This window comes from Allocatelliglobosispora scoriae (genome assembly GCF_014204945.1).
Lineage (GTDB): Bacteria > Actinomycetota > Actinomycetes > Mycobacteriales > Micromonosporaceae > Allocatelliglobosispora > Allocatelliglobosispora scoriae.
On the sequence record NZ_JACHMN010000003.1, the window covers coordinates 2,982,731 to 3,039,406 of the forward strand.

At 70.9% G+C, this 56,676-nt stretch carries 54 protein-coding genes (2 of these 54 only partly in view); 27 read left to right on the forward strand and 27 right to left on the reverse strand.

Annotated elements, in window-relative coordinates:
• Positions 1-1,369 carry the 5' portion of an FAD-binding dehydrogenase gene (locus tag F4553_RS39455; RefSeq protein WP_184846779.1) on the reverse strand. 281 nt of this gene lie to the left of the window's left edge, so the window shows 1,369 of its 1,650 coding nt (coding positions 1-1,369); its start codon is at positions 1,367-1,369; its stop codon lies off the left edge, out of view.
• 90 nt (positions 1,370-1,459) lie between these two features.
• Between F4553_RS39455 and F4553_RS39460 the strand changes: the two genes are divergently transcribed.
• The gene (locus F4553_RS39460) at positions 1,460-2,638 is read left to right on the forward strand and encodes a PucR family transcriptional regulator (RefSeq protein ID WP_184846781.1); all 1,179 of its coding nucleotides are present in this window, start codon (positions 1,460-1,462) and stop codon (positions 2,636-2,638) included.
• Between the two features lie 2 nt (positions 2,639-2,640).
• Here F4553_RS39460 and F4553_RS39465 read toward each other — a convergent pair whose 3' ends face one another.
• Entirely contained in the window at positions 2,641-3,123 is a 483-nt protein-coding gene (locus F4553_RS39465; RefSeq protein ID WP_184846783.1) for an RrF2 family transcriptional regulator, read from the reverse strand.
• A gap of 84 nt (positions 3,124-3,207) precedes the next feature.
• Between F4553_RS39465 and F4553_RS39470 the strand changes: the two genes are divergently transcribed.
• Positions 3,208-3,966, forward strand: a complete 759-nt coding sequence (locus F4553_RS39470; protein ID WP_184846785.1) for an SDR family oxidoreductase — start codon at positions 3,208-3,210, stop codon at positions 3,964-3,966.
• Positions 3,967-4,026: 60 nt separating this feature from the next.
• On the opposite strand, the gene F4553_RS39475 is transcribed toward F4553_RS39470, so the two are convergent.
• Positions 4,027-5,259, reverse strand: coding sequence for an MFS transporter (locus F4553_RS39475; RefSeq protein ID WP_184846787.1), 1,233 nt, complete (start codon positions 5,257-5,259; stop codon positions 4,027-4,029).
• Positions 5,260-5,665: 406 nt separating this feature from the next.
• On the opposite strand from F4553_RS39475, the gene F4553_RS39480 reads away from it, so the two are divergent.
• A complete protein-coding gene (locus F4553_RS39480; protein WP_184846789.1) occupies positions 5,666-7,900 on the forward strand; it encodes a tetratricopeptide repeat protein in 2,235 nt (744 codons plus the stop codon).
• Positions 7,901-7,906: 6 nt separating this feature from the next.
• On the opposite strand, the gene F4553_RS39485 is transcribed toward F4553_RS39480, so the two are convergent.
• From F4553_RS39485 to F4553_RS39525, 10 genes are all read right to left on the reverse strand, one after another.
• Positions 7,907-8,254, reverse strand: coding sequence for a UBP-type zinc finger domain-containing protein (locus tag F4553_RS39485; protein ID WP_184846791.1), 348 nt, complete (start codon positions 8,252-8,254; stop codon positions 7,907-7,909).
• Positions 8,255-8,363: 109 nt separating this feature from the next.
• Positions 8,364-9,098, reverse strand: a complete 735-nt coding sequence (locus F4553_RS40400) for a phosphotransferase (protein WP_221470661.1) — start codon at positions 9,096-9,098, stop codon at positions 8,364-8,366.
• The gene (locus F4553_RS40405; protein ID WP_221470662.1) at positions 9,095-10,681 is read right to left on the reverse strand and encodes a CATRA conflict system CASPASE/TPR repeat-associated protein; all 1,587 of its coding nucleotides are present in this window, start codon (positions 10,679-10,681) and stop codon (positions 9,095-9,097) included. The genes F4553_RS40400 and F4553_RS40405 overlap by 4 nt, the downstream gene beginning before the upstream one ends.
• Entirely contained in the window at positions 10,668-10,994 is a 327-nt protein-coding gene (locus F4553_RS39495; protein ID WP_312875577.1) for a CATRA system-associated protein, read from the reverse strand. Before F4553_RS39495 ends, F4553_RS40405 begins: the two co-directional genes overlap by 14 nt.
• 180 nt (positions 10,995-11,174) lie before the next feature.
• The gene (locus tag F4553_RS39500; RefSeq protein ID WP_184846795.1) at positions 11,175-13,325 is read right to left on the reverse strand and encodes an FtsX-like permease family protein; all 2,151 of its coding nucleotides are present in this window, start codon (positions 13,323-13,325) and stop codon (positions 11,175-11,177) included.
• Positions 13,322-14,002 (reverse strand): ABC transporter ATP-binding protein, encoded by a 681-nt coding sequence (locus F4553_RS39505; RefSeq protein ID WP_184846797.1) that lies wholly within the window; start codon positions 14,000-14,002, stop codon positions 13,322-13,324. Before F4553_RS39505 ends, F4553_RS39500 begins: the two co-directional genes overlap by 4 nt.
• Positions 13,999-14,523: a PadR family transcriptional regulator gene (locus tag F4553_RS39510; RefSeq protein WP_184846799.1), complete on the reverse strand. Its 525-nt coding sequence runs from the start codon at positions 14,521-14,523 to the stop codon at positions 13,999-14,001. The genes F4553_RS39505 and F4553_RS39510 overlap by 4 nt, the downstream gene beginning before the upstream one ends.
• A 61-nt stretch (positions 14,524-14,584) precedes the next feature.
• On the reverse strand, positions 14,585-15,289 hold the full coding sequence (locus F4553_RS39515; protein ID WP_184846801.1) for a ThuA domain-containing protein: 705 nt from the start codon (positions 15,287-15,289) through the stop codon (positions 14,585-14,587).
• Between the two features lie 7 nt (positions 15,290-15,296).
• On the reverse strand, positions 15,297-16,589 hold the full coding sequence (locus F4553_RS39520; protein ID WP_184846803.1) for a hypothetical protein: 1,293 nt from the start codon (positions 16,587-16,589) through the stop codon (positions 15,297-15,299).
• The gene (locus F4553_RS39525) at positions 16,586-17,119 is read right to left on the reverse strand and encodes a SigE family RNA polymerase sigma factor (protein ID WP_312875558.1); all 534 of its coding nucleotides are present in this window, start codon (positions 17,117-17,119) and stop codon (positions 16,586-16,588) included. Before F4553_RS39525 ends, F4553_RS39520 begins: the two co-directional genes overlap by 4 nt.
• Positions 17,120-17,183: 64 nt before the next feature.
• Between F4553_RS39525 and cutA the strand changes: the two genes are divergently transcribed.
• Positions 17,184-17,528, forward strand: coding sequence for a divalent-cation tolerance protein CutA (gene cutA, locus F4553_RS39530; protein ID WP_312875559.1), 345 nt, complete (start codon positions 17,184-17,186; stop codon positions 17,526-17,528).
• On the opposite strand, the gene F4553_RS39535 is transcribed toward cutA, so the two are convergent.
• Positions 17,529-18,419 (reverse strand): SDR family oxidoreductase, encoded by an 891-nt coding sequence (locus F4553_RS39535; protein ID WP_184846805.1) that lies wholly within the window; start codon positions 18,417-18,419, stop codon positions 17,529-17,531.
• Between the two features lie 106 nt (positions 18,420-18,525).
• Between F4553_RS39535 and F4553_RS39540 the strand changes: the two genes are divergently transcribed.
• Entirely contained in the window at positions 18,526-19,092 is a 567-nt protein-coding gene (locus tag F4553_RS39540) for a TetR/AcrR family transcriptional regulator (RefSeq protein ID WP_184846807.1), read from the forward strand.
• Between the two features lie 6 nt (positions 19,093-19,098).
• Here F4553_RS39540 and F4553_RS39545 read toward each other — a convergent pair whose 3' ends face one another.
• Positions 19,099-19,455 (reverse strand): hypothetical protein, encoded by a 357-nt coding sequence (locus F4553_RS39545; RefSeq protein WP_184846810.1) that lies wholly within the window; start codon positions 19,453-19,455, stop codon positions 19,099-19,101.
• Positions 19,456-19,661: 206 nt separating this feature from the next.
• Positions 19,662-23,189 carry a CHAT domain-containing protein gene (locus tag F4553_RS42730; RefSeq protein ID WP_184846812.1) on the reverse strand — a complete coding sequence of 1,176 codons (3,528 nt, stop codon included), beginning with the start codon at positions 23,187-23,189 and terminating at the stop codon, positions 19,662-19,664.
• 135 nt (positions 23,190-23,324) lie between these two features.
• Between F4553_RS42730 and F4553_RS39555 the strand changes: the two genes are divergently transcribed.
• Positions 23,325-24,083 carry a cellulose binding domain-containing protein gene (locus tag F4553_RS39555; protein ID WP_184846814.1) on the forward strand — a complete coding sequence of 253 codons (759 nt, stop codon included), beginning with the start codon at positions 23,325-23,327 and terminating at the stop codon, positions 24,081-24,083.
• A gap of 86 nt (positions 24,084-24,169) precedes the next feature.
• A complete protein-coding gene (locus F4553_RS39560; protein ID WP_184846816.1) occupies positions 24,170-25,000 on the forward strand; it encodes a DUF1684 domain-containing protein in 831 nt (276 codons plus the stop codon).
• 61 nt (positions 25,001-25,061) lie between these two features.
• On the opposite strand, the gene F4553_RS39565 is transcribed toward F4553_RS39560, so the two are convergent.
• Positions 25,062-26,867 carry a hypothetical protein gene (locus F4553_RS39565; RefSeq protein ID WP_184846817.1) on the reverse strand — a complete coding sequence of 602 codons (1,806 nt, stop codon included), beginning with the start codon at positions 26,865-26,867 and terminating at the stop codon, positions 25,062-25,064.
• Positions 26,868-27,042: 175 nt separating this feature from the next.
• Between F4553_RS39565 and F4553_RS39570 the strand changes: the two genes are divergently transcribed.
• From F4553_RS39570 to F4553_RS39590, 5 genes are all read left to right on the forward strand, one after another.
• Positions 27,043-27,441, forward strand: a complete 399-nt coding sequence (locus F4553_RS39570; protein ID WP_246467618.1) for a hypothetical protein — start codon at positions 27,043-27,045, stop codon at positions 27,439-27,441.
• 47 nt (positions 27,442-27,488) lie between these two features.
• The gene (locus F4553_RS39575) at positions 27,489-28,094 is read left to right on the forward strand and encodes a hypothetical protein (RefSeq protein WP_184846819.1); all 606 of its coding nucleotides are present in this window, start codon (positions 27,489-27,491) and stop codon (positions 28,092-28,094) included.
• Positions 28,095-28,170: 76 nt separating this feature from the next.
• Positions 28,171-29,001 carry a helix-turn-helix domain-containing protein gene (locus F4553_RS39580; protein WP_184846821.1) on the forward strand — a complete coding sequence of 277 codons (831 nt, stop codon included), beginning with the start codon at positions 28,171-28,173 and terminating at the stop codon, positions 28,999-29,001.
• A gap of 56 nt (positions 29,002-29,057) precedes the next feature.
• Positions 29,058-29,612: a DUF5655 domain-containing protein gene (locus tag F4553_RS39585; RefSeq protein WP_184846823.1), complete on the forward strand. Its 555-nt coding sequence runs from the start codon at positions 29,058-29,060 to the stop codon at positions 29,610-29,612.
• A 579-nt stretch (positions 29,613-30,191) separates the two neighbouring features.
• On the forward strand, positions 30,192-30,596 hold the full coding sequence (locus F4553_RS39590; RefSeq protein ID WP_246467620.1) for a hypothetical protein: 405 nt from the start codon (positions 30,192-30,194) through the stop codon (positions 30,594-30,596).
• A gap of 1,278 nt (positions 30,597-31,874) precedes the next feature.
• Here F4553_RS39590 and F4553_RS39595 read toward each other — a convergent pair.
• From F4553_RS39595 to F4553_RS39615, 5 genes are all read right to left on the reverse strand, one after another.
• Positions 31,875-32,279 (reverse strand): hypothetical protein, encoded by a 405-nt coding sequence (locus tag F4553_RS39595; RefSeq protein ID WP_184846825.1) that lies wholly within the window; start codon positions 32,277-32,279, stop codon positions 31,875-31,877.
• A gap of 407 nt (positions 32,280-32,686) precedes the next feature.
• On the reverse strand, positions 32,687-33,907 hold the full coding sequence (locus tag F4553_RS39600) for a TIGR03299 family phage/plasmid-derived protein (protein WP_184846827.1): 1,221 nt from the start codon (positions 33,905-33,907) through the stop codon (positions 32,687-32,689).
• A 200-nt stretch (positions 33,908-34,107) separates the two neighbouring features.
• Positions 34,108-34,464, reverse strand: a complete 357-nt coding sequence (locus tag F4553_RS39605; protein WP_184846829.1) for a hypothetical protein — start codon at positions 34,462-34,464, stop codon at positions 34,108-34,110.
• A 261-nt stretch (positions 34,465-34,725) separates the two neighbouring features.
• Positions 34,726-35,394 carry a GGDEF domain-containing protein gene (locus tag F4553_RS39610; protein ID WP_184846831.1) on the reverse strand — a complete coding sequence of 223 codons (669 nt, stop codon included), beginning with the start codon at positions 35,392-35,394 and terminating at the stop codon, positions 34,726-34,728.
• Positions 35,395-35,534: 140 nt separating this feature from the next.
• The gene (locus F4553_RS39615; RefSeq protein ID WP_184846833.1) at positions 35,535-36,506 is read right to left on the reverse strand and encodes a DUF4192 domain-containing protein; all 972 of its coding nucleotides are present in this window, start codon (positions 36,504-36,506) and stop codon (positions 35,535-35,537) included.
• Between the two features lie 689 nt (positions 36,507-37,195).
• Between F4553_RS39615 and F4553_RS39620 the strand changes: the two genes are divergently transcribed.
• Positions 37,196-37,927 carry a hypothetical protein gene (locus tag F4553_RS39620; protein WP_184846835.1) on the forward strand — a complete coding sequence of 244 codons (732 nt, stop codon included), beginning with the start codon at positions 37,196-37,198 and terminating at the stop codon, positions 37,925-37,927.
• A 46-nt stretch (positions 37,928-37,973) separates the two neighbouring features.
• Positions 37,974-38,894, forward strand: a complete 921-nt coding sequence (locus tag F4553_RS39625) for a helix-turn-helix domain-containing protein (protein ID WP_184846837.1) — start codon at positions 37,974-37,976, stop codon at positions 38,892-38,894.
• Between the two features lie 24 nt (positions 38,895-38,918).
• Here F4553_RS39625 and F4553_RS39630 read toward each other — a convergent pair whose 3' ends face one another.
• On the reverse strand, positions 38,919-39,335 hold the full coding sequence (locus F4553_RS39630) for a tetratricopeptide repeat protein (RefSeq protein ID WP_184846839.1): 417 nt from the start codon (positions 39,333-39,335) through the stop codon (positions 38,919-38,921).
• Positions 39,336-39,383: 48 nt separating this feature from the next.
• Entirely contained in the window at positions 39,384-40,016 is a 633-nt protein-coding gene (locus F4553_RS42735; RefSeq protein ID WP_184846841.1) for a TIR domain-containing protein, read from the reverse strand.
• Between the two features lie 299 nt (positions 40,017-40,315).
• Here F4553_RS42735 and F4553_RS39640 point away from each other — a divergent pair, with 299 nt between their 5' ends.
• Complete coding sequence (locus tag F4553_RS39640; RefSeq protein WP_184846843.1) at positions 40,316-40,864, forward strand: hypothetical protein; 549 nt, start codon at positions 40,316-40,318, stop codon at positions 40,862-40,864.
• A gap of 345 nt (positions 40,865-41,209) precedes the next feature.
• Here F4553_RS39640 and F4553_RS39645 read toward each other — a convergent pair whose 3' ends face one another.
• Positions 41,210-41,941, reverse strand: a complete 732-nt coding sequence (locus F4553_RS39645; protein WP_184846845.1) for a hypothetical protein — start codon at positions 41,939-41,941, stop codon at positions 41,210-41,212.
• 72 nt (positions 41,942-42,013) lie between these two features.
• Here F4553_RS39645 and F4553_RS39650 point away from each other — a divergent pair, with 72 nt between their 5' ends.
• The 6 genes from F4553_RS39650 (at position 42,014) to F4553_RS39675 (ending at position 46,343) form a co-directional block, all read left to right on the forward strand.
• Positions 42,014-42,490 carry a histidine phosphatase family protein gene (locus F4553_RS39650; protein WP_184846847.1) on the forward strand — a complete coding sequence of 159 codons (477 nt, stop codon included), beginning with the start codon at positions 42,014-42,016 and terminating at the stop codon, positions 42,488-42,490.
• Positions 42,491-42,682: 192 nt separating this feature from the next.
• Positions 42,683-43,255, forward strand: coding sequence for a tetratricopeptide repeat protein (locus F4553_RS39655; RefSeq protein ID WP_184846849.1), 573 nt, complete (start codon positions 42,683-42,685; stop codon positions 43,253-43,255).
• A gap of 291 nt (positions 43,256-43,546) precedes the next feature.
• A complete protein-coding gene (locus F4553_RS39660) occupies positions 43,547-44,146 on the forward strand; it encodes a PadR family transcriptional regulator (RefSeq protein WP_184846851.1) in 600 nt (199 codons plus the stop codon).
• Positions 44,143-45,372 (forward strand): FAD-dependent monooxygenase, encoded by a 1,230-nt coding sequence (locus F4553_RS39665; RefSeq protein ID WP_184846854.1) that lies wholly within the window; start codon positions 44,143-44,145, stop codon positions 45,370-45,372. Before F4553_RS39660 ends, F4553_RS39665 begins: the two co-directional genes overlap by 4 nt.
• A gap of 104 nt (positions 45,373-45,476) precedes the next feature.
• Entirely contained in the window at positions 45,477-45,869 is a 393-nt protein-coding gene (locus F4553_RS39670) for a hypothetical protein (protein ID WP_221470664.1), read from the forward strand.
• 177 nt (positions 45,870-46,046) lie between these two features.
• Complete coding sequence (locus F4553_RS39675) at positions 46,047-46,343, forward strand: hypothetical protein (RefSeq protein ID WP_184846857.1); 297 nt, start codon at positions 46,047-46,049, stop codon at positions 46,341-46,343.
• Between the two features lie 549 nt (positions 46,344-46,892).
• Here the strand turns inward: F4553_RS39675 and ltrA are convergent.
• Positions 46,893-48,494, reverse strand: a complete 1,602-nt coding sequence (gene ltrA / locus F4553_RS39680; RefSeq protein WP_312875560.1) for a group II intron reverse transcriptase/maturase — start codon at positions 48,492-48,494, stop codon at positions 46,893-46,895.
• A gap of 652 nt (positions 48,495-49,146) precedes the next feature.
• On the opposite strand from ltrA, the gene F4553_RS39685 reads away from it, so the two are divergent.
• From F4553_RS39685 to F4553_RS39700, 4 genes are all read left to right on the forward strand, one after another.
• A complete protein-coding gene (locus tag F4553_RS39685) occupies positions 49,147-49,455 on the forward strand; it encodes a pilin (RefSeq protein WP_221470665.1) in 309 nt (102 codons plus the stop codon).
• Between the two features lies 1 nt (position 49,456).
• Entirely contained in the window at positions 49,457-50,344 is an 888-nt protein-coding gene (locus F4553_RS39690) for a TrbL/VirB6 family protein (RefSeq protein ID WP_184846859.1), read from the forward strand.
• A gap of 135 nt (positions 50,345-50,479) precedes the next feature.
• Positions 50,480-51,373 carry a PrgI family protein gene (locus F4553_RS39695; RefSeq protein WP_184846861.1) on the forward strand — a complete coding sequence of 298 codons (894 nt, stop codon included), beginning with the start codon at positions 50,480-50,482 and terminating at the stop codon, positions 51,371-51,373.
• A complete protein-coding gene (locus F4553_RS39700; RefSeq protein ID WP_184846870.1) occupies positions 51,370-53,088 on the forward strand; it encodes a VirB4 family type IV secretion system protein in 1,719 nt (572 codons plus the stop codon). Before F4553_RS39695 ends, F4553_RS39700 begins: the two co-directional genes overlap by 4 nt.
• A gap of 55 nt (positions 53,089-53,143) precedes the next feature.
• On the opposite strand, the gene F4553_RS39705 is transcribed toward F4553_RS39700, so the two are convergent.
• A complete protein-coding gene (locus tag F4553_RS39705) occupies positions 53,144-53,653 on the reverse strand; it encodes a hypothetical protein (protein WP_184846872.1) in 510 nt (169 codons plus the stop codon).
• 432 nt (positions 53,654-54,085) lie between these two features.
• On the opposite strand from F4553_RS39705, the gene F4553_RS39710 reads away from it, so the two are divergent.
• The gene (locus F4553_RS39710) at positions 54,086-56,446 is read left to right on the forward strand and encodes a type IV secretory system conjugative DNA transfer family protein (protein ID WP_184846874.1); all 2,361 of its coding nucleotides are present in this window, start codon (positions 54,086-54,088) and stop codon (positions 56,444-56,446) included.
• A gap of 185 nt (positions 56,447-56,631) precedes the next feature.
• Positions 56,632-56,676, forward strand: the 5' portion of a protein-coding gene (locus tag F4553_RS39715) for a replication-relaxation family protein (RefSeq protein WP_184846876.1). 837 nt of this gene lie beyond the right edge of the window; only the first 45 of its 882 coding nucleotides appear in the window; the start codon lies at positions 56,632-56,634; its stop codon lies off the right edge, out of view.

The window sequence follows — 56,676 nt, forward strand, 5'->3', positions numbered from 1 at the left end:
CGGTCCGGGAGAGCTTGTCGCCGCGGTAGCGGCGGGCGTTGTGGATCGCCATGACCTGGCCGTCCTTGGTGAACGCGTTGTCCATCTCCCGGTCGCGCGCCACGACCTCGCGGCGGATCTGCTCGACGTCGAGCAGCGGGGTGTCGGTGAGGGCGTTCATCCCGGCGACGAGCTCGTCGAGGGTGGCCGCGACGACGAAGTCCTCGCCGCGGTTCTTGAACGCCTCGACGGGCGCGGGGGCGCCGGGTCCGATGCGGCTCAGCGTCTGGCGGACCGACTTGCCGGTGAGGTCGGGGTTCTGCTCGGAGCCCGAGAGCGCGAACTCCTTCTCGATGATCTTCTGGGTGAGGATGAACCAGCTGTGGTCGTGCCCGGTGCTCCGCAGGTGGGCGAGGGTGCCGAGGGTGTCGAAGCCGGGGTAGAGCGGGCCGGGCAGGCGCTTGCCGGTCGCGTCGAACCACAGGGAGGACGGTCCGGGCAGGATCCGGATGCCGTGCTTCTCCCAGATCGGGCTCCAGTTCTTGATCCCCTCGACGTAGTGCCACATCCGGTCGGCGTTGACGACCGCGCCGCCGGCGTCCTGGGCGATCTGCAGCATCCGGCCGTCGACGTGGGCGGGAACGCCGCTGATCATGTGCTCGGGTGGGGTGCCGAGGCGGGCGGGCCAGTTCTTGCGGACCAGGTCGTGGTTGGCGCCGATGCCGCCGGAGGTCACCACGACCGCCTGCGCGGTCAGCTCGAAGTCCCCGACCGCGGTGCGGGAGCTGGCGACACCGCGAGCCGCCGTGCTCGGCTCGAGAACGGTGCCGCGGACCCCCGTCACGGTGCCGTCGGCGACGACCAGCTCGTCCACGCGGTGCCGGAACGCGAAGGTGACGAGGCCCCTGGCTGCGGCGGCCCGCACCCGGCGCGCGAAGGGCGCGACGACGCCGGGGCCGGTGCCCCAGGTGACGTGGAAGCGGGGGACGGAGTTGCCGTGCCCGATCGCGCCGTAGCCGCCGCGCTCGGCCCAGCCGACGATCGGGAAGAACCGGACGCCCTGAGCGCGCAGCCAGGACCGCTTCTCCCCGGCGGCGAAGTCCACGTAGGACTCCGCCCATCGCCGGGGCCAGGCGTCCTCGGGCCGGTCGAACCCGGCGGTGCCCAGCCAGTCCTGCAGCGCCAGGTCGCGGGAGTCCTTGATCCCCATCCGGCGCTGCTCGGGCGAGTCGACGAGGAACAGGCCGCCGAAGGACCAGAACGCCTGCCCGCCGAAGTTGGACTCCGGCTCCTGGTCGAGCAGGATCACCCGGCGCCCGGCCTCCGCGAGCTCGGCGGTGGCGACCAGCCCGGCCAGCCCGGCCCCGACAACGATCACGTCTGCGTTCATGCCCCGATCCTCACCCGCAGCGTCCTGCCTGACAACCGGAATCGCCGCTCGTGCTGGCCCTGATTGTCACCGGCTGACAATAATGAGGGGATGGGGGTCACCGAGCGGAGGGCGGTTCAGCGGCGGCTGGCCGAGCTCGGCGACCGGCTCGACGAGCGGATCGTCGCCGCACTCCAGCGGGAGGTCCCCGCCTATGCCGCCATCAGCGCCGCTCAGCTCGCCGAGACCCGCGCGATCACGGCCTGGGCGGTCCGGCGCCTGATCGAGATGTGGGTCGAGGAGACCGCGCTCACCGCCGCTGACCGGCAGCGGTTCCGGGGCATCGGTGTCGCCCGCGCCACCGACGGCCGCCCGCTGTTCGCGGTTCTCCGCGCCTATCGCGTCGCCGCGGTCCAGATCAGCGACCTCGTCATCGACCTCGCCGGGGGCGAGCTGGCGATCGACGATGTGGCGGTCCTCCACCGGACGCTGCTGACCAGCGTCGACGAGCTGTCGGAGTCCCTGTTCGCCGGTTACACCAGCGCCATCGAGCAGCTCGGCAACGATCGCGCCCGGATGCTCGCGGGCCTCGCCGACGACCTGCTGACCGGTCGCCAGACCTCCGCCGCCGTCCTCGCGGACCGGGCCGCTCAGCTCGGCATCACCATCCCGGCGGCGCTCACCCTCGCCGTCTTCGCGCCCCAGGCTCCAGGGGTGGCCCTCTCGGAGGGCGACGTCGCCGATCTCGCCTCGTCGATCGGCGGGCAGCCGACGGACGTGCTGCACACCCGTCGCGGCGGCCAGGGCGTCCTGCTCGCCGCAGCGGTTCCGGATCTCGCGCCGCAGCTGACGTTCCGCAGGTGGCGGGCGTGTGTCATCCGGGATCTCAGTCCGGCCGCGGTGCCGGCGGGGTTCGGCCTCGCCGCGGCCGCGGTCGGCCACGCGCCCGATGAGGCGTACGCGGCGTCACCTGTCCTCGACCGTGGTGACGCGATGCTGGTCGCGCTGCTGCGCGGCCGGCCGACCGTCGATCCGGCCGAACTCGCGGGCGTTGCCCTGGGCCCGGTCGCCGAGGCCGAGAACGCGCACCTGCTCGAAGGGCTTCAGGCCTACCTGCGCTTCGGGTCGTCCACCGAGGCGGCCGCCGCGCTGGGCCTGCACCCGCAGACCATGCGGCACCGGCTGCGGCGGATCACCGCGCTGTCCGGCCGCGACGTGCACCGGTCGTGGGACCGGCTGATGCTCGACGCCGCCCGGACGGCGCTCGCGCTGAGGACCAGCCGCCCGTAGGTCTAGGCTGCGTTTCCGGCGAGCCAGGCTCCGACGCGGGGGAGCGCCTCGGGTCCGCTGTCGCGCCGTACGTCTGCGACCAGGTCGGCGATCGTCGTGGCTCGCAGCGACTCGCGCCAGGCGTGGTCCGCCCGGATCATCGTGCGGGCGATAGGGCACGCCTTCGCGCACTGCTCAGGCGGGGTGGCCAGGGGTCCACGCTGGCGGATCTCGGTGCAGACGAAGGTGGGGTCCGGCCCGTCGACCGCCTCGACCACGTCCAGGACGGTGATGTCGGCGGCGGGCCGGGTCAGGCGGTAGCCGCCCGAGTGGCCCTGCACGGCACGGATGATCCCGGCCCGGGACAGGGCCTGGAGCTGCTTGGCGAGGTAGCTGCCGGAGACGTCGTGCAGTTCGGCGAGCTGCGTCACCGGGACGGGCGCCTGCGCCGTGGTCAGGACCACGCAGCAGTGCAGGGCCCACTCGACACCGCCGCTCAGCTTCATGCGCCCATGCTACTTGACTCGGATGCTTCCTGTCCGAGTAGTATCGCGGACATAAGTTGTCCGAGTTGTTTGCGGGAGGCAGTCATGAGAATCATCGTCATCGGGGGCACGGGGCTCGTCGGGTCGCAGGTCGTCGAGATCCTCCGGCGGCAGGGCCATGCGGCGGTCGCCGCGTCCCCGTCGTCCGGCGTCGACGCCACGACCGGTGCCGGTCTGGCCGAGGCGCTGACAGGAGCCGAGGTCGTCGTCGACCTCACCAATCCCCCGGTCTTCACCCCGGACGGCGTGCTCGACTTCTTCACCGCCTCCGGCGAGCACCTCGCCGCCGCGGAGAAAGCCGCGGGCGTGGGCCACCACGTGGCCCTGTCCATCGTCGGGGTGGACCGCCCCGCATCCCACGGCTTCTACATCGTCGGCAAGGTGGCACAGGAGCGGTTGATCCGGGAGTCGGGCGTGCCGTTCACCATCGTCCGGGCCACCCAGTTCTTCGAGTTCCTCCAGGGCATCGCCGACGCGTCGACCTCGGGCGGTGAGGTCCGGGTGACCTCCAAGACGCTCCAGCCGGTCGCGGCGGCCGAGGTCGCCGCCTACGTCGCGGAGGTCGCGCTGAGCGCGCCCGCCAACGGCGTCGTCGAGATCGCCGGACCCGACCGCATCCCGCTCGCCGACGCCGTCGAGCGGCGGCTCGCGGCGCTCGGCGACCCCCGGAAGGTCATCGCCGACGACGACGCGCCCTACTTCGGCGCCGTCATCGACGACGACACGCTCGTGCCGCGCGACGAGACCTACCGCCATGCCGCGACGACCTTCCCGGCCTGGCTCGCGAGCCAGGAGCAGGCTTAGCCACCGGTCGACGCCGGTCCGGCTTCCTCTCCGGGTACGCCGGGCCGGCCCATCCGCCGACTACGGCGCCGGACGCAGGCGCAGCACCGGTGACCCGATGATCAGGAGCAGCCCGATGGTGACCGGTGCGGTGAGCACCAGATAGGCGGTCTGCGCCGTGGCGGTCTCGGCGATGACGCCGCCGAGCAGGGCGCCGAAGGGCGTACCGCCCCAGACGATCATGCGACCCGTGGTGTTGACGCGACCCTGCAGCTCGTCCGGGGTGCGCTGCTGGCGTACGACGATGGTGTTGGTGACCGCCAGGGAGTAGGCGAGCTGCCAGACCGCCCAGATCAGCAACGCACCCGGGTAGTGGGTGATCGTGGCGAGCGCGATCAGCATGACGGTGAACAGGGCGTAGCCGATCACCGCGATGCGGCCCTGCCCGATCCGGCGCGTCATGGGTGTGAGCAGCCACGCCGCGCCGAGGGCACCGACGGCACCCGCGGTGTAGAGCAGCCCGATGCGCTTGTCGGTGGTCGCGATGCCGAGCATCTCGTCCGCGTGCACGATCAGCAGCCCGGTGATCCCGCCACCCGCCATCGACAGGCCGAAACCGGTCAGTGACAGGGTGCGGATCACCGGGTCGCGCCACAGGAAGCGCAGCCCCTCGGTGATGTCGGTGACGGTCCGGTGCACACCGGCCGACGTCCGAACCGTGCCGGCCGGCGTGGGGCTGCGCAGGCGGCTGATGAGCGCCGCCGACGCCAGGTAGGTCCCGGCGTCGATGAGCAGCACCGTCGCCGGGCTGGTCAGGGCGGCGAGGAGCCCGGCTGCGGCCGGGGCGGCGATGCCGATGACGACGGCGGTGGACCAGATGAGACTGTTGGCCTGCGCAAGCTGCTGCCTGCCGACGATGCCGGTAAGCGATCCCCAGGCTGCGGCGTCGAACCAGCAGAATCCGGTGCCAATGCCGAACGCGACCAGCAGGACCAGCCACGACGGCAGCGGCAGGTCGGCGGCGTAGGCGATGGGGATGACGGCCATCAGCACCGCGCAGGCGAGATCGGCGCAGATCATCATCGTGCGGCGCGGGAGCCTGTCGGCGGCAGCGCCCGCGAACAGTCCGAACAGCAGGTAGGGGGCCGCCTCCAGGCCGACGATGGCGGCGGTCAGGGCAGCCGAGCCGCTGCTGCCGTAGACGAGCAGCGGCAGCATGACGGCGCTCGCGGCCGTCCCCGCCACCGACACGGACCTGGACAGGTACCACCACCGGAACTCCGCGTTGCGCAGCAGCCTGGTCCGGGCGGTCATCGGCAACCGTTCCTGTGCTGTCGGCTCAGCGCCGGCAGACCCGGGAGAGCGCTCCGTCGCCGTGGTCCAGCGCCGCCCCGAGGTGAAACGATAGTAGACGTTGATTCAGGTACACCCGTGAAAGTCCTGGGAACCGAGCCTGACCGGCGCCCCCCGTGGTGGCGCCGGTCAGGTGGTCCACCGCCGAGTCCGGCGGCGCCTCCCGGTGCCAGGCCGATCCCGAGGCGGTCCTCGCCGCCGCCCCCGTGGCGGCAAGGGTTTCATCCGTGATGGGCGGTCGGCGGGTCAGGCGTCGATGAGGCGTCAACCCGTGGTTCTAACGGTGGGCCATGGCATCGACGCAGAACAGGCGGTTGACCGGCGGTTGACCGGCAGCTGACCGGCGGCTTCCGATAGCCTTGAATCCATGGGGAGGTTCGGGGATTCGGTGCGGGCCCATCGCCGACGGCTGGGCCTGACGCAGGAGGACCTGGCCGGCCGGGCGTCCGTGGGACTGCGGACGATCCGCGACATCGAGACCGACCGGATCACCCGCCCGCGCCTGGGTACGGTCCGCCTTCTCGCCGACGCGTTCGGACTCCAGGGCGCCGACCGCGACCGGTTCCACGAGTCCGCGCAGCCGGAGTCCACTGAGGAGGATGCCGCGTCGGACCCGGATCCGGATCCGATGCCGCCGCGCCCGACGCCGGCGCAGCTGCCCGCCGACGTGGCCGGCTTCACCGGCCGCGAGGACGTGCTGTTCCAGCTGAGCTCGCCCGGTGCGGCAGGGCTCACCGTCATCACCGGGATGGCGGGCGTGGGCAAGACCGCGGTGGCGGTGCACTGGGCCCATCGTGTGTCCGATGAGTTCCCCGACGGGCGGCTCTATGTCAACCTGCGCGGCTTCGACCGTGACGACGAGGTCGTCGATCCCGCGGACGCGGTCCGGGGCTTCCTCGACGCACTCGGGGTGGAACCGCGCCACATTCCACCCGGCCAGGACGCGCAGGCCGCGCTCTACCGCAGCCTCTCGGCGCACCGCCGGCTGCTCGTGGTGCTGGACAACGCCCGCGACGCGGACCAGGTGCGGCCGCTGCTCGCCGCGGGACCGGGCGTGCGAACCGTGATCACCAGCCGGAACCGGCTGACCGCACTCGTCGCCGAGCTCGGCGCGCAGCCGATCGCCCTGGGCCTGCCCGATCAGGCGGAGGCGGTCGAGCTGCTGAGCCGCCGGATCAGCGGGCAATCGCACGATGCGAGAGCGGCAGCCGTGATCGTGGCGGCGTGCGGGCGGCTCCCGCTCGCCCTCGCGCTCGTCGCCGCCAGGGTCCGGCAGACCGGGTTCGCGCCGGCCGCGGTCGCGGCCGAGCTGCACCGTCCGGGCCTCGCCGCGCTGGACGAGATGCGGGTGGTGTTCTCCTGGTCCTACCGCGCGCTGAGCCCGCCCGCCGCACGGCTGTTCCGCCTGCTGGGACTAGTGACCGGCGCCGACATCGCGACCGCCGCGGTGGCGGCGCTCGCGGGTGCCGCTCCGGTCGACGTGCGCCGGACGCTGCGTGAGCTGACCGATGCCAGCCTGCTCGCCGAGCACGCGCCCGCCCGCTACCAACTGCACGATCTGCTGCGCGTCTACGCCGGTGAGCTCGCCCGCGAGGCGGAGACCGAAGGTGATCGCCGAGCCGCGCTGACCCGGCTGCTGGACCACTACACGCACAGGGCGTACCAGGCGGAACTGGTGTTGAATCCGACCCGCGCGCCGATTCCGGCGGGGTTCGCCGGGGGCACCCGCAGCGACGAGGTGAAGGAATCGCTCGACATGAAGGCGGCGCTGCAGTGGCTCGGGACCGAGCGGGCGGTCCTGCTCTCGGCGCTTCGCCAGGCCCGCGACGAGGGCCTGGACCGGCACGCCTGGCAACTGGGCTGGGCCCTGGACACGTTCCTCTACGAACACCGCCGCTGGCAGGACGAGGGTGCGGCGTGGGCGGTGGCGCTGACCGCGGCGACGACGCTGGCGGACCGCCCGGCCGCGGCACACGCGCACCGCTTCCTGGGTGCGGTCGCGGGCCGGTTGGAACGCTTCGGCGAGGCCCACGACCACATGGAGAAGTCCGCCGAGCTCTGCCGGGCGGCGGGGGACCGGGCGGGTGAGGCCGAGACCCACTTCGTGCTGTCCTATGTGTGCTGGCTGCAGGCCGACACCGACAGCGCGCTCGACCACGCCGAGCGGTCGCTGGCGCTCTGGGCCGAGCTCGACCACCCCGCGTGGGAGGGCAAGGCCAGCAACGTGGTCGGCTGGTATTACGCCGCGCTCGGCGCGGACCAGACGGCCCTGGGGTTCTACGAACGGGCGCTGCGGTTGCTGCAGCTCGCCGAGGACGGCCCGAACGAGGTCGTCGCCCGGGTGAACCTCGGCCTGGCCCACCACACCCTCGGCCGGTACGAGACGGCGTTCGACCACTACCGGCACGGTCAACGGCTGGCCCGGGCACTGGGCGATCGGGTGATGGACGCGCAGCTCAGCACCCATCTCGGCGACACCTATCAGACGATCGGGGCCGACGAGGCGGCCAGGGAGTCGTGGCAGCACGCCTACGGCATCCTCATCGACCTCGGTCACCCGCAGGCGGCCGACGTGGGCCGCAGGCTCGGCGTCGTCGGCTGAGGGCTGTCAGTGCAGCTGGGAAACCCAGTTGTCGGGTACGGCACCGGCGGGCCCCGGCACCGGCTGGTCGTCCGGGTGGCTCAGCGGTGCCACCAGCTCCGGACCGTCGATGATCTCGTTGGTGTCGTAGCTCCAGAACCAGTCCTCGCCCGGCTCGAACGACCTGATGACCGGGTGCCCGTGCTCGGTGGCGTGGGCGGTCGCGTGCTGTCGGGGCGAGGTGTCGCAGCAGCCGATGTGCCCGCACTGCGCGCAGCGCCGCAGGTGGAACCACCAGCCGCCGGCCGCGGTGCACTCGACGCACCCGGTGCCCGACGGCGCGACGGACGGCTGGATCGCCTTCTCGGTGTTCATGGCCGCGCCGATCCTCGCCAGGGCGAATAGGGAAACAGGGCTCGCTCTGCGCCGATGCTACTCGGACCGTGATCGCCGCCGGATGGTTTACCGCCGTTTCCGTCGCGGCTCAGCGCGGTGGAGCCGACAGCGCGGCGGCGATCGCCGGGATGCGGGGCCGCAGCCGTGCCAACGTCTCCCGGTCCCGCTCCTGCTCGCCGTTGGCGACCAGATTGCGCATTCCAGGATCACCGGCGGCCGCCCGCTCGGCTATTCCGGCGATCATCAGCTCGATGCGCGGGACGACCGCGTGGACGATCTCCAGCGCGCTCGGACCGCCGTATGCCCCGGCGATCAGGCGTAGGCGCCGCGCGGCCTCCGCCGGGTCCAGGCCGGCCCACATCGGCACCCCGTTCCACGCGATGAAAGCCAGCTCCTGCAGGGGATTGGTCGGGCCGGCGAGATCCCAGTCGAACACGCCCGCGAGCCGGTCGCCGTCGAAGCAGACGTTGTAGGCCGCGATGTCGTTGTGCCCGATGAGCGTGGCGTCCGGGATCGGGAAATACCGCCAGGGCCCGGGGTGGGTGAACCCGGCGACCGCCTCGTGGAACCGGCGCGTCCAGCCGACGAGGTCGACGAGCTGGGCGTCGCTGAGGATCTCCTCGACCGTGCCCTCGGCGTAGGACAGGACTTCGCGGCCCTCGTCGTCGAAGCCGTGCACGACCGGGACCAGGGGCAGGCGGTCGGCGAGATGGTGCAGCAGCGCGTGGACGGCGGGGGTCCACGGACCGGTCGGCCGGTGCACGGAGGCCCCGATGCGGATCACGCCGCCGACGTTGCCCGGAAGCCATTCGCCGTCGGTCACGGCGCCTCGTCCGGTGCCCAGAACCAGGCGGTGGCGGTGAAGCTCTTCGCCGAGGCGGTCACCTGCCGCAGATGGTCTGCTTCGATGCCGGTGTGCCCTTCCCCGACGACCCACTGGTAGAGCTGGTTCGAGATGAGCGCGATGAGGTCGCGGTCGGGGTCGGCGGTGACGGCTTCGCGGATGACGTCGCTGTCCAGCAGGCGGCTGACCTCGATGATGGTGTTGCCGCCGAAGCCCAGCGGCGCCGTCTCGATCGGGCCGATGCCCACTACGAGCCGCAGGCGGATGCGGTCGGTGTGCCGGGCGTTGTCCGCGGCGAGCCGGTCGCGCCAGGAGTGGAGCAGCTGCGGCACCGCCCGGTGCATCTCCGTCGCCACCGGCAGGAAGATGTTGGCGCCGTCCCCGTTGGTCTGGTGGTCGGTATGGTTCAGGGTGAGCTCGAGGTCGTCGAGCACGTCGTCGATGAGCTGGGCGACGCGGCTCTGCGCTTCGCGTTTCAGCGGGGCCGTGCGGGAGCTGTAGTTCACGATGTCCACGGCGAAGCCCACCCGGACGGCGACGGGGGAGCGGCTCGCCCGCCGGGGAGGGTCGTCGCCGACGGGGCCCTGCCGGACGAGCTCGGCGATCTCCGCAGCGCGCTGGCGGGACAGGTCGAGGTAGCCCGCGGCGTCGGCGAGCTGCTGCGTCAGCCAATCGGCGAGCCGAGTGTCGGCGGGCAGGGGGTCGGGCAGGTAGCGGCGCATGTTGTCGCGGATGATCTCGACGGAGGCCTGCATCTCGCGCAGCCTCGAGAGGGCCACCGACAGGTCGACGCGTGCGGCCTGCAGTGTGCGCAGCGCGGCCGAGTGGTCGCCTCGGCCGGGCTGCGCGACGACGGCGAGGAGTTCGGCGACGGCCTGGTCGGTCCGCCGTCGCGCGTCCTCCGCCGATCGGTCGGCGGACCAGACCCGGGCGTGGTAGCTGATCTTGGCTGCGTGGAGCAGGTACCTGGCCAGCGGCGGCATGGCGACGTCGCCGCGGCTCCACGCCCATGCGCTCAGCGCGTCCAGCTCAGCGGCCGGTGCCAGGATCGCCAATCGGCGCGACGGTGTCGCCCGGGTGCCGCTGTCGCTGTCCCAGACCGTGAACGGCTCGATCCGCGTCGGGTGTCGCCACTCGGCGCCGGGGGAGTCGGTCTGGTTGGAGGAGCAGGCCAGGAACAGCTGGACAATGCCGAGCAGCGAGTCGGTTCCGGCCCGGGTCGCCTCGGTCCACCGCCGGTCGAAGTCCGCCCAGCCCGTGTCGCGCGTCTCGGCGAAGGCTAGGGAGAGGGCGAGCGTGTCGTGACTGCGCCGAAGGATGAGCTGGCAGTCCGAGACCAGGGTCTCCTGACCGGCGAGCGCTCCGTCGGGTGTGGAGCCCGGATCGTCGGGCAGGGAGGCCGGCAGCCCGGTGCCGGCGATGGTTCGGTCGGCGCCGAACAGCTGCCGGGCCGCGGTCCAGACGGCCCGCAGCTGGGCGTACGCCGGTGCGGCGGCCGGACCGTCCAGCGGCGCGTATGCGTGGACGACGAGCTCCTGGGCGGACGGTTCAGCGGCCGGCATCGCCGTTGTCCTCCTGACGAGCTGGTTGCTCGGGCGGCAGTGGCAGGGACAGGGAGTGCACCAGGTGGTTGGTGCGCTCCAGGATGTGCTCCGGCGCCGCGATGGTCGGTTCGGTGCCGATCCGTGTGATCCGGACGGGGCCGCACAGTTCCAGCAGGATCCGGGTCGACCGCAGCGCCTGTGTGTCCGATCGGGACAGTGCGGCGTCGAGGTCTGTCAGCAGGCTGTCCACCCGCGTCCACTGCTCTGGTGTGAGCTGCCAATCCTGCAGGTCCAGCAGAGTGGACCGGGTGCTGGCGACGAGATCGAACATGCTCACAAGGAGTGACTATATCGACGACACCGGTGTCTCATCACCACCCGATGTACTGAAAAGCCGCCCAGTGGTGGGGACTGCCGGTGCCGCGCAGCCCTGACTCCGGCACCGGCCCTGGCATGCAAGGCGGCCGGAGAAGGCCACCCGCATACCAGGGCCGGTTCGCGGAACGTGTCGCTATTCGCTGCGTGCGGTTTCCGGGCCGGTGATCCGTTCCAGCAGCGGCATGGTGGAGGCGATGATGCCGAGGCAGGCGGCGAGGCCGACGACCACGATCGCGTAGAACTCCGCCCCTGGTGGGACGAGCGTGTAGTCCATCTGCGCCCGGAGGAACAGCTGGGCGGCGAGCAGCCCCATGCCGATCGCGACCGCGGCGACGGCGAGCATCGGCACGGCGCTCTCCAGGGCCACCACGCGGCGCAGGGTCTGCACCGGGGTGCCGCTGAGGCGCAGCAGGCTGAACGGGCGCTTGCGCTCGCTGAGGCCGCCGATCACGCTGACCGCGAGGCTGCACCCGGCGAGTGCCAGGCTGGCGATGATGATGACGTTGGCCAGCTGTTGCCAGCCGCGCATCGTGTTGGCGAAGTCGGATTCGAACTCGCCGGGGACGTTGGGGCCCACCCAGTAGTTGGGGTAGGCGAGCGACAGCACCGTACGCGCCCGCTCCAGTGCGACGGCCGAGCCGCCCGTGTCGACGACGATCGACACCGCCGGCAGCCGCTGGAGTTCCGCGACGGAGATCGTCGCGGCGGGCCAGACCCTCGTGGCCGACGCCGACTCCCCCCAGGGGATGAAGCTGCCCGGAACGGCGGCGACCGTGGCGCCGTCGGCGCAGCGGCCGTAGACCGCGGGTATGTCGGTGCACGCGATCACCCCGGCGTCGCCGCCTTCGACCGGGTTCATCTTGATCACGGTGGCGCTTCGCACCCCCGGGATCGAGCGCAGCTCGGTCACGAGGCTGCCGGGCACGGTCGGCGGGTCGTCGTAGAAGGAGGTGGACAGGGTGCCGGCGTCGACCGAGCCGATCGGTGCCGGGCCGCGGTTGGCGATGATCGTGGTGATCACGCCGAGGGCCACGCTGGTGACGAAGAGCGCCAGCATGATGCCGCTGATGGCCCGGAATCCGGCCTTCGGGTTGTCGGCGAGCCGCCGGGCGGCGATGAGGGTGGCGGGCCGGCTCGCGTACCGGGCCAGGATGCGTGCGCCGGCCATGGTCAGCCACGGTCCGGCGAAGACGAGGCCGATCATGATGAGGAGCAGTCCGGGGAGGAACGCCGCCATCTGCCCGTCGGATGTCGGGGGCCGGCGGCCGATGAAGTAGGCCAGCTCGGCGACGCCCAGGACGAGGGGGATCAGCCGGTAGGCGCGTGGCGGTCGCGGAGTGGTCCGCCGGGTGACGCCGAGCGGGGAGATCCGGACCCGCCGCAGCGACACCCAGGCCGCCAGGGCTGCGCCGGCCGGAACGCCGAGCGCGACGACCGCGATGTCCAGCGCGCTCAGGGTGATGTCGCCGGGGAAGTACCGCATACCGGTGATCGGGATCGCGGCGAGCTGGTGGCGGAAGGCGTAGAACATCGCGAAGCCCAGGACGGTGCCGGCCACGGCTGCCGCTGCGGCTTCGGTCGCCGCGATCACCGAGATCTGCTTGGGTGTGGCTCCGACCAGGCGCATGGCGGCGAATCGCTGCTCCCTGCGGGCCGCGCTGAGCCGGGTCGCCGTCCCGATGAAGATGAGGACGGGGAAGAGCAGGCCGCCGGCGATCACCCCGACGATGAGGTCGACCACGGTCTCGGGGAGCGCGGGCGCCTTGTCGCCGATGCTGGTGAGCTTCCTGGCGTTGGGGAGCACGGCGGCCAGGTCGGCGGTGTTGCCGATGATGACGAGCAGGGCGTCCGGTGAGGCCAGGGCGTCTGGTCCGATGGTGCCGAGGCTCCGTCCGGGGTAGCGGTCGCTGAGCTGCGCTGCGGGGACCTCGGCGAGCAGTTCGGCGAGCGCCGGTGAGGCGTAATAGTCTCCGGGGCCCGGCACCGACGGGATGCCGATCGGGGTCGGTGCGGTCGGTCCGGTGGGGGCGACGTCGACCCGGATGATCGGAGTGCCCTGGTAGTAGTCCTCCCGGGTGGACCACCACAGCGCGTCCCCGTCGCCCGCCGACGCGCTGGGGTAGAGCAACGCATAGCGCGTGAGCTGCGTATTGGTGGCGTTGACGCCGGCGAGGGTGATCAGCAGCAGCCCGGCGCCGATGGCGACCGCGGCGGCGATGACGACCAGGCGGATGAGCGCCTCACGACCGCCCGCGACGGCGAGGCGCAGCCCGAAGCGGATCATGACGGCACCCGCTCCGGCGCGTTGACGCGCCCGTCGCGGACGATGACCTCGCGGTCGGCGTAGGCGGCGACCCGTGGTTCGTGGGTGACGAGGATGACGGTGGTCCCCTGCTCGCGGGCTGCGGCGACCATCAGCTCCATCACCTGCTCGCCGGTGAGCGAGTCGAGTGCACCGGTCGGCTCGTCGGCGAACAGGACCTCCGGCCCGGCGACCAGGCCGCGAGCGAGGGCGACGCGCTGGGCCTGCCCTCCGGACAGCTCGCCCGAGCGGCGGTGCTCCATGCCGTCGAGGCCGAGCCGCTCGAACCAGCTGTGGGCCTTGCGCAGTGCCTCGGCCCGGCGGACGCCGCTGAGCAGCAGCGGCAGCGCGACGTTTTCCGCGGCGGTGAGCTCGGGGACGAGCTGGCCGAACTGGAACACGAACCCGAAGCGGTCCCGGCGCAGGCTGCTGCGCTGATGCTCGGTCATCGAGTCGACCCGGGCGCCGTCGAACAGGATCTCGCCGGACTCGGGAACCAGGATGCCCGCCAGGCAGTGCAGCAGCGTCGACTTGCCCGATCCGCTGGGCCCCATGATGGCGAGGATCTCGCCGGAGTCCACGGCGATGCTGGCGCCCTGCAGTGCGGGGGTCTTGCCGAAGGAGAACGCGACGTTGCGCGCTTCGATCGCGATGGTCATCGTTGCACCGTCTTCTTCAGGGCGTCCAGTCGGGCGCCGGTGATCTCGATCCACCGCAGGTCCGCCTCCAGGTGGTAGAGGCCGTGGTCGGCGAGGAGCCCGTCGACGAGGCTGCCGGTGCGCTTGATCTCGGTGAGCTCGCGCATCCGCTGCAGGTGCGCGGCGCGCTGGGTGTCGAGGTATTCGGCGGCGGGGCGGTCGAGCATGAGTGCGAGCACGACCTTGGCGAAGAGCACGGTCTGCAGGTGCGGCTCCGGGTCGACGGGCTGGGTCAGCCACTGCTCGATCTCGGTCGCGCCCAGCTCGGTGATGATGTAGCGCTTGCGGTCGGGTCCCTCGCCGGGACCGACCTCGTCGATCACCACCTTGCCGTCGCGGGCGAGCCGGCTGAGGGTCGAGTAGACCTGGCCGAACGGCAGTGGTTTGCCGCGGCCGAAATAGGCGTCGTACTCATGCTTGAGGTCGTAGCCATGGCTCGGCTCCCGCTGGAGCAGGCCGAGGAGGGTGAGGGGGACGCTCATGCCGGAAGACTACACTGAGGGTATACCTCGCGTATATACCCTCAGTGTGATGCTCGCCGCTTCACGCGGCGCCCGCCCACCGGATGGCGTTGCGCAGCAGCGTGACGTAGGCCGGATTCTGGAACAGGTCGGGGTGGTGGCCCATGAAGATGTAGGCGTTGCGGCCGGGGTGGTTCGGGTTCGTCCAGATCACCGGGTGGTCGCCCATCCTGATCGCCGAGGCGGGATCGTAGGAGTGCTCGTCGACGGTGGCGAGCACGTGCACGTGGGGCCGGGGACTGCTGTCCCAGACGTACCACTCGTCGGTCTCGACCCGGAAGGCCGCCGGCACCCCCTCGAACAGGGGATGGGAGCCGTCCTCGACGTGCACGGTGGCCGACGCGCACGACGCGATGTAGTCGCGGTAGTTGATCCGCCCCAGGAAGTCGTGGAACCACGTCCAGGGCGGTTCGGACTCGGGCGTGACGACGGGGCCGTAGAGGCCGGCGTGGTGCAGGCCGACCCAGCCGCCGCGCCCGGTCTCGAGGTACTTCTCGAACGCGGCCCGGGCGGTCGCGTTCCACCGGAACGGCGTGTAGTTGAGCTGCAGGATCAGGTCGTAGTCGGCGAGCAGCCGGTCGGTGAGCGGGTCCGGGCTCTGCAGGTGCGTGACCTTCAGGCCGGGCTCGGTGCTGAGCCAGGCCGTCGCGGCCGCCACGAACGGGGCGTGGATCTCCGGTTCGCCGCCGACCGTCAGCTCTCCGATCGCGAGTACAGCGAGCGTCATCAGGCCATTATTGGATGCAGTCGGCCGAGACGCCGCCGATCGTGAGGTGCCAGTCGCAGCCCATCGGCGCCACGGAGACCAGCCCGAGGGCCGGGTCGACCAGCCGGACCACGCGCCCTGTGGAAAGATCCCACGCCAGCAGCCCCTCCTGCTGCGTGTAGACGAGCACCTCGTTGCTGTTCTGCCAGCCGTAGACGGCACAGCACCCCTTGTTGCGGTCGCGTTCGCCGAGGTCCAGCACCTGGGTGAAGGCGCCGGTCCGGGCGTCGAGCACGGCCACGAAGTCGCGTGGCCCCGAACCGTTCGCGGTGCTGAGCTGGCCGTTCGCCGCGAAGGCGACGAGGTCGCCGTAGCGCCATCCGCGCGGGCTCAGGTAGCTGATCCGGTAGGCGCCGAGGGTCCGGGAGTCGACGGGCACGGTCCCGGTCCGGGCGAGCCCGCCGTCGTCGTAGGCCAGCAGCTCCAGCGGCTCGGCGCCGGTGTCCGCGGGGATCAGCGCGGTGAGCCCGGATCCGCCGCCGACGAGCGGGGTGACCCGCTGGCCCGCGACGGCTGCCCGGACGACCGAGCGGGTCTGGACATCGACGAGCCACGTCTCGGCCTCGCTGGAGACCAGCACGTGCCGTCCGTCGGCGAGCCAGGTCACCTGCTCGTTGAGGCCCGGCAGGGCGATCCTGGCGACATCCCCGGTCAGCAGGTCCACGATCACCGCGGCGTCGGGCTGCGCGAAGGCGGCCCGGGTCCCCATCGGCCCGAGGGAGTTGACGCCCAGCGGCATCGCCTGGTTGCCGCCGGCGTCACGGGTGTCGACGAGATCGACATCGACCCGCGCCCAGTGGAACCTCCCGTCGCCGCTGCCGCCGTTGACCGTCCCCTCGCCGTAGGCGTAGATCGCGGAGGCGCCCGTGGCGATCGGGGAGTAGAGCATGACGGCGTGGCTGATCGGCGCCTCGGCGAGGGTCGGCACCCGGGCGGGCAGATTGATCGAGGCCGGCCAGTAGGGCTCCGACCGAGGGCTCCGCGCGGGCTCGGCGGGCAGCCGGTCGACCCTGGCCAGAGCGGACGGCTGCGGCAGCGGCGCGGGGGAGGCGGTCGGCCCCGTCGTCACGTCCGCCCCGGTCGGGCGCCACGCCGCCACGGCGGCGCCGGAGATCAGCACGACCGCCGCGAGCGCCCCGGCGACCACGGTCCGCCGCCGCCGGACCCGGGCGGCACCGGCCGCGGCGGGGCCAGCGAGGTGGGGCGGCGGCACATCCTCGGCGAGCGCTTCGAACATGGCGTGGAGATCTTCGCGGCTCATCGCACGGCTCCTGGGCTGTCCTGGCGTACCAGATCGGATAGTTCGGGCGCGAGCTCGCGCAGTCGGCGCAGCGCGACCGAGGTCTGGCTCTTGACCGTGCCGAGTGCAACCCCCAAGACCTCGGCGGTACGCGCCTCCGTGTGGTCCTCGTAGAACCGCAGCACCAGGATCGCCCGCTGTTTCGGGGTGAGCCGGGACAGCGCGTCGGCGAAGACGACGCGGAGCTGAACGGTGTCCCCGCCGTCGTCGGGACCGAGCCGGTCCGGTGGCTCGGCGACGGTGATCTCCCGGCGCCGGGTGCGCCACCAGGAGACCGCGTCGCGGTAGACGATCCGGCGCAGGTAGGCCTCGGGTTGCCCGTCGCGGAGCCGGGGCCAGCGCAGCGCGACCTTGACCAGGGCCGACTGGAGCAGATCCTCGGCCAGGTGCCGGTCACCGCAGATCAGGTACGCCGAGCGCAGCATCCGGTGCTGGCACGCCTGCGCGAACGCGGTGAAATCCGCGTGCTGGTCGATCCGGTTCGGGCTCACGGGACTACAACGCAGGGGCCCGCCGCAATGGTTGGGGGTCGCCGGGACGAATAAAGTGTCGAGCGTGACCGAGGTGACAGGCGAGCAGTACGTGCAGGTGTCCACCACCACCGACTCCGCCGATCGTGCGGCTGAGCTGGTGTCCTCGGCGGTGGCCGCACGGGTCGCGGCGTGCGGTCAGGTCGTCGGCCCCATCACCAGCACGTACTGGTGGCAGGGCGCTCAGGAGACGGCCGAGGAGTGGCTGATCCTCTTCAAGACCCCGGCCGACCGGGCTGCCGCGCTGCAGCAGCACATCCTCGCCGGTCATGGCTACGACGTCCCGGAGATCATCCACACACCGATCATCGGCGGGAACCCGGCGTACCTCGCCTGGCTTACCGCGGAGACCCGGTTCGCGCAGGGCTGACTACTTTTTGAAGTAGTACCCGGCCTCCAGGTCGGCGATGAGTCCGGGGTGCGTGGGGTTCCATCCGAGCAGCCGCTGGGTCGCCGAGCTCGACGCCGCAGCGTCGCCACCGAAGATGCGCCCCATCCACCCGAAGTGCTCACCGGCCTGCTCGGCGGGGATGGAGACCACCGGTAGGCCGAGCCCGCGACCGATCGCCTCGGCGATCTCCCGGGTCGGCACGCCCTCCTCGGCGGTGGCGTGCAGTGCCGCACCGGCGGGTGCCGCGTCCACGGCGAGCCGGACGAGGTTCGCGGCGTCGAGCCGGTGCACGGCGGGCCACCGGTTGCCGCCGTCATCGATGTAGGCGGAGACGCCCTTCTCCCGGGCGATCCCGACCAGGATCGCGATGAAGCCGTGGTCGCCGGGCCCGTGGACGGTGGGGGCGAACCGCACCGACGAGACGCGGACGCCGCGGGTGGCGTACCCCATCGCTGTGCGAACACCCGCGTTGCGCGGGTGGCCGGCCGGGTCGGGCACGTCCTGCTCGGTGGCGACCCGGCCGGGCGCCAGTCCGAGCACGCCCGCCGCGACGACGAACGGCCGCTCGGTGCCCTCCAGCGCCGTGCCGATGGCGTCGATCACGGCCAGGTCGGTCCGCGCCGCCGCCTCCATCTGGGTGAAGTCGTGGCTGTATCCGAGGTGGATCACGCCGTCGGCGGCGGCTGCCCCGGCGCGCAGGCTGTCGAGGTCGCCCAGATCGCCTCGATGAGCCTCGGCGCCGAGCCGGGCGACCGACTCGGCGGCGGCGTCGGAACGGGCGAGGCCGAGAACATGGTGTCCGGCGCTGAGCAGCTCGGGGATGACGGCGGAGCCGATCCAGCCGCTCGCGCCGGTGACGAAGATGCGCATGAAACCCTCCATGGGGACCGACCGCTCGACAGGGGTCGGAACGATGTCACTTAATGACATCAGCTTAGCAGGCGATGTCACCGAGTGACATCGCTAGACTCATGCCGTGGTGCGATGGGAGGCAGACGCGAGCGGCCGGCTCCGCGAGGCGGCGATGCAGCTCTACGTCGAGCGCGGCTTCGAGCAGACGACCGTCGCCGAGATCGCCAAGCGGGCCGGGCTGACGGCCAGGACGTTCTTCCGCTACTTCGCCGACAAGCGCGAGGTGCTGTTCGCCGGGTCTGCCGATCTGCAGGAACGCCTCGTCCGTGCCCTGGAGGCCGCCCCCGACTCCGCCTCGCCCATGCAGGCCGTCGCGGCCGCGCTCGCCGTCGGCGCCACGACACTGGGACAGCACCACGAGCACTCCCGGCTGCGCCAGTCGATCATCAATGCCAACGCGGACCTGCAGGAACGCGAGCTGATCAAGCTGGCGTCTCTCGCCGCCGCCCTCGCTGACGGGCTGCGCCGGCGGGGAGTGCCGGAACCGGACGCGAGCCTCGCCGCCGAGACGGGCATCGTGGTGCTGCGGGTCGCCTTCGAGCGCTGGGTCGGTGAGCCGCTGGGAGCGGACCTGTCGCAGGCGACGGCTGCGGCGCTCGACCGCCTCGGGGTCGTGACCTCCGCTCGCTGACCGGCGTTATCGGTCGCCGTACTTGATGGTCTCCTCGGCGGTGATGTCGATGATCCGCCTGGTGGTGTCGTCGATCGTGTGTGTCTCGTCGAGCTGCAGGCGGATGGTGCGGGTGATGGTGGCGATCGGGGGTCGGGGTGTCTCCTTCCTGAGGTCGTTGTAGACGGTCCAGGCGACGGTGGCGATGGCGACGATGAGGGAGGCGATGGCGACGGGGTCGGTGTAGCGGGCGGGCGGGGTGGGGGCGGTGGCGGTGCGCTGGTGGAGGGCGGCTTCGACCTGATGGATGAGGGCGGGGTTGTGGTCGGTGGTGAGGTGCTGGGCGACGTTGCGGGCGATGGCGGCGACGGGTTCGGTGGTCACGGTGCGGATTCTCCTGCGGGTGGGTCGGCGAGGTGGGCGCGGGCGGGCATGGGGCTGCCGGTGGTCTCCTGCCGGAGGCGTTCGACATCGGCGATCGGGGTGTTGGTGCCAGACGGCGTCCAGATCCTTCCAGAGTGGTGCCACCGGAATCAGCCGAGACCAGCCATGACACCTGTCCGATCACGGACGGCACCCGAGCTCGTCGGCTATCTTCCGATGTGGATGAACGGCACCCACCGGCTCGGTCGGTCGGGTGCCTCGTCGCGCACCATCAGCATCGCCTCGCGCAGGGCGCCCGCGCTGCGGTCGGCCACGAGCTCGCCGTCGACGACGATCGCCGAGTAGAGCCGCTCGGTCACCCGGGCCGCCACGGCGTCCCAGACCGTCCACAGTGTCGCGACGACCTGCCGCCAGCCGGCGTGGTGCAGCGCGGCGGCGAGGCTGACCGCCTCGTCGGGCACGGTGATGCCGCCGGTCGCGGTCATGCAGGCCGACATGACGACCAGCTCGCCGTGAGCGTGGTCGGCGGTGATGTCGGTGACGGCGATCATGCCGTCGGCGAGCATCAGCCCGCCCAGCGACGGACGGCCCAGGACCTGGATTCCGTGGCAGCTGAAGTGGGCGTGGTCGTGCTCGGCGAGGTCGGCGAGCACGCCGGTACGGGTGGCGGCCGGTCCGACCCGGGTCGTCAGCAGCTCCGGCGGGACCACACCGCTGATCCACTTCTGCTCGCGGGCGGCGCCGCGGAGATCCGGGAGGCCTTCGGTACGCGGCATCCCGACGAACATCAACCGTCCTGATCTGCTCCCGGGGCTGCTCGACCGGGCCCGGATCAGCGCCTGCAGGGTCGGGACGGTGGAGCAGACCACCCGGTCGATCAGGGCGCGCCCGCTGCCGTCATGGTGCCCCGCACCATGGAGGGGCAGCAGGGTCAGCGCACCGGTGGGGCACCACCACATCCGGCCGGGATCCCCGCCGATCGCCGTCAGGACGGGCTCGGCGATGACATCCCACAGCCAGACGAGCTGGTCGAGGAGCAGGGCGTCCAGCTCGGCCTGCGCCGACGGCTCCCCATCGGTGTCCTCCACCGCCTTCAGCGCGGCCAGGTAGGCGTTGGCCCGCTCGATGCTCTCGTCGTGGGTGAGCCCGGGCAGGCGTACCACCGTGAGTGTGCCGGCGGCGACGACGAGCGCGTCGCACCGCCAGTGGCTCACGTTGACGACCGCCACCGGGCCGTCGCGTCCGGCGGCCAGCAGCTCCGCGGCGGTCGGGGGAGCCATGAACGAGCCGAACCCCGGCAGCGACCGGACCCGCGCCACCAGCTCGGCCCACCGGAGCATCAGCGCGATGCGCTGGTCGGCGTTGAACGGCACGCCGGCGGGGGTGGTCAGGTCGGCGTCCGGGCGTACCTCGTCGAGGTGCCGCCGGGTCAGTTCGAGCTCGTCGGCGATGTCCGGGTGCGCCGCCCGCAGCGTCGACAGGTCCGAGCGGGCGCTGAGCATCTGCCGCCAGATCACCGCCCGGCCGTGCTCGACGAGTTCGAGGGCCCGGCGCGGGTCGCCGAGGTTCAGCGCGCAGGCGGCGGCATCCATCGCCAGCCCGAGGTTCCCGTCCAGCGCGAGCTCGCCGTCGATGCGGGTCATGCCGTGCAGCGCGAGCCGGGGCAGCAGCTCGACGCCGCGGGCGTATGCGGTGGCGGCCTCCTCCCAGCGTCCGGCGAGCGCTGATTGCCGGCCCAGCCGACGGCTGGCGATGAGCCGGCTCTCGGCCGGTGCCGTCTCGCAGGCGGCCGCGCGCCGGAGGAGCTCGATCGCCTCCTGCTGTTCGTTGCCGGTCGGCTGATCGGGCCACAGGAGCGCGCGGGCGAGCCGCGACGCGACCCCGGCCCAGGCGGGGTCGGCTTCGGCGGTGGTGTCGACCGCCCGCCGCAGCACCGCCACCGCACGGTTGCGGTCGGCGATGCCGCCGTGGCCGTCGGCGCGGAGCAGCAGTGCGTGACCCAACTGGCCGAGGGCTTCCGGTCGCGCCATGGTGCCCAGGTGCGGCGCGTGCACCGCCGCCTCGATCAAGGGGATGGCGGCTTCGAGGTCGGCGACATCTCCGGTGCTCTCGTATCGGCCGATCAGGCGTGCTCCCCGGTTCAACTGCAACGCCTGGAGCAGGAAGTGCGCGGGCGGGCACTCCCGCAGGGCCTGCTCGGACGCCGCGAACGCCCGCTCCTGATCGGCCGGGTCGGCCAGGGCGTCGAACCGGGCATTCAGGACCTCGGCGAGCGCGCCGAGGGCGCTGGCCCGGATCCTCGGCTCCCGCACGATGGCGAGTGCCTGCTTGCAGACGTCGATCCCCTCTTCGAGGTCGGCCGTCGTGCCCAGGCGATAGAAGCGGACCAGCAGCATCAGCGCGAGGTTGGGCAGCCGCGAGGCGGCGTCGAGCCCGTCCGCCATGGGCAGCTCGTTGGCTCGGCGGTGCCGGTCGATCGCCGCGTGCAGGTCGGCGAGGTCGCCGCGCACGGCGAACCGGCCGTACAGGGCGTCGGCCAGGTTCGCCAGCGCCTTGACGGTGTCCGGGAGCAGCCGCTCCGCCGCAAGCCCCGCCCGGACGGCCTCGTCGAGGTCGCCCGGATCGCCGAGCTCCAGGAAGCGCAGCCGCAGCGCGTTGGTCAGGTTGGTCAGGAACATCCCGCGGAAAGGGCTGGCTGCGGGGATCCCGGCCAGCCCTTGGCGGATGACGTCGACGGCCCGCTGGAGGTCGGCCACGTCCTGGCGGCCCTCATAGCGTTCCACCAGGTGAACGCCGAGATTGGACAGGTAGGTGGTCCTGTCGATCGGGTGCACGTCGCGCGCCGACGCCGCTCGCGCCGCGCATTCCACGGCCTCGTCGAGGTCGGCGTCGGCGCCGGTCAGCCGGTGGCGCAGGGCGAGTGACCGGCCGAGCACCGACCACGCCATCGGGTAGAGCGGCTCGCCGGCCGCGGTCAGGGGCCGGAGCAGTTCGATGGCGGTGTCGAGCTTCGCCGGGTCGTAGCCCTGCTCGCATCGCAGGAGCCGGAGGTGGGCCAGCAGGACCCTGGCGCCGATCGCCTGTGTCGGCGAGTGCTGCTCGAAGTAGGCGAACGATTCGGTGACCGCCGCCTCGGCCTCGGCGAGGTCACCGGGTGTGGCGACCCCGGTCTGGGCGCGCATGCTCAGCGCGAGGCCGAGAACGCTGCGCGCGAAGGCTCCGGTGTCGCTGTCCGGCCGGGTGATCACCACCGCCATCCGGGCTACCCCGGCGGCGGTCGTCAGCGCCGATCCGTCGTACCCCCCGATGGCGATCTTCTGGTAGCGCCAGGCCGCACGTGCCCACCCGCCGGGGCCGGTGTGCGCCATGACCGCGGTCACCAGCGGCCGCAGCCCGTCGGGGAGATCCGGGCGGAACGGCGGAAGGACGAGGACGTAGAGGGCTGCGGCGAGGTGGAGGTCGCGCTCCTGGTGCCGGAATCCGGCGAGGTGGCGGTGCCAGTGCAGGTCGGCGAGGGCGGTCACGGCGCGGACCAGGTCTTTGTCGGCGCGCAGGCGGACCAGGCGGGTGATCCCGCCCGCCACCACCAGCGGCTGGAGGATGCCGAGCAGGGCCGCCGCCTCGCCCTCCGCGTCGGCGCCCCCGATGACCGCCGGGTCGCCGGTCGACCGGTGTTCGCCCAGGCGGGCCGTGATGGCGGCGGTCAGCCGGTCGCGCTCTGCCGCGTCGGTCACCTGAGCCTGCTTCCTTCCCATGCCTCACCGCTGACGGACGAAGGCTCTCACGCTTGGCGGACGGCGGCGCCGCGCCGTGTCCAACGGTGTCCAACACCATCCGCAGTACGGGCGGCTGGGGCAGATCATGCACGCATGGAGAACACCACCCGTACCGGAACCGGCCGCCAACGCCCAGCGGCAGCGAAGCTGCTGGGCGTTCTCGTGCTCATCGTCGGCATGCTGGCCGCCGCTCCCACCCCCGCGTCCGCCGCGGCACCATGCACCGTGGACTACCGGGTCATGTCCTACTGGGGCACCGGCTTCCAGTCGCAGCTCGTCTTCAGCCCCGGAACCGCGGTGACCTCGTGGTCCGTCTCGTTCGACGTAGCCGACCAGCAGGTCGTCGCGTTCGCCATGTACGGCGGCTTCACCCAGACCGGCCGCCACGTCACCGTGTCCAACGCGTCGTTCAACGGCGCGATCCCGGCCGGCGGCTCGATCACCCTCGGCATCGGCGTCCACACGAACCCGACGCTGACGAACGTGCCGGTGGCGTCGTTCGTCTACAACGGACAGACCTGCGTCTACACCCCGCAGCCCTACCTGATCGCGACGCCGGCGCGGCCCGACGTGCCCGAGGGCGGCACGGCCACCGCCACCGTCCGGCTCAGCCGCGCGCCCGCGGTGAACATCACCGTGACGGTGGGGAGCGGCTCGGTGGTGACCGCGTCGCCCGCCTCGCTGGTCTTCACGCCGAGCACCTGGAACACGCCGCAGGCGATCACCCTGCGGTCTCCCGTGGACGGCGATGCCGTCGGCCAGGACCAGTACCTCGGCCTCAACCAGCAGAACTACACCGTCCCGATGTATGTGTCCACGGCCGTCCTGGCCCACCAGGTCGACAACGGCTGACCCGCGCCGCGGTCTCCCCCTGGCGCTAATTCCTACTCTGTGAGTAGGATATATGCCATCGACAGTGCTCACGCCCAGGGGGAGACATGACCACGGAGGTCCTCGCGAAAAGCCCGGTCGCCGCCGACGAGTTCGCCGAGCAGTGGCAGGCCTGGCATCGCAGCCACGAGACCCGCCGAGCCGACCCGCACGGATTCCTCGCCATCACCGGGATCCACTGGCTGGGTCCCGAGCCCCAGCGGTTCACCGACGCACCCGGCACCTGGACCGCGACCGACGACGACATCACCGTGGTCCTCGACGACGGCGACGAGCTCGTCATCGACGGCGTCACCGTCCGCGGCGAGCACAGCTTCGGCGCGATCGCCGAGCGCGCCAGCGTCCACGCGCGCTGGCAGGCCGCGGTCATCGAGGTCGCACGCCGAGGGGGGTACGCCATCGTCCGCCCCCGCCACCCCGACAACCCGGTGCTGGCCGCGTACCGGGGAACGCCCGCGTACGAACCGGACCCGCGCTGGGCGGTCACCGGACGGTACGTTCCCTTCGCGGAGCCCCGCCCGACCACGGTCGGTTCGGTCGTCGACGAGCTGCACCACGTCTACCCCGCGCTCGGCCGCGTCGACTTCGCCGTCGACGGGCAGCCGCTGAGCCTCACGGTGTTCGAGGGCTACACGCCGGGCAGCCTGACGATCCTGTTCACCGACGCGACCTCCGGCGTCACGACCTACGCGGCCAACCGGTCCCTGCAGCTCGGCCCGCCCGACGAGGACGGCACGGTGACCGTGGACTTCAACCGGGCCACCAACCTGCCGTGCGCCTACACCGACCACGCGACCTGCCCGCTGCCGCCCGCCGAGAACCGGCTCGCGGTCGCCGTCGAGGCCGGTGAGCGGTACCCGTACGAGACCGCGGTGTGACGAATGCGTTGCGAGCCGGTGCGCAGCGGATCGCTCCGCCGCGCACCGGCTTCGCGCTTCCCTAGGGCGAGTCGGGCTCGTCGGTCACCTCGACCTCCTGATAGTCGACCTTCTTGCGAGTCGCACGCGGCGTGGTCGTCCGCGGTCGGGCGATGTCCTCCCGGTCCCGATCGCTGAGCTTCACCTTCTCGTCGTCGTCATCGAGTTTCAGCCCGCCGACCATCCCCAGCTTCTTGCGGGGCTCACCGAGCTCGACGAATCCGGCCAGCCCGGCGAACAGCTCCGGGCTGTCCGGATTGAGGTCGCCCGCGGCGAGGGCGACGGCGAGCGAACTCTGCGTCGCGAACTCCGCCGCGGCGACGCAGTTCGGCCAGGCGAGCTCGACGCTCATCAGGTGGGTGCGCAGGATGTGGGCCATCCGGATCCGGGGCGACGCGTTGGACCCGGGGGTGGCGGGGTTGCGGCCGACGCCGACGATCGGTCGCGTCGCCTGCGCGACGCCGGGCAGGTTCAGCATCCCCCACAGCGCGTTGAGCAGAGCGTCGGACGACCAGGGGTCGGTGTTCTCCTCCGTGTCCTCCAACCGCTTGCGGTGCTTCCCCTCGGCGGCGGGGCTGGCCGGTGCGCCATGCGCGATCGCCACCAGCGGCAGCGCGTTGCGCGCCGCCAGATAGGCCGCGGCCAGCCGGCACACGCACCGGTGGACCTCGGCGTCGGTGCCGGCCTGCTGGAGGGAGAGCTCCGCCTCGACGAGGCGGTCCCAGGCGATCGCGAAGATCTCCTTGGGATCGTCCTGGCGCGACAGCGCCGGGCGGCCGTCCACGATCCCCGGCAGTGCCGGCAGCGTCCGCAGGGTCGCGGTCAGAGCGAGCAGGAAGGTACGCGCGTTGCGGATCGTCCGGTCGTGGATCGCCCGCCGCAGCTGGGACTCGAAGACCACGTGTGCGGTGAGGTGGTGGCCCTGCTCGTTGAGGAGCGTCGTGCCCCGGCCGCTGATGGAGACCCCGGTGACCAGGGTGTTCGGCAGCATCGTGATCGCGACCAGGGGCTCCTGGAGCGGTGTGCTCCAGCCGAGCGGTGCGAGCGCGGGCATCCCGTTCGTGGCCGGGGCGGCGCCCCAGTTGGTCGGCCAGGCGATGTCCGGGTCGGTCCCGTCGTTCAGGGTGGCGAGGTGCTCGTTGATCAGGGCGGGTTCTTCCAGGCCGGATACGTGGTAGGCGACCGGGTAAGCGACACTGATCATCCGCAGGTGCCGCAGTACCATCCGGGTCACGGCATCCGGGCGTGCGCCGGTCGCCGTGCCGGGGGCGTCGGCCACGGCGCCCGTACCCCCGATGAACTTCAACGCCCGCGGGTCGAGCAGACCCCAGATCCACCGCCGCACGTCCGCGACGTCCTGGACCGCGCCGGTCTCGGTGGCCCGGAGTCCGGACAGGGGCCGTGCCTCGCCACCACCGGTGGCCTGCCCGCGGTCGATCCAGACGCTGGCGAGCGGCGCGTAGTTGCAGGCGCTCAGGTAGGCCGCGATCGCGTTCTCGAGCTGCCCCGGTGCGGGGATCAGGGCGATCGCCGCGCGGCAGCGGTCACCGGCGCCGTTGAAGTAGGCGAGCCGGTCCCCGGCGAGCCGGGCGCGCTCCGCGGCGGAGTGCACGGCGTTGATGAGGGTGGTCAGCCGGCCCGCTGCGACGGTGGGCGTCACGCCGATGACGGTGCGGCGGACGATGTCGCCGAACACTCCCCACGCCGTGCTGTGGTTGCCCTCCCCGGCGTAGGGGCGGGGGTAGGGTCGGCCGTGGACCTCGACCCGGGTGATCAGGCCGCCTTCCAGGGTCACCGCGACCGTCGGATCGTTTCGTACGGGCTGCATCGGCTCGGGCTCCTTCGCGTCGTCACACGGCCACCCCGTGTGCGTTGACGAGTTATCCGTCGCCGCACCTGATACGCGCTGTCGCGCACCTGTCACCCGTACTCCTGAGTAGGCGCATGATCCGGTGAGTATCCGTACTCATCCGGGGTATTCGATGGATGGGAATACTCGTGGCATGACGAGGGACAGTGGGCCGATGAAGGCTGCGGCGGGTGTGGCGGGGCTGGTGGCGGCATCGGCGGCGGCGTGGTGGTGGTGGCTGGGGCGCGACACGCAGTACCAGACCGATCCGGTCACCGGCGTGACGAGCGGGCCGTACGAGGCCTGGCAGGTGATCGGTTTCGTGGCCAGCCTCGCCGTGGTGGCGGCGGTCGGGGGCCTGCTCCTGCGGCCCTGGCTGGTGGTCGCGGCGATGACCCTGACGGTGACGGCGGCGTGGTCGGCGCAGGCCGGCTCGGATGAGTCGGGCCTGTGGGTGGTGGGTGCGGCGATGGTCTTCGTCGGGACGGCCGTCGGCACCGCCGTGGTCGCCTTCGGGGCCGGCTTCCTGCGGAGGCGAACACCCCGTTCCTGATCGCCCGGCCGGCGCGGATGGGAGAGCGGGCCCGGTACTGTCGGCGCATGCGCCTGATGTCTTGTGTCGCGTGTGGACGCCCTGTCCTCGACCTGCCCGGTCAGACCGTCATGCTGGAGCCGTATGCGGCGGTTGCGGGCGTGCCGCCGGTGAGCACCGCGGGTGCGTGGCATCTGAGCTGTCTGGCGTCGGACCCGGCAGCCGAGCAGTGGGGACACGCCCACGTGCACAGTGTCGTGCAGGTGCGCCGGTTCGACCTGATCGCCAGGGTTCCGGAGTGGGCGGTGGTGGAGAACCCGCGTACCGGTGACCGGTTGGCGCTGGGCCGGCTCGGCGCGATCGTGGCGTTGCGCGGACGCGGAATCACCACGGCACCGGCCGGGTTGCGGGTGACCGTGTCCGAGTACTGGCTGGAGTGGGACCAGCCGGTCATCGCCCGCATCCAGGCCGAACTCCGCAGCTCCGGCGCCGCCGCCGTGCTGGACGTGGCCGACCTCCTCGGCATCCGCGACCGCCTCACCAGCCCTCACACACTCGCCGACAGCGCCTTCCGGGCCGACTCGGAGCTCATCGAGGAGTGGACGCCGACAGCGGTGGGGGCGGCACTCGACATCGCCGTGGCGCTCCCGCCTGAGCTGCACCCGCTGCTGTAGGGCGGAGCGTCCTGGGCGGAGGTTGCCTGCTGTATCGGCCGATACAGGTCACCGGCGGCGGTAGGATCACTGGACGATGGAGTTCACTTTCGTGCCCCGGCGTCCACCGCCGCCGCTGGAGCGTTTCGTCGAATCGATCTGGTACGCGCGTGGGCGCATCGACTACCCGAACGAGTTGATCGCCCCGACCGGATCCACCGTGGCGGTGATCGTGCTCGGTCCGCCGATCCGCGAGACACCGGCCGGGGGCGAGCCGTTCCTGGCCACGGCGGGGTTCTTGATCGGACCGCACGACCGGCCGGTGGTCAACGAACCCACGGCCGAGACCTACTGCCTCGGCGTGGTCTCCACCCCGATCGGATGCCGGGCGCTGTTCGGGCTGGCGCCGGCCGACTGGCGCGCCAAAGCAGTCGACCTGCCGTCGGTGTGGCCGCCCGCAGCGGAGCTGCGCAGTCGGCTGCTCACCATGTCAGCACCCGAAGCGATGCTCGACCTCGTTCAATCCACCCTGCTCACCGGACTCGACGCCAACGTACCCGGTCTCGAACGCTGCGAGGCGGCGGTACGCGCGTTGGAGGCCGACCCGGGGCGCGCGATCGGCGAACTCGCCACCGAACTGGGTGTCAGCCACGGCCATCTGGACCGGGAGTTCACGGCCGTCGTCGGCCTCAGCCCACGTGTGCTGTCGCGTATCCTGCGGCTGCGCGCACTCCTGGCCCGCGTGGACGTCTACGCTCCCATCGACTGGGCCGCCCTGGCATCGGATGCGGGCTGGTTCGACCAGAGCCACTTCATCCGCGACTTCAAACGGCACACCGGCGTCACCCCGTCGGAGTACGCCGCCGCACAGCGTGCCGCCTTCACCCCGGAGCAGGCCGCGCCCGGTTTCACGCCATCGCGCGGGTAGGTGAAGGTGAAATCTGTACAAGACGCCGGCCCGCCGGCACCGCGACCATGGTCGGTATGCCTGATCCAGCCGCCGCGCTCGCCAGCCAATTGCGCAACATCGAACAAGGCACCGGACGCTCTACCGTCCAGTGGGCCGCACTGATCAACGCGACCGGCCTGGCCAAGCACGGCCAGATCGTGTCGTTCCTCAAATCCGAACACGGCCTGACCCACGGCAACGCCAACACCCTGGCCCACGCGGTGCGCGAGCACCAGGCTGGCGGCCCGCCGCCCGAATCGGACCTGCTCGACGCGCAGTACCAGGGCGCCAAGTCCGCGCTTCGGCCCGTCTATGACGAGGTCGTCGCGGTCGCCCGCGCGCTGGGCGACGACGTCACCGTCACGGTGCAGAAGACGGGGGTGAGCCTTCGGCGCCACAAGCAGTTCGCCCTCGTCCAGGCCCCTTCATCGCGACACGTCCAGCTCGGCCTCAACCTCAAGGACACCCCGGCGACACCCCGGCTGCAGGCCCTCTCGGGTATGTGCAGCCACCGCGTGCACCTGACCGACGTCGATGACATCGATGACGAGGTGGCCGGCTGGCTGCGCCTCGCCTACGGTCAGGCCTGAAACGCCCGCGCAGGCAGCGGCGGTCATGCCACGATCTGCGGTGGCGACGGTTGGCTGAGGCAGGCCGACGAGCATGATGTCCCAGTCGGTCATCGACAGGCAACGGAGCTCACCTTTGCCGGTCGCGACGGACGTGCTCCGCGTGGTCACAGATGAGGTCGAACAGCTCGCGCCCGTCCTGGAGCCCAGCGTCGTAGGCGGCCACGTCGTCAGCTCCCGCTCGACGGACGGCCCGAGGTAGGGGCACCGCCTGGCCATCTCCGTCTGATGGACCGGCAGGTCAGGATGGATGTTTGCATCGCCACGCGGACGAGTCTGATGCCGGTGCGGGCCGCGACCTGCCGGGCGATCGTGTTGGCGGACCCATGCTCCATTGCCAGCCACTCGGCCATCGTCACATCAGGAATCGTCACGACCGACAGTGTGCCGCACAGCATCGCGGGCTTCATGCACACCTTCAGAAGGCACGATGGCTATTACGGCCACGTGCTACCTACGAAAGCGGCCAGGTCTCGCGCTACCTAATACGGCAGGTGCACTTCGGCTGCAGCGGCGAGACTGGTCGATCCCCTCAGTTGTTTGCAGTTGTCGTGGGGCGAGGATGGGCAGCATGACGACCACTCCGGCACTCATGCGATGATCGTCTGTGTGAAGGCCGTCGGTGATGTGGTTGTCGAGGAATCTACCTTTGTGGCACGGTTCCTTCTCGGCGGGACTTGCGCGGAATCCGTTGCCAACGTCGACGTTTTCGTCGACCTGACCGACGGGTCCAGTTGGGCGCTGACGATCTTCAGCGTTGACGAGGTTCGCCGGCTGCTCGACAAGTGGCGGGAGTCCGGCGAGTGCGCCAATGGCAGCTACTTCTGGGCCGTTGACCAGGTGATCGTGCCAGAGGCCGGCGTCGCAGGAATGGTCGCCGCGATTCGTGAACTCGTCCGGTCCGGAGAAATCACCAGCGTCGGTGTGCGCTGCGAGCCTGTCTGAATCAGGTGGCCTGCGTCCGTGACCACGTCTCTGATGACCTATCGAGTTCGAGCTGGTGGCGGCGCTTGTAGTGACTGTCGCGGGCTTGGGCTTTCGGAGATGGGCCGGTCCGCCGCATCGGGAGCGGCCCATCTCTTTAGATTATGCAGTCGTCAGCTGTATCCATGGTTTTCGAGGAAGCTGATTGCCGAGTCGTCGACTCTGCTCATTTTCAGTATCGGGCTGTCAGTCACTCCGTTTACTAGGACCTTCCTTCCTGGGTGCTTATAGACCAGCCATGCGGCGAACATGGAAATGTACGTCAGTTCTCCGTCGGCCACGACCTCCGTAGAGCGGAAAGCATCGATCCGCCATACGGAGGTCATTGGCCGAGAAAGAACAAATATCAGGGGTTCATTTTCATAGTTGTCACCTATCGGAGGTAGGCCCTCTACTTCGGGAGCGAAGCTGCCTGAGTCAAGGGTGAAGTCCCATCTACGCCTCCACCAAATACCCACCTGTACAGATGCGGGCGGATCTAAGCGACGGAGAGTTAAGTTGCTGTAGTCATCCATACTGGCCGCCAATCACTTGTTCCCAGCAGTCTAGCAATCAATGAAATAGTAGCGGGCCAATCCATTCGGCGTTCGCCTTGATAGCCTCAAATGCTCCGGGATGGAAGGCGACTTCGTCCGGACCCCAGTTTCGCCATACAAGGCCTTGCTGTTCCAGGCTCCGTACAACACTGTTCGGGAGGCGGCAGATGATCACGCAGGTGTCGCCTCCGTGTTTGACACCCCAGCCGTAAGCTGCTTCTACGGCGGCCAGCCTATCTGCTTGATTGACCGGGACCGTGTAAAAACTACCCTTACTACGCGAACCGATTACATCATTTGCCTTCCTGGCAAGGTTGTTGACCCCATTTTTTAGAATGTCATTCGCGCTCTCGGGGCTGGTTCCGTGCGCGAAGTCTTCGAAGCCGCAGTCGTCGTCATCAGGCGGGCACTCCGGCGCATTCGTCGATGTTGGCGGCTGGTTTGGTGGCCCTGATCTGCCGCCTCCCCCGCTTGGCTGCGGTTCCGGGTCTGGATCGGGTGTCGGCTTGGTTGTTCCTCCGGCTCCGCCTGCTGCCGCCTCTGCTGCTGCCTTTGCCGCTGCTGCCTTTGCTGCCGCTGCTGCCGCTGCCGCTTCTTCTGCTGCTTTGTCGGCTTGTCGCTGCCTCCAGGCGGCTTCGGCGCCGCTCTTGGCTCGGATGAGGGCTGGGCCCGGAAGCTGCGCGCAGTCCTCTGGTATGGAGGGTCAGAGCGGATATCCCTGATCAGCCATGAGGTCGGCGATGAGGAGGAATATCTCGGCGGTTGGCAGGTCGTCGTGGCGTTTGTAGAGGAGCCGAACCCGGGCGATCTGGCGGATCTGCGTAGGTGCCAGCACGATGGTCTTGGCGGGGATGCCGCGCATGTCGTTGTAAGACCAAACGTAGTCAGCGCTGGGCGCGCCCGACTGCGTGGAGATCACTTCGATGTCGGTGACGTCTTGGGTGGTCCGGTGGATGTTCTCGGCTATGGCTTCGGCGGTGTCGGCGTCAGGAGCGTTGACGACCCAGATGTACGGCCCTTCGCCGTCATGGCGTTCCGGGCCGGCCACGGTCACGGTCCAGACATTCGCTGCGGGTTTGAGGTGGTGGGTTGATCGTGCTGCTGGCATGGAGATGCCTCCTCTTGTGGATGTGCGATTGCGGTAAGGCGGGCTGGCGGAGTCTCGGCATACGTGAGATGAGGACCGCCGTCCGCGTAGGACGTGCTTTGCAGGTGCCGAATGCCAGAGGGTGGATCGGCAGCACCTGGTTGGTGGTGGGCTTCTACCGGCTGCAGCCGCCGCACACCACTGGTCGGCGCTGTCGAACCGGTGCTATCCGTCGTGCTCTGCGCTGCTCGGCGTCAGCGACAGCCGTTAATGGCGCACGGAGCGGTTCACCGATGCCGTAGCCGTCTCGAATGAGTCGAAGTCCATGACAGTCGCCTTCCGTATCGGCTGGCGTGGTGGCACAAGGGGCCGATAGAGGTGTGCCCCGGGGCGGCGCGGGTGGGTTGGACCCGCGCCGCCCCAGACCGTCAGCGGCGTACCAGGGTCAGCAGCCGCCGGTGGGCGGTTGCCTTGAGCTCGTCCTCGGTTCCTTCGAGCGCCAGGGTGGCGCGAGCGGCGAGGCTGTTGCCGCGCAGCGAGCCGGTGGGCCGGATGTTCTTGCCCCAGTCGGCGTACTCGGTGATGGCCCGCTCGGCGGCGTAGGCGGTGCGGCCGAGGCTTTCGGCGTTGCTGGTGAACCCTTCGACGAGCCGGGCGGTCCGGACAGCGTGGTTGGCCTTGGCCCGGTCGCTGGCGCCGACCGCCGGCGGCGCCCACAGGTCGTCGATGACCTTGCGGAATTCGTCGAGGGCGAGCGCGGTGCGGGCGAGCGCCTCTTCTTCGGCGGCGAACTGCTGGTAGTAGTCGATCGACAGGCGCAGGGTGCGGCGGGCTTCGTCGACGCGTTCGTGGGCGTTGCGGGTGTGGCGGATGCCCCACCGGGTGTGGGCGTCGCGCAGCGCGAACCGTTCGGTGTTGCCGCAGACGGGCCGCCAGGGGGTGGCGACGACCTGGAAGAGGCTGGATCCGTCGTGGGAGTTGACGGCGACGATGAACGGCAGGATCTGGTCGTTGATGCCGGTGGCGTCGATGGTGATGGTGTGGGGGAGCCGGAGGCTGACGAAGACCTTGCGGCCTTCGCGCAGGGCGCCGGCGGACTCCCACGTGATGTCGTACTGGTCGACGAGGTCCTGGAGGAATTCGAACACGGTGCGGTTCTGCATGACGGTGTAGCGGGAGCCGACGACGCCGAGTCCGGCGGAGGTGTCGTCGCGGACGGTGACGTACTGGCCGTCGAGGACTTTGGCGGGCCCGTCGGGGGTGTCGCGGTACAGGACGGGGCGGCGGTGCACGGTGTAGTCGATGCCGCCCAGTCGCAGGACGGTGTCGATGTCTGCGGTGCCGCCGGGGATGACGTTGCCCAGGGCGTGCCAGGCGGGTTGCGCGGTGTAGAGGGCGGCCTGGCCGCGGGTGGTGTCGAGTCCGTGCTGAGGGACGAGCATGCCGCCGCGCATGGTGAGGATCTCGCCGTTGTCCCAGTTGCCGGGTTCGTTGACCCGGTAGCGGTCGCCGCCGACGGCGACGAGGGTGCCGTTGGCGAGGCGGCTGTCGAGGTCGGCTCGGTGGGCGCGGACGGCGTCGGCCTGGCGGCCGCGTTCGGCGGCGAAGGCCTCGTTGACGTCGACGGCTGGTGTGGTGCTGCTGGACATGCGGTGTTCCTTTCGGGGTGTGGGAAACGGGGTCCGGGCACGGCCGAGCGGCCGTGCCCGGTAGCGAGTCGCGGCCGGCTCGGCCGCAGGCGGAGGAACAAGGCAAGCCGCACCCCGCGACGGGGGTACGGCTGAGGTGAGGTCGGCCGTGACGGCCGGGCGAGCGTGCTAGCGGGGGCGGCCGGTGACCGTGGTGCTGGTCAGCGGGCGGCGGTCAGGCAGGTGCAGTCCGGGCCGGACGGGCAGCGCAGGTCGGTCCACAGCTGCGGCTGGTGGACCAGCCGGGGCCGGGTGACGGCGACCGGTGCGCATCCGGCGAGGATCTCGTAGCTGCCGTCGGCGGGCAGGTGGAACGAGGTGAACGGCACTCGCGTGTTCGGCTCGAACACCGTCATGCCGATCGACCCGTCCGGTGGAGTGTTCCAGCTCGGTGCGGGGATTCCGCTGAGCCAGGCCCGCTCGACGAGAACCAGGTGGGTGTGTTCGCGGCCGGCGACACTGCGGGTGATGCGGGCCCAGCGGCCCGTGAGGCTGTTGACGTCGATGTCGGTGAACATGGCCAGCTCCTGAAGGCTGATCGTGGTGGCGATGGGGGTGAGGCGGAGCGGTAGTAGGCGGTGGCCCCGGCGAGCGGGGGACCGGGCTCGTCGCGACGCGTGACGGCCAAGCCGCAGTCGGTGCGGTTCAGGTGGTCGCCGCCGTCGCTGGCTGCCAGCCAGCGGAGGGTGCCCGGCGCCGGTAGGCGCGGTGGCCGTGCGGGTCGGTGTGGACGTCTGGCGGGCTTCGGCTGTTCCGGCACGCCATGGACTGCGGCGCGGTCATGCGGCGGTCTTGCGGTCGCGCAGGCGCGGCCCGCGCCGGGGGAGCCCGGCGGGGACGGTCATCGACGGGGCGTAGATGTCGTAGGGCAGGTGGGTGCGCTTGACGTGGTAGAGCGCGACGTCGGCGCGGTGCAGCAGGGTGCCGAGCTGGTCGCTCGGTTCGCCCCAGCACGTTCCGGCGCGGCCGGAGCAGGTGAGGGTGATCGGTGCGCCGTCGACGGTGAGGGCGATGGGCGTGGCGGAGATGGACCGGACGATGTCGTGGACGGCCTCGCCGATCTCGGGCCGCACCGGCAGCAGGACCGCGAACTCGTCGCCGCCGAGGCGTGCGGCGATGCCGCCGTTGCGGCCGGCGGCGGTCTCTATGCGGTCGGCGACCTCGATGAGGACGTCGTCGCCTGCCTGGTGGCCGTAGGTGTCGTTGACGGCTTTGAACCGGTCGAGGTCGACGACGGCCAGGATCATCGGCTCGTCGTCCTCGCACCATATGGCGTGCGCGGTGGCGAGCCCGGCCCGGTTGAGCAGGCCGGTCAGCGGGTCGTGGTGAGCGCGCCAGGTGGCGTCGGCGAGCGCCGAGCGCAGCCGCCGCAGCTGCAGCCAGGCGGTGGCCCGCCCGGCGAGCACCGCAGCCACGAGGGCGGCGATCAAGGGGATGTGTGCGGACACTGGTTTCCTCTCCAGGAGAGGACCCGGGACGCGTGTTGTCCAGACGCGGCGTCCCGGGCCCAACGAAAACAGCCCGCCGGTCGGCGGGCTGGAAGGTGGCGCTAGGAGCGGTGACGCGGCCGCCGGTTCGGCGGTGGCGCCTATTCGAAGGCGGGCGTGCCGTCGTGGTCGGCGGGAGGCCACGGGTCGAAGTGGCTCGGCGGCAGGAACGAGTCGACGGCGGTGGCGACCAGCTCGGCCATGGTGTAGCCCGGGTGCGTGTGCAGGGCGCGCCGCAGCGACGTCCGCGCCAGGATCCCGTCGCCGCGCCGGTAGGCGCACCAGGCGGCCAGGCTCGCTGGCGCAGCCGCCAGGTCCGGCTTGCACCGCCTGGTCACGTCGAGCCACAGGTCGAGCTGCCAGGGCTGGTCGTCGGTGCGCAGCCACACGTAGTCGCGCCACCGCAGGAACTGCAGCAGCAGGCTCAGCCGCGCGACCTGCTCGTCGGCGAGCGCCCTGCCGCCTTCGGCCCGGGCCAGCGCCGTGTCGATCACGTCGCGCTCGGCGGCTTCGCCCGGCCGTTGCAGCACCCAGTCGAGGGCGGCGCCCAGGGCGTTGAGCATGGCCTCGGCTTCGTCGCCGGTGACCGGCGCGGCGAGCCGTTCCACGTCGGCGCGGCTGGGCAGGGCGACGATCCCGTGCACGGTGGCCTGCGCGGCGGCGGCCGTGGCCGAGACGTCGACCGGCTGCCCGTCGGGCGGCAGGCAGTCGGAGCACAGCAGGCACCGGAAGCGGCCGTCGCCGACCAGCAGCGCCTGGGTGATCCGCAGCCCGTACCCGGTCAGGACCGCGATCAGCGCCTCGATCGACGGCCGGGCCGTGTCCGGCCCGTAGCCGATCACGACCATCGAGTCGATCTCGACGAAGTCGGTGACCTCGGCCACCGACGCCAGTGTGTCGGCGATCGGGTGGTCCAGGTCCACCCGGAGGCTGAACTCGATGCGCTCGCCGTTCATGGCGAGCAGCACGACGCTGTCGTGCGGGTGGAAGCCGAGCAGGTACGGCACGATGCCGAGCAGTTCGGTCGGGTCGGTGATGACGATGCGGGACGGGGGTGGGTTCTCGCTGCCCATGAGGTGTCCTTCCACGAGGGCGGGCATGGTCGACTGCGCCGGTCGCGACGGGCGCGGCGGCGTGCCGGGTGGTGGTGTTGCTGTCGGCTGACAGCGGCTGAGCTATGCGCATGGAGGTCCGGCCCAGCGGGGGCCGACTCGACCGGGGACCGGCGGAGCTCGTCGGACAGGGCCGTCAGGTGTCACCGGCGGCAGTACCGCGCTGGTTCGCGGAGTCGCGAAGGCGGTGCCGGCGGGCGGGCGGTGTGCTGAGACATTCCGGGCGGTCCGCGCCGACCTGGATCAGGTGGGCGGCAGGACGCCGATGGAATGTGTGAGGTCACCGGGTGCTGTGTGCAGAGTTGACGCCACGCTAACCCGTTGTCCTGGCCGTCGGCGGCAGCTGTCAGACACCCCGACCTGACAGCACCTGACCGGCCGGATCCCGGAGCAGCGGGCCGCGGCGCGGCCTGCCGACATCGGTGCCGGGCCCGGCCCGCCGCAGGACTGCGGTCGCGTGCCGCAGGAGTCTTGGCAGCTGGGCGACGACGGGATCCGCCGGTCCTGACAGGACACAGGACTGTCAGGACCAGCCGACCTGACAGCACCGGTCAGCGCCTGACAAACCCCTGTTCCGGTCAGATCACCGTGGCTGAATCAGGCTCCCGCGCCACCGCCCCGGTGGCCGCGCGCCTGAAAGGGGCACCTCCGTGCGCCGCACCACACCACCGGTCTTCGCCACCCTCGACACCGCGTTCGCGATGCTGACCTGCGAACCGGCACCCCTCACCCTGGACACCACCGCCGTCGTCGGGCTGCCCGACGGACCGCTGCCGCTGGGGGAGCTGCGCGCCCTGCTCCTGGGCGGCCGAACCGGAGCCGCCGCCACCGCGCAGGTGTGGAAGCTGCTCGCCGAACAGGCCCGCGAGCGGGGCTCCGCCTGGACGGTCGCCGCGGTCGGCGTCGCGCTGCCGGCGCTGACCCGGATCACGGGCCGCCTCGCCGCGGGCAACGACCGCCACCACGACGACATCGCCTCGGAGGTCCTGGCCGCGTTCCTGCACGCCCTGCGCACCGAGGACCCCGACCAGCCGCGGCTGTGGCAGCGCCTGTGCTGGGCCGCATGGCGGGCCGGGATGCGCGTCGTGCAGACCACCGAATGCGCCGAACTCCCCGCCGACACCGACACCGGATCCCGGCTGCCCAAACGCCCCTACGGGCACCCCGACCTGATCCTCGGCCGCGCGGTCGCCGCCGGGATCCTCACCGCCGGACAGGCCGAGCTGATCTCCGCCACCCGCCTCGGCGACGTCCTCGTCGAGGAGCTCGCCCAGCACCACGGGGTGTCCGCACCGGCGATGCGCATGCGCCGCCGCCGCGCCGAACTCGCCCTCGCCGCCGCACTGCACCGCGGCGACCTGCTCGTCCCCGCCGCCCGCTGACCGAGCCACCCACCGCACCTCACCCGTTCACGATCAGGAGAAGACCATGACCCACGACCAGCACGCCTCCGTACGCCACTGGACCGACCTGATCCGCCGGATCCGGTTCACCAACGCCCGCGAGGGGATGCGCGGCGCCACGCTCAAGGGCGTCGCGCTCATGCTCGCCACCTACGCCGACTCCGACGGCACCCGCATCTTCCCCGGCAACGCGCGGATCTCCGTCGACTGCGAGGTCGACTACCGCACCGCGAGGTCGGCCATCGCCACCCTGCACCAGCTCGGCCTGCTCGTGCTCGTCCGCAAGGCCACCCGGGACCGCAACGCCAACGAGTACCGGCTTGCCATCCCCGAGGACCTCCTCGAGCAGGAGGGCATCGAGGTCTGGTCACCGACGCAGTACGAGGCTGTCGTCAACAAGATCAAGAAAGCTCGTCAGGGGGAGACCCGACCGGCCAAGGACGCCAAACCCACGAAGGCTCGCGCCACGGCGCCGCAGGACACGCCGCGACCCGCAGACACAGAACCCGCAGGACACGCCGTGCTCGCCGTAGCGGCGTCCGCAGGACACGCCGTGTCCGCGCCGCAGGACACGCCATGCCCCCCCACCTACCAAGGACCAGTTCACAACACCTACCCCCCAACGATGACTGGGGTTGTCGACCAGCTTGCGGTTACGCGCGCGAGCGGCCCAGCGGCCGCCGATGCCGTCCGGGGAACCGATCCGGCAGCTCCCGCCACCGTCGGCAGGAAGCCCCGGGGCGAAGCGGTTCGCCATGCGGGGCATCCTCACCGCGACGATGCGCCGTCAGGGTTCCGGCTGCTGATGCTCGCGGCCACCGCTGATGCCGTTGACGAGGCGACAGAGGCTGCTGCACTGCAGGACAGTTGGTACCACCGCCAGGGCTTCGGCCGTTCGGCGTCCGTTCATCGAGGGTCCCGGGACTACCTCACGAGCGGCGTCTGAGTGGCGATGGACGCCGGTCGCGCCTCATCGGTCGTAGAACCTCAGGCCTCGTCGGGAGTGCAGGGTGTCGGCGTGGTCGGCGCCCAGTACGCGGGTGCGGTCGGCGACGAGGTCCTGGTAGAGGCGTACCGCCTCGGCCCGGTCGCCGGCCTCTCCGACGTTGAGCGCCAGGTTGTGCCGGGAGCGCAGGGTGTCGGCGTGGTCGGTGCCGAGCACGCGGGTGCGGTCGGCGACGAGGTCCTGGTAGAGGCGTACCGCCTCGGCCCGGTCGCCGGCCTCTCCGACGTTGAGCGCCAGGTTGTGCCGGGAGCGCAGGGTGTCGGCGTGGTCGGTGCCGAGCACGCGGGTGCGGTCGGCGACCAGGTCCTCGTAGAGGCGTACCGCCTCCGCGGCGTCGCCGCCCTCGCCCACATCGATCGCCAGGTTGTGCCGCGAATGCATGGTGTCGGGGTGGTCTCTGCCCAGCACCCTGGTCCGGTCGGCGACCACCTACCGGTACAGGCGTACCGCCTCCGCCCGGTCGCCGCCCGCACCCACGTTGAGCGCCAGGTTGTGCCGGGAGTCGAGGGTGTCGGGGTGGTCGGCGCCCATGATCCGAGCCCGGTCCGTGACCACCTCCAGGCACAGGCGCACCGCCTCAGCGAAGTCGCCGGCGAGCGTGGCCTTCAACACCTCGGCATGGCGGATCATCAGCAGCGATTTCTCGGTGAACGTGACAGCCGATACCGCCTGGACACGGGGTGGCGGCTGGTGTGTGCGCAGCCGGGCCAGAAACCCTTCGGACGGCATCCGGCCGGTCGTGACGTCCTCATGGTGCAGTTCGGCGAGCCGGAACAGCGGCTTGCCCGATCGCAGCAGCGGCAGGATCGGCTTGCCCTCGGCTTCAGCGAGCAACAACTCCCGCTGCACCCAGACGGAGTTCGCGGCCTGCGGACTCATCAGGACGATCATCGCCGCGCAATCGACCACCTGCGCCTGGATGACGCTCTGCCACCGGTCCCCGGCGATGATCTCATTGTCGAACCAGACCCGGACACCGGCCTTCGCCAGATGGTCGGCCAGCCTCAGCACGTAGTCGGCGTCGCTGGCGTGGCTGTAGGAGATGAACACGTGACCGGGCACAATCGCACGCTACCTACCGCTGTCGATTTCTTGGAACCGGACCGGCCGCCGGCATCGAACGCTCACGCCGATCAACCGCGCAGGCCTCGTCACGTCGGGTGTCACCTCGCCCTACATTCCGCGGCGGCGAAGGGGCAAGTCAATGCTCTGTCCGGCGGGCTCGCCCTCCGTACGTTGGATCGTCATGGCTTACGTCCAGCTTTTCGGATCTGTCGAGAAGCGAATGCCTGCGATCTTGCTTCATCCGGGATGGCCAGCGTGCTGCAGCAGCGAGCCGACGTCTACGGCAGGATGGTCGGATGGATCATCGCTGGGCGGACCTGGCTCGAACGCTGCGAAACCTGGGCCTGTGGGCGCACCTTTCCGAAGACGAAGCGAACGCGGCGGAGCGGAAGGTGGTGGAGGACCGGTGGCCCTTCGGGGCGTTCGGTGACGAGCCCGGTCGCTTTTGGTTCTTCGTCGACGGCGAAAATATGGCTGAGGGCTTTGTCGGCCGGGAGCTTGCCGCCATGGCGCCCAGTCTTCGTCAGCATGGTGTCGATCTCCAGATCGAGGACGTCGAGGGTGAGGAAGAGGACTACGTCGTCGCGATAAATGGCCGACGTTGTGTCGCCTGGTCGCACCGCGACCAGGCGGAGCGCAGTGCTTGGGCGACGGCGACAGTCCGGCCTCTCGCGGTAATCAACGATCTGCTCGCCGAGGCCCGCGCGCTCCCGCGTGTGTTTACCTTGTACGCGGGCGGCAACGAAGGCATCGCCTGGCTCTTGGACCCCCGGGTCGTCACCGCGATCGCAGACAGTGGCCTGCTGAGCGATCGAGAGGTGCCCGCACTCGCCTCAGGCAGCTAACCAATCGTCACCTGTCTGAAGGCATCTAACCCGCTGACAGCGCATTCTTCCGCCGCTGACCGGGCGCTCATGCCGCTGAGCGGGCGTCTGGCACTCGTGGTCGTGACCTTTTGTTGGAATAGTGCCTCCGGCGGGATACAGCCCAAGGCTGCTCCCCAGAGGACACCTGGCCATAGCGGCTGACCTGCCGATCGGCTGGATTTGTCGGTGTTCGGCACAGGTTCCCATATTCGTGCGACTCGGCAAGACTCGTACCTGCGACCCACGTTTCAGGAAGGGGTTGGTCGCGATCACTCCAACGACGGTCTCACCTAGGCGGGTCTTGCGCTCCGGAGTCTCGGCGGCCTAGACCATTCCGTACATGTCCCCGTTGCCGGGCGGCGGCAAGCTGGACAGCCAGACCTTGTGAAGCTGTTCGTAGCGAATCGTGTCAACGGCGGCGGGGTCAACCAGGAGTGTGAGGATCTGTCCTCCACTGGGAGTCGGTTGCAGATGCTGCTGGAGTCGGGGCAGCGGTAGTGGTGGCAGTCCAGAAACATGCGCAGCTCCGAAGTAGGTCCACCAGCCCAGCCACGAGGGCCACTGGCCAGGCGTCATGCTGTCGTCCATGAGGTCGGTCATGTCCCAGATCTGCTCGATCGACCACTCGTCCGTAACCCTGCCGTGAAGTGCCCCGAGGGTCTCGGCAGCGTCGACCCACAACGCGGTCAGCCGGCGGTGCAGGTGACGGTAACCATCGGCTAGTGGCGTCGGATTGCGGTGGCACCAGACGGAGTCCAGCGACCACGACAGTCGAATGCCATCGCCGGCCTGGTCCGGTTCACGCTGGCAGTGAGCGAAGATGTCGACCTCGCCGAGCCACAAGGCGATGTGCCTCATGCCTGCGGCCACGGCTGTCGGAGTCTCGGCCTCGGTGATGAATACGTGATCCCCGTCGTCGCCGAAGACCGTTACAGTGCCGGACTCGTTGCGCATTGACAAGCCATGCCTACGCGCAAGATCGATAAATTCGCTGCTGACGGCCGCCGGGGGCCGGTGGTCGGAGAAGTGCAGACCCCAGCTCCAGTCCGAACCCATGATGAGATCCTTCCATGACGTCGCGCTACCTGGCGGGCAACTCCCCACATCGAACGCGTCTACCCTCGCGCCATGCTGATCGTCGTACGACACGCACTGCCCGCCTGCGGTCCCGAGGCCCCACCGGAGGAGTGGGAGCTGTGCTACGAGGGCCAGGCGGGCGCGGCCTCCCTGACCCGGCGCCTACCTAAAAATGCCCTGCTGGTCTCAAGCACGGAGCCGAAGGCGCGGCAGACCCTGGAGCCGAGCGCCCCGGGTCACCCCCGACACGCGCTTCGACGAGGTGTGGCGGCACGGGAGTCGTTCGGCGGCAACTTCCGGGAGCTGCGGTACGCCTACGTCTCCGGGACCGATCACCAAGGCTGGGAGCCTCGGAGCGAGGTAGTAGCCCGGTTCACCGACACCATTGCGCAGTGTCTGGACCGTGCGAACGGGCGACCACTCGTCGTGGCGAGCCACGGAATGGCACTGACCACATGGCTCACCGCCGCTGTCGGCCTGCCCGACCCGGCCGGTTCTGGACGGGCCTGTGGATGCCTTACCCGCTAATGGTCGACCTTGATCAGTGCACGGTCACCCGGATGGAGTCCCCCGACCTGATCCGCACCCGCTGACCTGAAGAACCTGAGGAAGACTAGCGTGGCGATTGCCTGATCATCTGAGTGCCCCGGCAGGATTCGAACCTGCGCCCCCACGGATGCCTACATCGGCAAACCCCGGCTACATCTGCCCGTACCGGCCGTGCCTGTAGTGCAGGTCGACGCGAAGACGCTCACCCGGCAGCTCAAGGACGCGCGGACACTGTCCGATCGAGGGGATTATGAGGGGGCGACGCGGCTGCTGGAGTATGTCGTGGCCGGCCGGACCTCGCTCCTGGGCGCCGACCACCCCGACACCTTGATTGCCCGGCACAACTTGGCGGCCAACCTGGGTGAGGCTGGTGATCGGGTGGAGGCGGTACGCCTGTTCCGGGAGCTGGTCGCCGACCTCACCCGGGTCCAGGGCGTCGACCACACCAGTACCCTGAGCGCACGTCACGTCCTGGCGCACAACGTGGGTGAGGGTGGTGATCGGATGGAGGCGGTGCGCCTGTTCCGGGAGCTGGTCGCCGACCTCACCCGGGTCCAGGGCGCTGACCACCCCGACACCCTGGGCTCCCGTCACAACCTCGCGTACGAGGTGGGTGAGGGTGGTGATCGGGTGGAGGCGGTACGCCTGCTCCGGCAGTCGGTCGCCGACCGTACCCGCGTCCTTGGCACCGACCACCCCGATACCGCTTTCGCCCGCGATCAGCTCAAGCATTACGGAGGATGAGAACCGACCAGGTGCGACGAATTTACAGACCACGACCCGTACAGGTATCTACCTGCGTAAACGTCGCTACGGCGCTCAATCTTTGGGAGCGTTTGGGGGAATGCTGAGCTGAGCGTAGTGATCGTCGGGCAGACCGTTCGGACTCGCGGCCCATGCGCGATCCGCCGAGCGCTCCTGCCTGGTTCGTGCCATATGCCAGCGGGAGCATGACCGTAGTCACGGATGATTAGTCTTGTAAGACTAGTCATCCGTGACTAGTCTTCGTGTGATGGCGCCGAACGCGGAGGCACGATGGCACGCAAGGTAAAGAACCTGCTGGGTCTGGCCCTGTTGTCGTATTTACGGCAGGACCCAAAGCATCCGTACGAGCTGGCCCGCACGCTCAAGGACAACGGTGACGACCGGGCGGTCAAGTACAGCCACAGCTCCGTCTACCAGGTGGTGGCGCAGTTGGCCGGCGCGGGTTTCATCGCCCCGGAGGGCACCAGCCGGGAGGGGGCGCTGCCCGAGCGCACCGTCTACCAGCTGACCGAGGCCGGGCAGGCCGAGCTGCACGACTGGCTGCATGAGCTGATCGCGGTGCCCAACTTCGAGTACCCGCACCTGGCCGCAGGGCTGTCGTTCATGGCGGCGCTGCCGCCGAGCGAGCTGCTGCAGCTCCTGGACACCCGCCACGGTGCGCTGCTGGCGCTGCGGCAGGAGCTCGCCGAACTCATCCACACCGCCACCATCGTCAACGGTGTCGATCCGCTGTTCCTGGCCGACGAGGACTACCGGCTGGCGATGGTCGAGTCGGAGATCACCTACATCGGGCACCTGATCACACGGATCAACCAGCCAGAGACCGGCTATGGCCGTGTCTGGCGCGAATTCCACCAGGAGAAATCATGACCACCATCAGGAAGGCGCTGGTCATCGGCGGCGGCGTGGCCGGTCCGGTCGCGTCGATGGCGTTGCAGCAGGCCGGGATCGACGCGGTCGTCTGCGAACGCTACGAGGGCACCGCAGACGGCGTCGGCGGCGGGATGGGCATCGCCCCCAACGGCCAGGACGCGCTGGCGGCCGTCGACGCCGGCCACCTCCTCGCCGAGGTGGGGCTCCCGATGCCGGTCATCGCGATGTTCAGCGGCACCGGCAAGCGGCTGGCCACCTTCACCGAGCCACCCAGCGTCCCCGCTTCTACCCAGGCCCTCATGCGCGCCGACCTGTACCGGCTCATCTACGCCGAGGCGAAGCGACGCGGCATCGCGATCAAGCACGGCAAAGACCTGGTGCGCCTGGAGGACGACGGCGCGTCGGTCACCGCGTTCTTCGCCGACGGGACGTCGGAGACCGCGGACGTGCTCATCGGCGCCGACGGCATCCGGTCGACCGTGCGCGCACTCATCGACGGCGACTCCCCGCAGCCCACCTATACCGGTCTGGTCAGCTTCGGCGGCTGGGTCGACCACACGTCGCTGCCCTCCACCGGCGGGGAGTGTCGGCTGACCTTCGGCAGCGACGTCTTCTCCGGGCACCTGATCACCGACGACGGGCAGGGGTTCTGGTTCATCAACATGCCCTCCCCGACGCCGATGACCATCGACCAGATGCGCCGGACCCCGGCCGAGAGCTGGCTGGACATGCTGCGGGACAAGGTGTCCCAGGACAACTCCCACATCCGCGAACTGCTGGCCCAGGCCGCGCCGCAAGACCTCATCATCACCGGCGCGTCGGAATACCTGCCGCACGTGCCCGTGTGGCACCGCGGCCGGACCATGCTCATCGGCGACGCCTGCCACGCACCGTCGTCGAGCTCCGGCCAGGGCGCATCGATGGCCCTGGAAGACGCCGTGCAGCTCGCCCGCTGCCTGCGGGACCTGCCCACCGTCCAGGACGCGTTCGCCGGGTTCGAGGCGCTGCGCCGACCCCGACTGGCCCGCCTGATCAAGGACACCGAACGCGCCAACGGCAACAAGACCGCACACGGCGCCGCCCGCGTCCTCCGGGACCTGATCATGCCGGTGATGATGAAGCTCTTCTTCAAACCGGAGCAGCGCGACTGGCTGTACGCACACCACATCGACTGGGCCGCGCCGATCGGGCCCGAGATCGCCGCCGCGCAGGCGAGCGCATAGCCAGGGACAGCCCGGCCCTGCCGCTGGTGGCTGCGATCATCCGGATTCTCGGGACCGGCCGGACCTGCCGCTGACACGATGGGCGCATGAACGACAAGACAGCTGTGCTCACCGACAGCGACAAGCTGACCATCCAGACCGCCGCGCATGGCGCCTTGGCGCTGATGATCGCGGCCGACCCCGGCGTGATCTCGTCGACCAAGGCCGGTGTCGCCGGAGGCGAGGCGATGGGCTCCGCGACCGGCCTGGTCGGCCACGTGCTCTCCGAGAAGCTCCAGGGCCTGACCCTGAAGGGGAACAGCGTCGCCGAGATCGCCGACACCGTCTTCCCCGCACTGGGCGAGTCGGTGAAGCTGCTAGACGAGAAGGCGCCAGGCGAAGCAGACAACTTCCGCCGCACCATCACCGTCATCGTCGAATCGGCCTCCCAAGCCGCAGGCGGATCGCCCGCCGAAACGGAAATGCTCAACAAGATCACGGCCGCGATGTCAGCGTAGGCCGACCCGGTCTTCGGCCGGGCGGCCCGTGCCTGATCGGGCTCGTCGCGGTCCGGACAGCCACGGCCGGGTTGGCCGACCATCACCCACCATCGCGGTCGGCCGACACCGCCCACCCGGACGTTGGCGTGTGACCACCGAATACCCTATCGAACACTAGTTCGATAGGGTGCGGTGGTGGCGGCGGTCAACGGGTTCGACCTGTGGGTGCAGGGCAAGAAGCAGGCGTACGTGGCGGCGGCGATGGGGCTGCGTGCGGCGATGGCGCGGGTGCGTGAGCTGGGTGTCGAGCTCACTCCGCCGCAGGGTGACTGGGGCCGGCGGCAGCGGTGGACACCGCAGCAGTTGCGAGCGATGGCTGAGGTAGCCCGCCTGTGGGATCGGGTCATCACGACCCGGATCGCGATGGACGAGGCCCTCGACCTCGCCGCCCCCAGTCGGGAGTCCGGCAACAGCGCCCAGGGCACGGGATAACCTGCGTTGACGGGCCTGGCAGGCGACCTCCTCGGTCGGGTCGGTGCCCTCGATGAGGTATTCGCGTGCGTCCCGAAGACCGCTGGGTAAAGAGCCGACCGCCGGCTCAGCCCAGCGACGGCTCGGAGTCGAGGTCATTCGGCGATCCCCGTTTGCCGGAGCATTGGGTCGTGGGCGTGCGCCAGCCTCGGAGAGTGGCGCAGCGCCGACCGACCTTGTCGCCGCATCTGCCATGGTCACCAAGGCCGTGTGTTCGCGTCAGCTGGCGCTGACAGCGACGACTTCCAGGCTCCCGAGTTCATGAAACGAGAACGCGCTGTCGCCCTGTCCGCAATGCGGATCACACCGGTGGGGAACCGCGCAGTGGAGCGGAAATCCGAGAACAGCGCAGGTCAAATGGGAACGAGCAACCTGACAGCAACGTCGGCGCCCGACCGTAGAGTCGGCGTGAGGCGCGGTGTCAGGATTGCTCCTGATCCGTTTCCTCACGCCGCTCTCCGAACCCGCCGTGCGCGTCTCCACGCAACGGGCTCTCCACGGTTGCTGTCGTCAGGCGTTGGCGGGTGCAGGCCAGGGGCTGGGGATCGTGGTGGAGCGCCAGCGGTAGCGGGTCACGGGTATGGCCGCGATGCGCCGGTACTCGATCCCATCCGCGCTGATCGGTAACCACCGCCCGGTGGGCGTGGTGTGTCGGCGCCGGAAGGCCGTCCAGTTCCAGCGGTGTCGTAGCATGAGCATGCTGCTCAGCCGCCGCCAGGCAAAGCTGTCGAGCATGCTGAAGGTGTCCTTCGCTACGGCGTGCCGGAAATAGTTGGCCCAGCCGTGCATGACCGCGTTCAGGCGGGTCAGCACTGAGGCCAGGTCCTGCTGTGATCTCCTGCGTGTCAGTGCACGGATCTTCGCCTTGATCGACCGGATCGGCCGTTTGGCGATGAACGTGTACACGTGCCACTTGTTCGAGCCTCGCTTGCGGCGCCACCGGATGTGGAACCCCAGGAAGTCGAACCCGTCGCTCATGTGGACTATCCGGGTCTTGGCCGGTGACAGCCGTAGGCCCAGAGGTGCCAGCACACGGGCGACGTCCTCGTGCAACTGCCGTACGTGCTCCTCGTTCCCGTGGACGAGGATCACGAAATCGTCGGCATAGCGGACCAGCCGCCACGTCGCCGACCCGTGCTTACGCAGCTTGGCGCGGGCGTAGGCGCTCGCCATCGTCCCGCCCGGCTGCCACGGCTCCATCAGGTGCTCATCGAGCACCGTCAGGGCGATGTTGGCCAGCAGCGGAGACAGGATGCCGCCCTGCGGCGTGCCGGTGTGGGTGTCCTGCCGGTCGCCGTGCTCGGTGAGCACTCCGGCCTTGAGGAACGCCTTCACCAGCGCCAGAACACGCTTGTCCTTAACCCTCAGTCGGACGCGGTCCATCAACGCGACGTGATCGATCGAGTCGAAACACGCCTCGATGTCGGCGTCCAGCACCCACCGGTAACCGTGGGTGCCATACATCTGGATGTCGGCCACCGCGTCCTGAGCGCGCCGCAGGGGCCGGAACCCGAACGAGACCGGCTCGAAGTCGGCCTCGAAAATCGGTTCCAGCACCAGCTTCAGCGCCGCCTGAACAACCCGATCCGCGACCGTCGGAATACCGAGCTTGCGGACCTTACCCGACCCTCCCGGCTTCGGGATCTTGCGTTCCCGCACCGGCAGCGGCCGGAACGAACCGTCCTTGAGAGACGCTCGCAGGTCGTTCAGGAACCCGGGCACGCCGATGCGCGCCTCGAGGTCGGCGACCGTCAGGCCGTCCACGCCGGGCGTCCGCGCGCCCAGGTTGCCCGCGACCCGGACGTACGCCATCAGCAGCGTCGCCGGGTCGTGCACGAGGTTGAACAGGTCATCGAACCGGCGGCCGGGATCGGCCGCCGCCCAACGGTGAAGCTTGGCCTGCATCTCCACTACCCGCCGATACGGACCAACGGCCCGTTCCGGTGGAGCGTCGCCGTTCGGCGTCGCGTCTTGCGGCATTACAGCTTCCTTCCCTTCGCGTAACCGCTGCCGCCCTTCCCCATGTACCGGGCTTTCCCCGGCTCGGAGTACTACGGCGGCTCCGCCCCACCCGGCCCGTTCAGCGGTCGGTGCGCCTATCCCCACCACCACGCTGGCGGCGCGGCGCGGGGAACCACGACCAGGTGGTTCCCGTGTTCACTGCTGCTCGCTTGTCGAAGGAGGAGCCCGACTGTGCCCCTACGGCATCGCCATGGGTACGCCGCAGACCTTCCCCATGGCCTCCCAGACCGGTCAGTCAGAACCCGCCCGGAAGATCCCCGCCACCTAACACAAGGCGGAGAAGCACCGTATCCAGCCCACATCCACCAGGTTCGAGCCGGCGACAGATTAAGGGGCTTTACAACATCGGTTCCTCGCGTACTCCTCTCCGTCTCGCTCGCCGAACCCGCACCATCTGGCAGTACTGGCACGTCCCGGCTTTGTCAGGGCTGCTCCCACCCCACCCGGCACCACCCGGGCGAGGCTGCCCTCAGCTACAACCGCCTGCTGCGACAGGCGGCAGGTGGTGGTCTCTCACCTCCACTCGAACAACAGCGCCTCACGGCGCACTGTCAGCCCTTGTCAGGTCGCACCCACGTTCGTTGCGGCTGACAGCGGATGTCTGAGCAGTGCATGTCGATCGCACATGCCCGCGGTTTAGGGACTGCCCGGCCGAACTCCGAGGGCCGAATGTCGCCCTTGGGGAAGGCCCTGCCAGCCTCCGATCTTGACCGCGGCTCGCCACCGTTGTGGAGCCACCGCCATGAGTACCCTGATGTACCTCGCCCACACCGCCGCCGATCTCTTCGCGGCGCCACCCACCCCGGCTCCAGCCGCAGTGAAGACCCTGCCGGAGGTCATCGACGGCATCAAGGCGTGGATCATGGGAATACTGGCGGCCGTCGCCACCCTGTTCCTCGTCATCGGCGGCCTGCGCTACATGGGCGCCGGCAGTGACCCCGCCCAGGTCGAGCAGGCCAAAGGCAATTTCAAGAGCGCTCTGATCGGCTACGCGGCCGCGGTGCTGGCGCCGGTCATCCTGAGCGTCCTCCAGGGCATCCTCGGCGGCTGACATGGTCGACTTCCTGATGAACGGCCTCGTCGCGTGGCTCGCCACCCGGGTCGCGGACCTCCTCGGCGTCCTGCACGCGTTCCTGACCTCGGCGGTGTTCCTGTCTCCGGATGTCACCGCCCTGCCGCAGGTCACCGAGATCGCCACCACGTCGGCGTACATCGTGGACACGTGCTACGTCCTGGCGATCATCGCCGCCGGGATCACCGTCATGGCGTCCACCGAGGTCCAGCTCCGCTACCGGGTCAAGGAACTCGCCCCGCGGCTGGTCGTCGCCGCGGTCCTGTCGGCGTTCGCCGTTCCCCTGTGCTCGCAGCTCATCCAGGTCGCCAACGCCCTCACCACGGCCATGGCCGGCCCGGCGACCCCCACCGACCAGGTCGTCACCATGACCCAGTCCCACATCCGGGCCGCCATCGTCGACCCCGCGACCGCGCTGCTGGCGGTGGTCATCGGCGTCCTGATCGTCGTACTGCTGGTCGGCGTCCTGCTCGGCTGGATCAGCCGGGTGGCGCTGCTGGTGATCCTGGCCGGCGTCGCCCCGGCCGCCATGGCCTGCTACTGCCTGCCCGCACTGCAACCCGCCGCCGAGCTGTGGTGGCGGTCGCTGCTGGGGTGCCTGGGCACCGCCGTGCTGCAGGCCGTCACCTTCACCACCGGGATGCGGCTGCTCGTCGACCCGGATGCGAACCTGCCGGTCCTGCTCGGCCTGCCCGGCACCGACCTGGTGAACCTTCTCATCGTCATCGTCGTGCTGGTCATGACCGTCAAGATCCCCGGCCTGGTCCGCCGCCACGTCACCGGCCGCGGCGGCCCCAACGCCGCCGGGCGGGTCGCCCGCACCGTCGTCGTGCAGACCGTGATCCGGCGGCTGCCCTTCATCCACTGACGGACCGCCTGATACCCGCTGGCGGCGGCCGGACCCGGTCGACGCTGCCCGCCCCGCGGAGCTCGGACCGCGGCCGTACGAGCGCCATCACCTGCGTGCGCCGCGCGCACCTGACGAAAGGAGCAGTGATCAGCGATGAGCACCCAAGCCGACGACGCCGCCCGGTCGAACCGGGCGCATGTCCCCGCCGACATCGATGCCCCCGACCGGATCGCCTTCGGGCTCACCTTCCGCCAACTCGCCATCGTCGGCACCGCCGCCCTGCTCGGGTGGCTGGTCTACTCCGCGGCTGGGGACCTGCTTCCCGCGGCGGTGTGGCTGGTCGCAGCGGTCCCCGTCGCTGCGGTGACCGTCGTCGTGGCACTCGGCCGCCGCGACGGTCTGCCCTTGGACGCGTGGCTGCGCCACGGGCTCACCTTCACCCGCACCCCTCGCGTCCACACCCCGGGTACCGGCTCGCCCGCCTACGCCGCGGTCACCGGCGACCCGCCGGTGCCCGCCGTGCTGCGAGCCGCGGTCACCGCCATCGGCTCCGACGGCACCGTCACCACCGCGGGCCGCGACAGGGCCCTGATCGCCTGCGCCACCACCAACATCCACCTGCGCACCAGCTCTGAGCAGACCGCTCTGCTGGACGGGTTCGGCCGGTTCCTCAACGCGCTCACCGGGCCGGCGCAGATCGTGTCCGCGGCGTACCGCCTCGACCTGCGCCCGCACGCCGACGCCGCGATCACCGCTGCCCGGCTGCTGCCGCATCCGGCGCTGCGCGACGCCGCCGCCGGCTACGCCGCGTTCATCGCCGACCTCGACGCCTCCGTCGAGCCGCTGCGCCGCCAGGTCCTCACCGTCGTCACCGGCGACCCCGACACCGCCGCCCGCGCCCTGGGCGGCCTCGGCATCACCACCCGGGTCCTCGACGGTCCCGCCGCCACCGCGGCGCTCGCCGCCGCCGCCGACCCCTACGACCCGCCGGTACCGGGACCCCGCGCGGTCCCCGGCACCCCGATCACTCTGCGGAGCACCCGATGAAGACCACCCCCGAGCACACCCCGGCACCCGCCGCCCTGCAGGTCGCGCCCGGCCACGTCCGGGTCGGCGACGGCTACGCCGCCACGTTCGCCGTCGCCGGCTACCCCGCCGAAGTGGGTCCCGCCTGGCTCGGCCCGCTCACCTCCTACCCGGGGCGCGTCGACGTCGCCGTCCACATCGACCCCGTCGCGGCACCTCTGGCCGCGCCGATGCTGCGCCGCCAGCGCGCCCGCCTGGAGTCCACCCGCCGCGTCGACGCCGACACCGGGCGCCTCGCCGACCCCGGTACCGACGCCGCCGCCGGCGACGCCGCGCACCTCGCCGACCAGGTGGCCCGGGGAGCTGCGAAGCTGTTCCGGACCGGCATCTACGTCACCGTCCACGCCCGCGACCTCGACGAGCTCGCCGCCACCTGCGCCGGGGTGAAAGCCGCCGCGGCGGCGGTCCTGCTCGACCTGCAGCCCGCCACGTTCCGCCACCACCACGGCTACACCACCACCCGGCCCTACGGCATCGACGCCCTGGGCGTCCACCGGGTCCTGGACACCGCGGCCCTCGCCGCGGCGTTCCCGCTCGCCTGCGCCGACCTCCCCGCACCCGCGCCCGGCACCGTCCCCGCGGCCACCGGTGTCCTCTACGGCACCACCGGCAGCAACGGCGTGCTGCTGTGGGACCGGTGGGCCGCCGACAACCACAACAGCGTCGTGCTCGCCCGCAGCGGCGCCGGCAAGAGCTACTTCGTCAAGCTCGACCTGCTGCGCCACCTCTACCAGGGCGTCGAGGTCGCCGTCATCGACCCCGAGGACGAGTACGCCGCCCTGTGCCGCCACGTCGGCGGCACCCTCGTCCAGCTCGGCCGGCCAGGCATCCGGGTCAACCCCCTGGACCTGCCCGGCGACGACCGCCCCGACACCCTGACCCGGCGCGGCCTGTTCCTGCACACCCTCATCGCCGTCATGCTCGGCGCCGTCCCCGACCCGCCCGCCCGCGCGGCCCTCGACCGCGCCATCACCGCCACCTACGCCGCGGCCGGCATCACCGTCGACCCCGCCACCTGGCACCAGCCGGCACCACTGCTCCGCGACCTCGCCGCAGCCCTCACCATCGACCCCGACCCAGCCGCCCGGGAGCTCGCCGCCGCCCTCGCGCCCTGGACCTCCGGGAACTTCAGCGCCCTGTTCGACGGCCCCACCACCACCGCACCCACCGGGCACCTGGTCGTGTGGTCCCTGCGGCACCTGCCCGACGAGCTGCGCACCGTCGCGACCCTGCTCGCCCTCGACGCGATCTGGACCCGCATCGACACCCCGACCGCCACACCCGCCCGGCGCCTGGTCGTCGTCGACGAGGCGTGGCTGCTCATGCGCGACGGGCAGGGCGCCCAGTTCCTGTACCGGATGGCCAAAGCCGCCCGCAAACGCCACGCCGGCCTCACCGTCGTCACCCAGGACGCCGCCGACATGCTCGCCACCGACCTCGGGCTCGCCGTCGTCGCCAACGCCGCCACCCAGGTCCTCATGCGCCAGTCCGCCCAGTCCGTCGACGCCGTCGCCGCGGCGTTCAACCTCACGGCGGGGGAGGCCGGGGTGCTGCTCGCCGCGCACCGGGGCGAAGGACTGCTCGTCGCCGGCCGGACCAGGGTGGCGTTCCGCAGCCTCGCCTCACCCGCCGAACAGCAGCTCGTCACCACCGGTCTCGCGCTCGACGAGCTCTGACGTGACCGCGGACCGGGCCCGACGGCGCATCCAGCGGCCTCAGACCTCTCGTTCGTCAGTGGATCGACCCTTCACACGCGGCGGCCACCGGTACCGGAGCCCCACCGTCGGGGGAGTGTCCGGACGGGTCCTGCTCGGTGGGGACGTTGCGGACCCCGGCGAACGACACCCAGCCGGTGTCGTCGGCCGTGTGGTACCAGACGTCGTTGTTGAACGGCGGCGGGTTGAACGGGTATGCGACCGAGCCGTGGACCCAGCCGTTGACCGCGATCACCTGGTTGGGCGCGTAACCGCCGACCTGCCGCGCCAGGATGTCAGGCGCCACCAGCTTGCGGGTTCCATAAGGCTCCCAGCGGTTCTGCGCATGTACGCGGAAGGCGGCGCAGCCGCCGGAGAAACCGGTGACGGTCAAGGCGGACGACGAGCCGGGGAACAACATCGGCCACCACCAAGGCGCGCTGGAGGCGGTCAGGACCGCGACGACCAGGCCCGAGACCACCGCACCCAGGTGGTGGCGCAGACCTCTGGCCGGGGCTGGCTGCGTCACGACTCCGGGGGAGGCCACCGGTCCAGTGTGGGGTCCAGCCGGAAGGATTTCGACACCTGTCGGCCATTGTGGGCTGTTCGCCTTCGCGTTGGGTGCGAACGGCCAGAGCCCAGGTGAGGTACGCAGGCATCATCGGTACGTTCCGCTGCGGCCGCGACGGGTCGAACCGTCGTCTGCGACATCGGGAGCGCCTGCGGCGCGGGCGCCGGCCGTCGGCACCTCCGTGTCTCCGTTCACCGCGCGGACGTTGCAGCACAACAGTGCGCTACGGATGCAACCGCCACCAGGCGCCGCCTCCGTTCGTCGCCGGTCAGCGCCGATGCCGCCCCGTCGGGTCGGCCTCCTACAGGTACTGCGCCGTCCACCGCAGACCGCCGGTCGGACCACGAGCCGTCCGCCCGTCTCGCCCATCGCATCGTCCTGACCGCCTCGACAACCGGGAGCCGTCTCATGCAATCGATCGCCGACCACCTCATCGCCCGCCCCTGGCTCGCGGCGCTTGCGCTGTTGCTGGCCGGTGCCTACGCCGCCCGGCAGCGCCACCTCGCCTGGCAGCACCGCCGCCACGCCGCCGGCGCCCGCTGGCTGACCGTCGCCGCGCCGCAGGACGTCACCGCCCACGCCGCCGCCGACTTCTGGGCCGTCATGACCGGTGTCCTCACCGGCGGCGGCTGGCGCCGGCTGCTGTACGGGGTCCCGCACGTCGCCTGGGAGTACACGTGGACCGGCCGCGAGCTGACCCTACGGGTCTGGGTCCCCGGCACGGTCCCCGCCGCCAGCGTCCAGGCCGCTGCCGTCGCGGCCTGGCCCGGCACCACCGTGCGGACCGGGCCCGCCGACGCGCCGATCCCGGCCGCGGTCCACGCCGTCGGCGGCGCGCACTGGCCGCAGCAGTCGGACTCCGCCCCGCTGCGGACCGACCACGACGCCGACCCGCTGCGGGCGCTGCTCGCCGCCGGCGCCCAGGTCCGCGCCGGACAGCACGCCTGCGTGCAGGTCCTGGCCCGGCCCGCCACCGCCCGGCGGCTCCGCCGCGCCCGGCGCACCGCCGCCGGACACCCGCCCGCCGGGGACCTCACCGGACTGGTCCTGCGCGGGCTGCTGGGCCTGGTCGAGGTGTTCCTGCCCGGGCCGTCCCGGCCCGCCGGTCCCGGTCCCGTCCGCCGGGACCCGGTCCGCGACGCCGGCCAGCGGACCACCGTCGACAAGGCCGTCCGCGTCCCTCACTACGAGATCGCCGTCCGCTACGCCGTCGCCGCCGACCGCACCGGACCCGGCGAACCCGGCCCGCAGACCGCCGAGCGCCTCGGCACGCTGCGCCACAGCGTCGCCGCCGCGGCGGCCGCCTACACCGGACCCAACCGGCTGCGGCAGCTGCCGGTGCCGCACCCCGTGGCCGTGCTCGCCGCCCGCCGCCTGCACCGCGGGTTCCTCGCCACCGCCACCGAGCTCGGCGTGCTCGCCGCCGTCCCCCAGGACCTCGCCGTGCCGGGCCTGGAACGCGCCCGTGCCGCCGCCGTCCCCGCACCCACCGCCGTCCCGGCCGGTGGGCGCGGCGTCAAGGTGCTGGGCCGCGACCAGGTCGGCGGGCACAGCGTGGGGCTGGCCGCAGTCGACGCCCGCCAGCACGTCCACCTCGTCGGCAAGACCGGCGTCGGCAAGTCCACCCTGATGCTCAACATGATCCTCGGCGACATCCATGCCGGCCGCGGCACCGTCGTCATCGACCCCCGCGGCGACCTCGTCACCGACATCCTCGACCGGCTCCCCGCCGCCTACGCCGACCGCACCGCCATCATCGACCCCTACCAGGCCCACCAGGCGTGCATCAACCCCCTCGACGACGACGGCGACCCGCACCTGGCCGTCGACAACCTCGTCGGCATCTTCTCCAAGGTGTTCCAGCAGTACTGGGGGCCGCGCATGGACGACACCCTGCGCACCTGCTGCCTGACCCTGATGCGCCACGCCAACCCCAGCCTGTCGCTGGTACCGCCGCTGCTCAACGACCGGGCCTTCCGCTCCCGGTTCACCCACGACCTCACCGACCCCGAAGGCCTGCTCGGGTTCTGGACCTGGTACGACTCCATGAACGAAGCCCAGAAGGCCGTCGTCATCGGACCGGTCCTGGGCCGGCTGCGCATCCTGCTGTCACGCGGCTTCGTCAAAGACGTCATCGGCACCCCGTACTCGTCGTTCCGGATGGGCGACATCCTCGACGGCGGCATCCTGCTGTGCCGCCTGCCCAAAGGCATCCTCGGCGACGACACCGCCCGGCTGCTGGGCTCGCTCATCGTCGCCCGCACCTGGCAGGCCGCGACCGCCCGCGCCACCATCCCCGAGCAGCGGCGCCGCGACGCCACCCTCTACATCGACGAATGCCACAACTTCCTGAACCTGCCCGGCGCCATCGACGACATGCTCGCCGAGGCCCGCGGGTTCCGCCTCGGCATCGTGCTCGCCCACCAGAACCTCGCCCAACTGCCCCGCGAGACCGCCGCCGCCGTCTCCGCCAACGCCCGCTCGAAGATCTACTTCAACGTCGACCCCCACGACGCCCGCGAGCTGTCCCGGCACACGACTCCTTATGTCAGCGAGCACGACCTGGCGCACCTGGACATGCACACCGCCGCCGCCCGGCTGCTCGTCGGCAACCGGGAACTGCCCGCGTTCACCCTCACCACCCACCCGCCGTCGGCGGTCGTCGGCGAAGCCACCGCCATCCGCCAGGCCGTCGCCGCCGCGCACCAGAGCCCCGACACCCAGCCGGCCCTGGAGGAACTGGCCCGGACCACCGCCCGCAGACGGTGACCGCCCGCCCCGCCGCCGGGCCCGGTACCGGGGGCACGCCTCGGGGCAGTGCCGACACGCGCCCCCGCTAGCACCCGCACCACCCGCCTGTCAGGACCGCCACCTGGGACGACAGCTCCCACGACTCCCGCACCCGCAGCCCAGACTCCCTACCGGGATCACCACACAAGGGGAAACCAGCCACCATGGCCGCACCACGCCACACCAGCCTGCTCGCCCTCTACCCCCGC

Excerpts from the sequence above, each read along its gene's own strand:
- F4553_RS39460 (WP_184846781.1), top strand. The coding sequence starts at position 1,460 with ATGGGGGTCACCGAGCGGAGGGCGGTTCAGCGGCGGCTGGCCGAGCTC.
- F4553_RS39465 (WP_184846783.1), bottom strand. The coding sequence starts at position 3,123 with ATGAAGCTGAGCGGCGGTGTCGAGTGGGCCCTGCACTGCTGCGTGGTC.
- F4553_RS39470 (WP_184846785.1), top strand. The coding sequence starts at position 3,208 with ATGAGAATCATCGTCATCGGGGGCACGGGGCTCGTCGGGTCGCAGGTC.
- F4553_RS39475 (WP_184846787.1), bottom strand. The coding sequence starts at position 5,259 with ATGACCGCCCGGACCAGGCTGCTGCGCAACGCGGAGTTCCGGTGGTGG.
- F4553_RS39480 (WP_184846789.1), top strand. The coding sequence starts at position 5,666 with ATGGGGAGGTTCGGGGATTCGGTGCGGGCCCATCGCCGACGGCTGGGC.
- F4553_RS39485 (WP_184846791.1), bottom strand. The coding sequence starts at position 8,254 with ATGAACACCGAGAAGGCGATCCAGCCGTCCGTCGCGCCGTCGGGCACC.
- F4553_RS40405 (WP_221470662.1), bottom strand. The coding sequence starts at position 10,681 with ATGCCGGCCGCTGAACCGTCCGCCCAGGAGCTCGTCGTCCACGCATAC.
- F4553_RS39495 (WP_312875577.1), bottom strand. The coding sequence starts at position 10,994 with ATGTTCGATCTCGTCGCCAGCACCCGGTCCACTCTGCTGGACCTGCAG.
- F4553_RS39500 (WP_184846795.1), bottom strand. The coding sequence starts at position 13,325 with ATGATCCGCTTCGGGCTGCGCCTCGCCGTCGCGGGCGGTCGTGAGGCG.
- F4553_RS39505 (WP_184846797.1), bottom strand. The coding sequence starts at position 14,002 with ATGACCATCGCGATCGAAGCGCGCAACGTCGCGTTCTCCTTCGGCAAG.
- F4553_RS39510 (WP_184846799.1), bottom strand. The coding sequence starts at position 14,523 with ATGAGCGTCCCCCTCACCCTCCTCGGCCTGCTCCAGCGGGAGCCGAGC.
- F4553_RS39515 (WP_184846801.1), bottom strand. The coding sequence starts at position 15,289 with ATGACGCTCGCTGTACTCGCGATCGGAGAGCTGACGGTCGGCGGCGAA.
- F4553_RS39520 (WP_184846803.1), bottom strand. The coding sequence starts at position 16,589 with ATGAGCCGCGAAGATCTCCACGCCATGTTCGAAGCGCTCGCCGAGGAT.
- F4553_RS39535 (WP_184846805.1), bottom strand. The coding sequence starts at position 18,419 with ATGCGCATCTTCGTCACCGGCGCGAGCGGCTGGATCGGCTCCGCCGTC.
- F4553_RS39555 (WP_184846814.1), top strand. The coding sequence starts at position 23,325 with ATGGAGAACACCACCCGTACCGGAACCGGCCGCCAACGCCCAGCGGCA.
- F4553_RS39560 (WP_184846816.1), top strand. The coding sequence starts at position 24,170 with ATGACCACGGAGGTCCTCGCGAAAAGCCCGGTCGCCGCCGACGAGTTC.
- F4553_RS39565 (WP_184846817.1), bottom strand. The coding sequence starts at position 26,867 with ATGCAGCCCGTACGAAACGATCCGACGGTCGCGGTGACCCTGGAAGGC.
- F4553_RS39570 (WP_246467618.1), top strand. The coding sequence starts at position 27,043 with ATGACGAGGGACAGTGGGCCGATGAAGGCTGCGGCGGGTGTGGCGGGG.
- F4553_RS39575 (WP_184846819.1), top strand. The coding sequence starts at position 27,489 with ATGCGCCTGATGTCTTGTGTCGCGTGTGGACGCCCTGTCCTCGACCTG.
- F4553_RS39580 (WP_184846821.1), top strand. The coding sequence starts at position 28,171 with ATGGAGTTCACTTTCGTGCCCCGGCGTCCACCGCCGCCGCTGGAGCGT.
- F4553_RS39585 (WP_184846823.1), top strand. The coding sequence starts at position 29,058 with ATGCCTGATCCAGCCGCCGCGCTCGCCAGCCAATTGCGCAACATCGAA.
- F4553_RS39595 (WP_184846825.1), bottom strand. The coding sequence starts at position 32,279 with ATGCCAGCAGCACGATCAACCCACCACCTCAAACCCGCAGCGAATGTC.
- F4553_RS39600 (WP_184846827.1), bottom strand. The coding sequence starts at position 33,907 with ATGTCCAGCAGCACCACACCAGCCGTCGACGTCAACGAGGCCTTCGCC.
- F4553_RS39605 (WP_184846829.1), bottom strand. The coding sequence starts at position 34,464 with ATGTTCACCGACATCGACGTCAACAGCCTCACGGGCCGCTGGGCCCGC.
- F4553_RS39615 (WP_184846833.1), bottom strand. The coding sequence starts at position 36,506 with ATGGGCAGCGAGAACCCACCCCCGTCCCGCATCGTCATCACCGACCCG.
- F4553_RS39625 (WP_184846837.1), top strand. The coding sequence starts at position 37,974 with ATGACCCACGACCAGCACGCCTCCGTACGCCACTGGACCGACCTGATC.
- F4553_RS39630 (WP_184846839.1), bottom strand. The coding sequence starts at position 39,335 with ATGCATTCGCGGCACAACCTGGCGATCGATGTGGGCGAGGGCGGCGAC.
- F4553_RS39640 (WP_184846843.1), top strand. The coding sequence starts at position 40,316 with ATGGATCATCGCTGGGCGGACCTGGCTCGAACGCTGCGAAACCTGGGC.
- F4553_RS39645 (WP_184846845.1), bottom strand. The coding sequence starts at position 41,941 with ATGGGTTCGGACTGGAGCTGGGGTCTGCACTTCTCCGACCACCGGCCC.
- F4553_RS39650 (WP_184846847.1), top strand. The coding sequence starts at position 42,014 with ATGCTGATCGTCGTACGACACGCACTGCCCGCCTGCGGTCCCGAGGCC.
- F4553_RS39660 (WP_184846851.1), top strand. The coding sequence starts at position 43,547 with ATGGCACGCAAGGTAAAGAACCTGCTGGGTCTGGCCCTGTTGTCGTAT.
- F4553_RS39665 (WP_184846854.1), top strand. The coding sequence starts at position 44,143 with ATGACCACCATCAGGAAGGCGCTGGTCATCGGCGGCGGCGTGGCCGGT.
- F4553_RS39685 (WP_221470665.1), top strand. The coding sequence starts at position 49,147 with ATGAGTACCCTGATGTACCTCGCCCACACCGCCGCCGATCTCTTCGCG.
- F4553_RS39690 (WP_184846859.1), top strand. The coding sequence starts at position 49,457 with ATGGTCGACTTCCTGATGAACGGCCTCGTCGCGTGGCTCGCCACCCGG.
- F4553_RS39695 (WP_184846861.1), top strand. The coding sequence starts at position 50,480 with ATGAGCACCCAAGCCGACGACGCCGCCCGGTCGAACCGGGCGCATGTC.
- F4553_RS39700 (WP_184846870.1), top strand. The coding sequence starts at position 51,370 with ATGAAGACCACCCCCGAGCACACCCCGGCACCCGCCGCCCTGCAGGTC.
- F4553_RS39710 (WP_184846874.1), top strand. The coding sequence starts at position 54,086 with ATGCAATCGATCGCCGACCACCTCATCGCCCGCCCCTGGCTCGCGGCG.